We start from the raw sequence: 53,610 nt of genomic DNA, 5'->3' as shown, positions 1-53,610 counted from the left end.
TTTGCTGCACGGGAGTGCCGTTCAGAATGATTACCCCGTCGCGGACCTGAATGCGGTCGCCGGGCAGGCCGATCAGCCGTTTGATGAAATCGCGCCCTGTGACGGGGTGGCGGAAGACGATGACATCGCCGCGATCGGGCTCGCCGCCCCAGATGCGCGTATTGTCATCCCCCTGCATCCAGCCGCAGATATCCTCGGCATCGATGTTCAGACCGACGCTGGGAATGATCACGCTGGGGCAGGACGCGTAGGAGTAGCCGTAGGCCATCTTGTTCACGAACAGGAAGTCGCCGATCAGCAAGGTGGGTTTCATCGAGCCGGACGGGATCCAGAAGGGCTGAAAGAACAGGGTGCGGAAAATGCCCGCGATCAGCAGGGCATAGACGATGGTTTTGATCGTCTCCCAGACGGCGTTACCTGATTTGGCTTCCTCGGCCATACTGCTCTCCGGTCCTTGGTTTGTTGGGGTGCTTCATGCGGGTCGGGTGGGGGCAAGTCAAGGCTGCGCGGGGCGATCTTGAACGGGGCGCGCCTCGATCACAACAAACGCCTGCGCCCAGGGGTGGTCGTCCGTCAGGGTGACGTGGATGATGGCCTCGTGCCCCGGAGGGGTCATTTCCTTCAGCCGTTCGGCAGCCCAGCCGGTGACATGCATAACGGGCTGGCCGGTGCGCAGATTGGTCACGGCCATGTCCTTCCACGCAATGCCCATGCGCAGACCGGTGCCCAGCGCCTTGGAACACGCCTCTTTTGCGGCCCAGCGCTTGGCATAAGTGCCCGCGGTGTCGGCGCGGCGTTCGGCCTTGCGCTGTTCGGTTTCGGTGAAGACACGGTTGCGGAACCGGTCGCCGAACCGGTCGAGCGTGCCCTGGATGCGGTCTATGTTTGCGAGGTCTGTGCCGATGCCGAGGATCATCTGGCAAACGCCGATCTGATCAATCCGAACCCGCCCAACGCAAACAGACCAGCCGCAGCGCCATCAATCCAGCGACGACAGCGGCGGTATCCCTGCATCATTCCATCGAACGAGAAAACAACCGAATATGCCGCATTGTTGGCAAAGCCGACGACCATACAAGTCAGTGTGGCAAGCGCCAGATTCAGTAAGCCATCGTCGGGTCCCAGCCCCACCGAAAGGGCGGCCATCCAGGCGATGACGGATTTCGGGTTTGACAGGTTCAGAATCAAACCTCGCAAATACCAATTGCCGCCATTCGCAGTAGTTTTTGGCTGTTCAATCGGCTGCATCGCCGATTTGAAGGATTGCCAGGCCAGCCACAGCAGATACAACCCGCCCAGAATCTTCAACGTAATGAGCAGGTAGAGCGAGGTTTGCAACACGGCCCCCATGCCGCTAGCCGCGACCGATCCCCAAAAGACCAAACCGGACGAAAGCCCGAAACCGTAGATCAGACTGGTTCTACGGCCGTGTTTCATTGCAATCGCTGCATTGGAAATATTCGCCGGGCCGGGCGAGACAGCAACAATGAAAAACGCTGCCGCAGTGGCCAAAAGTGCAGTTATGTCCATCACGCCAACCTCACCGTCAAAATCTTGCAGCTCGCCACGCCAAAGAACCCGGCAAAGGCCAGATCGAAACAGCGACGGGCGCGGCGATAGGCGCGGACCGTGCGTTCGGAGGAGAACAGGAAGGCGTAGCCGATGAAGATCAGCAGTGAGCCTGCGTAAAGCATGCCGAAATAGCCCAGCAGCATGGAAAGGCTGGCGTCGTTGGGCGCGACGATGGCGTAGATCGAGCCCCAGCTGAGGATCGCCTTGGGGTTGGTCAGGTTGATGGCGGCACCTTTGGCGAATATGGCTTGCAGCGAGCCGCGGATCGGGTTGCCCAGCGCGACCTCATCCGCGGACAAGGCGCGGCGCAGGGCCTTGAGGGCCAGCCAGCCCAGATAGGCCACGCCGATGTAACGGATCACCTCGAATACCAAGACATTGGCCAGCATGATCGCCGACAGCCCCAGCGCGGCGGCGATGCCCCATGCAGCGGACCCGGCGCAGATGCCCAAGGCAAAGACCAGCCCGGCGCGGCGGCCTTCGTTCATCGCGGTGCTCGCGATGCCCATCGTCGCCGGACCAGGAGAGCCGCCGGCCATCAGCCAGGCAAACCAGATGGCGACAAAGGCGGGCGTGATCATGCGCGCGCCTCGTCCATCAGGCGGCGCATCTCGGCAATCGCTGGGGTGAGGCCCCGGAAAATCGCCTCGCCGATCAGGAAATGGCCGATATTGAGTTCGCGCACCTCGGGGAAAGCGGCAACTGGTTTGACCGATTCATAGGTCAGGCCATGGCCCGCGTGAACTTCAAGCCCCAGCGAATGGGCGTATGTGGACATCTCGCGCAGCGCTTCCAGCTCGCGCGCGGCGTCTTCCATTCGGCCTTCGGCGTGGAAATCGCAATAGGCGCCGGTATGCAGTTCGATCACCTCGGCACCGATACGGTGGGCGGCGTCGATCTGGCGCTTGTCGGCGGCGATGAAGATCGACACGCGGCAACCGACATCGCGCAGGGGGGCGATGAAATGGGCCAGCTTGTTTTCCTCGCGCGCGACTTCGAGCCCGCCTTCGGTGGTGCGTTCCTCGCGCTTTTCCGGGACAATACACACTGCGTGCGGTTTGTGGCGCAGGGCAATTTTCTGCATCTCGTCGGTCGCGGCCATTTCGAAATTCAAGGGCACTGACAGAACCTCCATCAGCCCGTCGATATCGGCGTCCGAGATATGGCGGCGGTCTTCGCGCAAATGCGCGGTGATGCCGTCCGCGCCCGCCTCTTCCGCGATCCTTGCGGCGCGCAGAGGGTCGGGATAGTCCCCACCACGTGCGTTGCGCACGGTGGCCACGTGGTCGATATTCACGCCCAGACGCAGATAGTTGTCAGACATCACGCGATTCCTTTTTCTGGTTTTGGCCCGAGCCTAGAGGCTTTGTTTCGGGAACTGCAGTCTTTGCGCCGGCCAGCCGTTTGATTTCTTCAAATTTCGCCTTGATCTTCGCCCGGCGGCGCTGCTGGTATTTGCGGATCAGCGGGAGGCTGAGATACCCGCAGATTATCCCGGCCAGAAGGCCCGGCAGGACGCCGCCGATCATGTAGGGATAAAATACCTCGCTATAGAAGATACTCAGTCCGTCCCAGTCTGCGACCCGGTCGGTGAACATCGCGAAGAAATTGTCCTTCAGATCGCCCATGGCATCGGCGAACTTGCCCATCAGACCCCGGGTTTCGCTTTTTTCGAACTCGGTTCCCAGCAGGAAATGCCCGGTTTGTAGGCAGATCACACCGATGGGGACATAAGTCAGAGGATTGCCGAAAAACGTACCGCTGAGGGAGGCCAGGATATTGCCGTTGATCAGCCGCGCGCCGACCGCCGCGACCAGAAAGTGCAGACCATAGAAAGGGGTGAATGCGGCAAAGACCCCTGCCCCGATACCGCGCGCAATGCGTTCAGGCGTGTCAGGCAGGCGACGGACGCGGTGTTTGACATAGTGAAAGGCACGGGTCCAGCCCCCACGGGGATAGACAAATTCCGAAGCGATCCGGGCAGGCGAGCGTCGGTCTCGGCGCTTGAAAACCACTCGTGATCACCCTCTCTCAACCAGCCGCCACTGCGGTTTTAGTCCGATCCCTGAAACGCTCCACCGCGGCAACGTCGCTTTCCGCTTCGAGCATCAGCATCAGCGAATGCAACTGCTCCAGATCACGCAGTTCGACATTGATCAGCAGGCGGTAAAAATCCGGTTTTCGGTCGACAAATTCCAGGTTCGAGATATTAGCCTTTTTCTCGCCGATCAATGTGCAGATTCGCCCCAGCACACCGGCATCATTGCCGATGGTCAGATCAAGTGTCGCGCCATAAACCGCCTGATGGGTGCCGTGATGCCAGTGCAGATCAACCCAACGCTCGGGCTCATCCTCGAATTCGGACAGCCGGTCGCAGTCGATGGCATGGACCACCACGCCCTTGCCACGATAGGTGATGCCAACGATGCGTTCACCCGGCAGCGGCTGGCAGCAGGGCGCGCGGTCGAATTTCTGCCCCGCCTCAAGCCCGATGACCGCGCGGCGCAGCGGGATGGCATCGCCGTCGTCTTGGGTCAGTTCGGGATAGACGGCGCTGACCACCTCGTGCGCGGTCAGTTCGGCGCTGCCGAGACGGGCCAGCAATTCATGGCGGTCCTTGAGGCGCAGGTGCTTGGCGGCGGTGTCCAGCGCCTTGTCGGTGGCCTTGCGGCCCACATGTTCGAACCCGGCGCGGGCCAGTTCCTTGCCCAGTTTGATGAACCGCTCGCGGTCAACCTCGCGCAGGGCACGACGGATCGAAGTGCGCGCCTTGCCGGTGACGGCAATCTCCAGCCATGTGACCTGCGGCGTCTGGCCATCGGCGGTGATGATGTCCACCGACTGTCCGTTCTTGAGCCGGGTCCACAGCGGCACCCGGATACCATCGACCTTTGCCCCCACGCAGGCATGCCCGATGCGGGTATGAATTGCATAGGCAAAGTCGATCGGTGTCGCCCCGCGCGGCAGTTTCACCACGTCACCCTTGGGGGTGAAGCAGAACACCTGGTCGGAATACATCTCGAGCTTGACCGCTTCGAGGAAGTCTTCGTGATCTTCCTCGTTGTCGAATTGTTCGGTCAGATTGGCGATCCATTTGGCCGGGTCGACTGCAAACGGGTTTTCCGAGCGCACCCCATCGCGATAGGACCAGTGCGCGGCGACACCGGTTTCGGCAACGTCATGCATCTGGCGGGTGCGAATCTGAACTTCGACCCGTTTGCCGTCACGCCCCGAAACCGTGGTGTGGATCGAGCGATAGCCGTTCGATTTGGGCTGGCTGATATAATCCTTGAACCGACCGGGCACCGCGCGCCAGCGCTGGTGAATGGCCCCAAGGGTGCGATAGCAATCTTCCTCGCTGGGCGTGATGATGCGGAATCCGTAGATGTCCGAGAGGCGCGAGAAGCCCTGATCCTTTTCCTGCATCTTGCGCCAGATCGAATAGGGTTTCTTGGCGCGGCCAAAGACCTCGGCCTCGATGCCCGCCTTTTCCAGCTCATGCCGCATGTCGCCGGTGATGCGGTGGATCACGTCGCCGGTTTCGCGTTGCAGGGTGATGAAGCGGCGAATGATCGACTGGCGGCCTTCGGGGTTCAGGACGCGGAAGGCGAGGTCTTCGAGTTCCTCGCGCATCCACTGCATCCCCATGCGGCCTGCGAGCGGCGCATAGATATCCATCGTCTCGCGCGCTTTCTGCACCTGCTTTTCCGGGCGCATCGCCTTTATGGTGCGCATGTTGTGCAGTCGGTCAGCCAGCTTGACCAGAATGACCCGCAGGTCCTTGGACATGGCCATGAACAGCTTGCGGAAATTCTCGGCCTGCTTTGTTTCGCGGCTGGAAAGCTGCAGGTTGGTCAGCTTGGTGACGCCGTCGACCAGTTTGGCGACCTCATCGCCGAACAGTTCCGAGACCTTGCCATAGCTGGCTTTGGTGTCTTCGATCGTGTCGTGAAGCAGCGCCGTGATGATCGTTGCATCATCCAGACGCTGTTCGGTCAGGATGGCGGCAACGGCAACGGGATGGGAAAAATAGGGCTCGCCGGAATGGCGGAACTGCCCTTCGTGCATCTGCATCCCGAACTCATAGGCGCGGGCGATGCGATCAGCATTTGTCTTTGGGTTGTAGTTGCGGACCAGCGCAATCAGGTCGTCAGCAGAAATCATCCGGTCCGCACCCTCATTCTTTGGGCTTACCCCTGACCCTGTGCCTCCATCAGAGCGCGCAGGAGCTTTTCTTCCGACATGTCGTCATCGGCAGGCTTGTCCGATTCCGCACCCATCAGCAGCGCCATCTGATCTTCTTCCGGCTCATCAACCTCGATCTGGGTCTGGTTGGCTTCGATCAGGCGCTCGCGCAGGTCATCCGCGCTTTGGGTTTCGTCGGCAATCTCGCGCAGCGACACGACGGGGTTCTTGTCGTTGTCGCGATCCACGGTGATCGACGCACCGGCGGAAATCTCGCGCGCACGATGGGCGGCAAGCATCACCAGTTCGAACCGGTTCGGTACCTTGTCTACGCAGTCTTCAACCGTCACGCGGGCCATTGAGCGCTCTCCGTTACTGAATCCATGTCAGGAAGGGGATTATCTAAGCGCGAATCCCGGCATTGACAAGCGGGAAATACCGAAAATGCGCGGATCACAGCGGCGTAACCTGCGCAACATCTTCAGGCGGCAGAGCTGCGACCATCTCGGTCACTGTCCGGTCCAGTACGGGATGCTGCCAGTCGGGCACCACGTCCGCCATCGGAACCAGCACGAAAGCCCGGTCCTGAAGGCGTGGGTGCGGCAGGATCAGACGGTCGGGAGCCTGACAGGCCTGGTCCTGCGTCGGCAGGGTGCGCCAGCTGTCATGCTCCGCCCGGTCCGGATGCACCTGGTCGCCGTAACAGACCAGATCCAGATCCAGCGTCCGCATTCCCCAGCGCTGCGCGCGTTCGCGCCCGAACTCATGCTCGACCTCGTGCAGGATCTGAAGCAGGTCTTCCGGTGCCAGATCCGTTTCGATCAAAGCCGCGGCATTGACGTAATCTGGACCCGCACCGGCGGGAAAACAGGGGGTCGCAAAAAAGCGGCTGACAGAGCGAATCACCACGCCCCGATGCGCCAGCGCATCCAGAGATTGACGTAGGGTCATTTCTGGCGCGGCTCCTCTCAGACTGAGATTGGCGCCCAGCGCTACAACCGCGATTAACGAAGAATTAACCATTACACCCCCTATATTCGGCGAATTGCATACTTGCGATACACATTAAAAGCACTAAATTATGGGGTATCGGGGTGCCCATAATTTTTCTCACTCGCTCACTCACGTAACAAGCGGCGCTCTGGATTATACCGGAAGGACCTATTTATGTTTTACAAGGACGAACGGCTGGCGCTGTTCATCGACGGCTCGAATCTTTATGCGGCCGCAAAAGCACTCGGCTTTGATATCGACTACAAGTTGCTGCGTCAGGAATTCATGCGCAGAGGCAAACTGCTTAGAGCTTTTTATTACACGGCGCTACTTGAAAACGACGAATACTCACCCATCCGCCCGCTGGTCGACTGGCTGCACTATAACGGTTTCACCATGGTGACGAAGCCGGCCAAGGAATACACCGACAGCATGGGGCGTCGGAAAGTCAAAGGGAACATGGATATCGAGCTTACCGTCGATGCCATGGAACTGGCACCGCGCGTGGATCATATCGTGCTGTTCTCGGGCGATGGGGATTTCCGCCCGCTGATTGCCAGCCTGCAACGCCAGGGCGTGCGCGTTTCGGTCGTTTCGACCATCCGTAGCCAGCCGCCGATGATCTCGGACGAGCTGCGCCGCCAGGCCGACAACTTCATCGAACTCGAGGACCTGCGCGACGTGATCGGCCGCCCTCCGCGCGAGATGCCCGCTGAGACGCGCAGTGTCGCGGTCGCTGGCGGGCACTGACCCGGCCAACGTTTTCTTGATGGGGAAAAATATGCGCGGTCAGGATCTGGATCCTGGCCGCGCTTTCTTTAACTAGGAACAGGTGCTGAAACACCATCTTGGTAACACCGATTCATGTCAGATCGATGACGCGGTTCTGTCTGGACCAAGGCCAGGAAAAGAAATACCTGTGCCGTAAGGAGACCGCCCAATGACCAAGCCGCCCCTGACACTCTACCTTGCTGCCCCGCGGGGCTTCTGCGCCGGTGTGGACCGTGCGATCAAGATCGTGGAAATGGCGCTGCAGAAATGGGGCGCGCCTGTCTATGTGCGCCACGAGATCGTGCACAACAAATTCGTGGTCGACGGGCTGCGCGACAAGGGCGCGGTCTTTGTCGAGGAGCTGGACGAATGCCCCGACGACCGGCCGGTGATCTTCTCCGCCCATGGTGTGCCAAAATCGGTTCCCGCCACGGCCGCCCAGCGCGAGATGATCTATGTCGACGCCACCTGCCCGCTTGTGTCCAAGGTCCATGTCGAGGCACAGCGCCACGCGGATGCCGGGCTGCAGATGATCATGATCGGCCACAAGGGCCATCCCGAGACTGTCGGCACCATGGGGCAACTGCCCGATGGCGAGGTGCTGCTGGTGGAAACCGTCGACGATGTGGCGCAGGTACAGGTGCGCGACCCGGGCAAGCTGGCATTTGTCACGCAGACCACCCTGTCGGTGGATGACACGCGGGATATCGTTGCAGCCCTTGAGGCGCGGTTCCCCGCCATTGTCGGTCCGCACAAGGAAGACATCTGTTACGCCACCACCAACCGGCAGGAAGCGGTCAAGTCGGTGGCGCCGAAATCCGATGCCCTGCTGGTGGTGGGCGCGCCGAACTCGTCCAACTCGCGCCGTCTGGTCGAGGTCGCGTCGCGCGCGGGGTGCAATTATGCACAGTTGGTTCAGCGCGCGACCGAGATCGACTGGCGTGCGCTTGAGGGGATTTCCAGCATCGCTATCACCGCCGGAGCCTCGGCCCCCGAAGTGCTGGTCAACGAGGTGATTGATGCCTTCCGCGATCATTACAACGTGACCGTCGAACTGGTTGAGACCGCCGTGGAAAACGTGGAGTTCAAAGTGCCGCGCGTACTAAGGGAACCTGCGTGATGCCGGACCGGAAAACGATCGACGCCTATACCAGCCGGGTATCGGACTATCTGCAGATGCCGCTGCCTGCCGAACAGCTTGAGGCACGACAGGCTTTTGCCGACGCGGTCGGCGCAGGCGGATACGTGCTGGATCTGGGCTCGGGCCCCGGGTCGGACAGTGCGTTTCTGATGCGGCAGGGCCTGAAGGTCAGGGCGCTGGATGCCACGCCAGCCTTTGTGGACCATGCCCGCGAAAACGGGGTGGATGCGCATCTGGGTACGTTCGAGGACGTCACCGAAGAGGCCGAATATGACGGCATCTATGCCAGCTTTTCCCTGCTGCACGCCCCACGCGCCGATTTCCCCCGGCATCTGAGCGCGATCCACCGGGCGCTGAAACCCAGCGGCCAGTTGTTTCTGGGCATGAAGCTGGGTACGGGCGAACATCGCGACGATCTGGACCGGTACTACACCTATTATTCGCAACCCGAGATCGAAGCGGCGCTGGCCGATGCCGGTTTCACGCTGGGTCGTTGCGTGACCGGGATGGGAAAAGGGCTGGCCGGGTCCTATGACGGGTTCGTTCTGGTTTTCGCCCATGCCTGATCTGTTTGCCTACACCGATGGTGCCTGTTCGGGAAATCCCGGTCCCGGCGGATGGGGTGTTCTTTTGCGCGCGGTGGATGGCGAACGCATTCTGAAAGAGCGTGAACTGAACGGCGGAGAGGCCGAAACCACCAACAACCGGATGGAATTGCTGGCCGCGATCAGTGCGCTGGAAACACTGGAGCGTTCGTCCGCGATTACCATCGTGACCGACAGCGCCTATGTCAAAAACGGTGTCACCGGCTGGATATTCGGCTGGAAGAAAAACGGCTGGAAAACCTCGAACAAGAAACCGGTCAAGAATGTCGATCTGTGGCAGCGGCTGGACGAAGCGCAGTCGCGCCATCACGTGACCTGGGAATGGGTCAAAGGCCATGCCGGACACCACGATAACGAGCGTGCCGATGAACTGGCCCGTGCCGGAATGGCCCCGTTCAAACCCAAGAAGGCGCAGGTCTGATCCGCAGTGTCGCCCTGACCGGTGGACGGGCCATCTGCGCGCTGATACCTCATGGCCGTCACAGTGCGAGTATCCGGATGAAAACCAGCCCAGCCATTATTTGCACCTGCCTGAGCCTGCTGGCGTCATGCGGCACGTTCTACCAGCCTGTGCAGTTTGTCGCCCGGGATGATCAGATCATCGCAACCGGCACAATCGATGACACCACGCTTGCCGCCTTTGAAAAGGTCGTCGCGCGCAACCCAGACATCCGGACGCTGGTGTTGTTGAATATCGAAGGGTCGGCAGACGACGACGCCAATGTGGTGTTCAGCCGCGCAGTGCATGAAGCGGGGTTCGACATCATCGTTCCGTCAAACGGGCTGATTGCGTCTGGCGGAACGGATCTGTTCCTGGCCGGCAAGCGGCGCATTTTGCAGCCGGGTGCCTGCGTCGGCGTTCACAGCTGGAGCGGGGCAGGCATCGTTGCGACCGAAATTCCAACCACCGACCCCGAACACGACCGCTATCTGGACTATTTCCGCGATATCGGCGCGCCCGAGGAGTTCTATTGGTTCACGCTGGCCGCAGCCCCGGCCGAGGGCATGCATTGGATGACCGCGGCCGAGACCGAACTGTTTGGCATGACGACCGGCACCGCCCCGCGGCTTGGATCAGCCGAGGTTTGTGACGACCGCTAACGGCGCAGCAGGCGCGCGCCGACTTCCTTGACAAACTTGGCCGCGACCATGGCCGTCATGCCATAAGGGTCGCGATGCGGGTTCAGTTCCACGATATCCGCACCGACCAGCTGGCCCTGAAACCGGTTTATCAGGTCGATGACCTCGCGCGTGCTGAGTCCACCGGGTTCGTGATGCGAGACACCGGGCGCAAAGGCCGGGTCCAGCGCATCCAGATCCAGCGACAGGTAGACCGGACCTTCGAAAGAAATCTGCAGGTCGGATCGCCAGTTGCGCATGTCGATGACCTCGACCCCGAACTTTTCGGCCTGCTCTCGCTGATGGGTGTTCATCGTCCGGATGCCAACTTGCATCAGACGATTGATCCGGCAGCTTTCCATCACGCGGGCAAAGGGGCATCCATGGCCAAGCGGGCCGATATCCTGTTCGTCATACAGATCGGGGTGTGAATCGATATGCAGGATGTTCAGCCCTTCGTACCGTTCGGAATGCGCCTTGATCAATGGAAAGGCGACCGAATGATCGCCGCCCAGCGACAACAACCGCGCGCCTGTGGCGATGCGCTCGGCTGCCCCTGTTTCGATCCGGTCAATGGGTTCCTGGCCGCGCATCTCGAACACGTCCAGATCGCCCGTGTCCCTGAACCGGTCGGTCGCGCCCAGATCGGTGCCGTCTTCGGCGGTCAGATTGGCGGCACCGGAATGCAACGCCTCGCGGATGCGGCCCGGGGCAAAGGCCGGACCTTGCAGGAAAGAGGAATGCAGGTCCAGCGGGACACCCATCAGGGCGACGTCACCCGGTTTCAGATCATGCGGCATTGGACTTCCTTACGTTGCGGATCGGCCGTGATCTGGCCCCCAACGCACCGAAAGGTCAAGACATCAGCGCCGCAGGTAATTCTGCCACAGCCAGATCACCAGAAGCGCGCCCAAAACAGCGCCCACGAAGCCGGAAAGCCAGCCCATCACAGTCACCAGCATCCGCAACACAAAGCCGCCAATCAGAGCGCCAACGATGCCAATCAGCATGGTGGTGGGAATATCCGCCTCGATCCGCATCAATCGCGTGGCGAGGAAACCTGCGGCGGCTCCGATCACGATCAGGGCGACAACCGGCATGTCATTTCCTCCAATGCGTCGGCACGATGATCAGTGCCCCGATAGATGACAGCATTGCGTCCAGACCGGGCGGGCCAAAGCTGATGCCGAACATGATACGGACGAAATAGAACAGAAAAGCCCCGCCAACGCAGATGATGATCGAGGGCAGATATCCGTTATGCGTAAAACCCGTCTTCTCGGCCAGGTACCCCACGATTCCGGCGATCACGACGGTCCCCATCAGGATCATGAACATTCAGCTTACTCCGCAGACATCCGGGTGCCGGTTGGGATCGGCCAGCCCCGCAGAAAGGTTTCCCTATCCTGCGCGCCTTTGCCCGCCCTTTGCAAGCGCAGCAGTTCGACCGCCCCGTCACCGCAGGCCACGCGCAGGGTTGCATCCAGAACCTCGCCCGGTGCGCCCTGCCCTTCAGCCAGACGCGACGCCAGCAGCTTGATGCGCTCGCCACTGATATCCGTCCATGCGCCGGGAAACGGTGACAGGCCGCGGATCTGGCGATCAACCTCGGCGGCGGGCCGTGCCCAGTCGATGCGCGCCTCAGCCTTGTCGATCTTGGTGGCATAGGTCACGCCATCATCGGGCTGCGGCTCGGGTGTCAGATCAGGCAGTTTGGCAATCGCTTCGACGATCAGCCCGGCGCCCATGTCAGACAGCCGGTCGTGCAATTGGACTGTCGTCTCCTCGGGCCCGATATCAGTTGCCTGACGCAGCAGGACCGGGCCTGTATCCAGTCCGGCCTCCATCTGCATGATGCAGATACCAGTCTGCGCGTCCCCCGACATGATTGCCCGGTGGATCGGGGCGGCGCCGCGCCATCGCGGCAGCAGGCTGGCATGGATGTTCAGACACCCCCGCGCGGGCGCATCCAGAACGGGTTGCGGCAGGAGCAGCCCATAGGCGACAACAACGGCAACATCTGCCTGCAGTGCCGCGAATTTGGCCTGTTCTTCGGTTGATGTCAGCGAAACGGGATGGCGGACGGTCAGGCCCAGCGCCTCGGCGCGGGCATGTACGGGGGTCGGACGGTCTTTTTTTCCACGTCCGGCCGGGCGCGGCGGCTGGCAATAGACGGCGGCGATCTCGTGCCCGGCCTCGACCAGCGCATCCAGCACCGGGACCGAGAAATCAGGGGTTCCCATGAAGATTATGCGCATCGTCGGCTCCGGAGGTGCTGGGGTGCCGGGCTGAAGCCCGGCCTACGTGAGTTTCTTGGCCTTGCGCAGCAGCATGTCGCGTTTGACCTTGCTGAGGCGGTCGAAATACATCCGTCCGTTCAGGTGGTCGATCTGATGCTGAACGCTTGTCGCCTCGATCCCGACAAAGTCGCGGCGGTCGACGACGCCCTGTTCATTGATGTATTTTACCGTCACCGCGCGAGGACGCTTCACCTTGGCCGACACACCGGGCAGGTTCGGGCTGGCCTCATCATGCTCGCGCAGCTCAATGGAACGGTGCAGGATTTCCGGGTTCGCCAGCCGGATCGCCCGGCCCCGCTCGGTCGAGCCATCGACTACCGCCAGCCGCAGCATGACGCCGATCTGAGGCGCAGCGAGGCCAACGCCCGGCATCGCCTCCATCGTGTCGATCATGTCGTTCCAGATGGCGCGAATTTCGTCGGTGATCTCGGTGACGTCATCTGCCTTGGTGCGCAGGCGCTTGTCCGGCCAGGGCAGGCAGGTGCGGACGGTCATGTCCGGGCCCGTTCACGTTTGAGCTTCTGCATCTTGCGGGTGATCATCTGGCGTTTGAGCGGTTTGAGATAGTCGATGAACAACTTGCCGTTCAGGTGGTCGATCTCATGCTGAACGCAGGTTGCCCACAAACCGTCAAATGTTTCGGTGCGTGCATTGCCGTTCTCGTCCATCCAGGCCACGTCCACCACCTTGGGCCGGGTCACTTCGGCATACTGTTCAGGGATCGACAGGCAGCCTTCCTCATAGACATTGGTTTCTTCCGAGGCGGCGATGACTTCCGGGTTGAACATGATCAGCGGGCGCGGCGCTTCGCCCTCTTCCTTGATGCAATCCAGCACGATCAGCCGCTCGAGCACGCCGATCTGCGGCGCGGCAAGGCCAATGCCGGGCGCATCATACATCGTCTCCAGCATGTCATCGGCCAGCGTGCGCAGCGCGTCCGTCAGGTCGGCCACAGGCGCGCAGACCTTTTTCAGGCGGGGGTCGGGATGGATCAGAATATCACGTTTCATGAGGCTGATTTAGGGCAACGCGCGCCCAGCCGCAACGCCCCCCTTGCGCTTGTGTCAATAGTGGCTAGCTTTCGGCGTGACAAATGGAGCAGACATGACTTTCAACGACCCGATCGACCGCCGCGAAACCAACTGTACCAAGTGGGACAAGATGGAACAATTGTACGGGGTTTCACCCCGGGACGGTTTGGCGATGTGGACGGCGGATTCCGATTATGCCACTGCGCCTTGCGTGATCGAAGCGGTGCGCGCGGCGGCCGATCAAGGGACTTTCGGGTATTCCTGGCAGCACCCGCAATACCTTGAGGCCATCGCCTGGTGGATGAAAACCCGGCACAACTGGCAAATCGACACCGACTGGGTGCTGTCCGCGCAAGGCCTGGGTAATGCCATTGCACTGTGTCTGGATGTCTGGAGCGAACCGGGCGACGGCGTGGTCATTTTCCCGCCGGTTTACCACGAGTTTGCCCATAAGGTGAACAAGACCGGGCGGCGCGTCGTGGAATGCCCATTGGTGCACGACGGCGATACATACGCGCTGGATCTGGAAGATGCGCAGTCGCGGCTGGACGGATCCGAGAAGCTGCTGCTGTGGTGTTCGCCGCAGAACCCGTCGGGCCGGGTCTGGACGCCGGATGAACTGCGGGCCGTTGCCGAATTTGCCGAACGCAACGGGCTGCTTCTGGTTTCAGACGAGGTTCACCACGATCTGGTCTATCCTGGAAACACCTTCGTGCCGATGGATGTCGCCGCCCCCGAGGCGCGGCCCCGGACAGTGACGCTGACCGCGGCGTCCAAGACGTTCAATATCGCGGGTCAACGCACCGGCAACCTGATCATCCCCGACGACAAGCTGCGCGCCACGATGCGGCATCGGCTTTACACTCTGGACTATGATCCATCCGCTCTGGGTGTTGCCATGGTTACCGCCGCCTATTCCCCTGCGGGGGCGGAATGGGTCGATGCGCAGATCGCGCATCTGATCGACAACCGGAAACTGTTCGATGCCGCCATCGCCGAAATTCCCGGACTGTGGTCGATGCCGTTGCAGGCGACCTATCTGGCCTGGGTCGATTTCTCGGGCACCGGGATGGATCACGCCGAATTTGTCCGCCGCCTGCGCGAGGATGCAAAGATCGCGACCTCATCGGGCCCCGGTTTCGGCAAGGGCGGCGAGACGTTTGAGCGGTTCAATCTGGCGACCCAGAAATCACGGATCGAAGACGCCTGCGCCCGGCTGAAACGGGCGTTTGGCGACTTGCAGTAACAGGTGCGCCGGGCCTTTTTGATCGAGAAATCTGCCCGGCACCTGGCCGCTACTCTGAAGGGCGCGGTGGTGATGCAGCCCGATATCGCGCTGGGGTTTGCAGCGGATGGCAATAAGGTACGGGGAGGCGACGGCAATACGCCCGAGGGTGCGTTCGCCGTCAATCGCGACAATCCGCAAAGCGCTTTTCACCTGTCCATTGGGATTGATTATCCGCAACCGAAGGGCATCGCCCTTGCGCGGCAGCAGGGGTTGATCCCCGTGGCGATATTTTCATCCACTGGCAACCCATCGGCGTTGTCGGGCCGACCTTACCCGGCGATTGGACAGCAGGCTGCATTGCAATTTCCAATATCGAGATAGCGCAGCTTTGGAGCCTGACGGAAAACGGTAGGACGGTGGAAATCCGCCCCTAGTCCTCATGCCCCAGAAGTGCGATCGGCGCATCGGGGGATCGGTAGAAATCCAGCGGAGCGCTGTCGGCGGCAACGGTGTTGCGCTTGAATTCATAGCGCATTTCGCCCGCTTCCTCTTCATCGGCGATGATCAAACATTGGTACAGGTGGGTCGCGCCGTCATAGATATCGACCAGCCCGCGCAGGCGCGGGGTCGTCGCGGCCTCAACCGAGAAACCGTCTTTCCACAATTTGAGGATCTTGAAGTAATTGTCGCCCATCTCCACCCGCAAACGGCTGGTTTTCTTCAATGTGGCGATTCGCGCGGCGTCCAACTCGGCGCGCATTTCCTTTGAAACATACGTACTCATACAAAAATTCCCCTTCGGTGCCCTTTATTGTGAGGGCATGGATGTAAAAATCCAGTGAACCGGGTCACATGGCGCGGCTTGCCAATGATCTGTTGCACGAAAATCCCAGCGCCGGATGTGCACGGGCGCAGACCGGTTGCGCGCTTGGTGACGTAGGAAGGTTCGGCGCGGCATCATATGTTTAGGGGAACTGCAAACGGAGGAGCCGATATGGGCCTGTTGATCGACGGCACGTGGCATGACACCTGGTATGACACCAAATCAACCGGCGGAGCTTTCAAACGCTCGGCCGCGCAGTTTCGCAACTGGCTGACCGCTGATGGCAGCCCCGGCCCGTCGGGCAGAGGCGGGTTCGCCGCAGAAAGCGGGCGCTATCACCTGTATGTCAGTTTGGCCTGCCCCTGGGCGCACCGCACGCTGATCTTTCGGGAACTGAAGGGTCTTCGTGATCATGTCTCCGTGTCGGTGGTCAACCCGGACATGCTGGATCAGGGGTGGACATTCGAACCGGACGCGCAAGGTGCCACGGGCGACACGCTTTATGGTCTGACCCATGCGAATCAAATCTACACCAAAGCCGATCCTGCCTATTCGGGCCGAGTGACCGTGCCGATCCTTTGGGACAAGGCGCAGGAGACGATCGTGTCGAACGAAAGCTCGGAAATCATCCGGATGTTTAACAGCGCCTTCAACGGGATCACCGGCAATACCGATGATTATTGGCCCGAGGCGATGAGGGATGAGATCGAAGCGGTCAACGCCCGCATCTATTCCGACGTCAACAACGGTGTCTACAAATCAGGCTTTGCCACCACACAGGAAGCTTATGACGCGGCCGTGCATCCGTTGTTCGACACGCTGGACTGGCTGGAGGAGAGGCTGACCCGGAGCCGCTATCTGATGGGCGACCGCGTTACCGAGGCCGACTGGCGTCTGTTCACCACTCTGATCAGGTTCGACCCGGTCTATCATCTGCATTTCAAGTGCAACAAACGCCGTCTAATCGATTACCCGAACCTCTGGGCCTATACGCGCGAACTTTATCAGTGGCCGGGCGTCGCGCAGACTGTGAACATGAACCACATTGTGCGTCACTATCACTACAGCCACGACAGCATAAACCCGCATCGCATCATTCCCGTGAACCCGGTGCTGGATTATTCAGAACCGCACCGGCGCGATCAGCGACCCGCTGCGTAATGCTCGATCATCGCCGCCAGATCCTCTGGCGGCGTTTCGCTTTGCACATAAGCGCAGGCATTGGGACTGTGGGCAAAGATCGAACCGTCCGAGAAGAACGTGGTGTTGGTGACAAAGATCACCCGCGCCTCGGGGCGGCGATAGCTGGCGAAATCCGCAACCGCCAGCGCGCTGCCGGTTTCCAGAACCAGGTCAAGCACGATGACATCAAAGGCCGTTCCGTAAAGCGCAAGGATCGCAGCCTCCTGCCCGGCGACGAGCGTAACGATCGCGCCTTGTCTTTCCAGATGCCTTTTCCAGACCCGACCAAGGTCGGGGTTACTCTCAACAATCAGAACATTCATTTGCAACAACCTCGGCACTTGATAAGGTGAACGGTGCCGACCCCCGTAATTCGTGATCACGCGATTTCCTTAACAAAGTGTTAATGACGGCCCTGAGGGGCTCTGATCACGCGGATTTGCTTGTCAAAAAGGCAAAAATCCGCTTGAAGCGGGCTGAATCGGGCGTTTTGGGGCAGAATTCACATGATCGGCGGCGATAACAACCTGAACCCGCGCAGCAACCGGGATCACGGCGGCGGGCTGGACGGGGCCATCCGGTGCTATGGCGGCATGCGCAGCGGCTGGATTGATCTGTCGACCGGGATCAACCCTCATCCCTACGATGTGTCCGGGCTGGTGCCATCGGACTGGACGGAACTGCCCGATCACGGCGCGTTCGAGCTTCTCACTCAGGCTGCGCGACAGTTCTGGTCGGTTCCCGATGAGGCCGCGATTCTGCCCGCGCCCGGCGCGTCGGCCCTGATCGCCCGCATTCCCGCGCTTGCAGCGACGGGGCGGGTCCGGATCACGATGCCCACCTATAATGAACACGCGGCGGCGTTTGCCGCACAGGGCTGGACGGTCACCGGGGACGGCGCGGCCGAGGCCCGGGTGATCGTGCACCCCAACAACCCGGATGGCCGGATCTGGGCCGAGCGCGACGCCAATTCCCCGCTGACTGTGATTGACGAGAGCTTTTGCGACGTCACACCCGGCGCCTCTCTGATCCGTCTGTCGAACCGTCCCGGCACAATCGTTCTGAAAAGCTTTGGCAAGTTCTGGGGGCTGGCGGGGTTGCGGCTGGGCTTTGCCGTCGGTCCGAAGGACATGATCGCCCAACTGAACGATCTGACCGGGCCATGGGCGGTATCGGGTCCGGCCCTGCGTATCGGAACCCGGGCGCTGCAGGACACCGGTTGGGCCGAGGCCACCCATGCAAGGTTGAGTGACGAAGCCGCACAGCTGGACAGGCTGGTCACGCACAAGGGCGCAAGGCTGGTCGGTGGAACGACCCTGTTCCGCCTCTACGAGGTGGACAATGCCGCCGCCTGGCAGGACCGTCTGGCCAAGGCCCATATCTGGAGCCGCATCTTTCCCTATTCCGAAACCTACCTGCGTCTTGGTCTGCCGCCCGCCAACGGCTGGGACAGGCTTGAGGCCGCGCTGTGACTGGCGCGTTCGTGCTGATCTGCGCCATGTCCCTGGACGCTGCGCTGGGTGAACCGGACTGGCTGTGGTCGCGGTTGCGTCACCCTGCGGTTGTGATCGGCAATGCAATCGGCTGGCTGAACAAGCGCCTGAACCATGGGGCCATGCGACGGCTCAAGGGTGTCGGGGTTGTCGCCCTGCTGGTTGTTGCGTCGGTCCTAATTGGCTGGGCGCTTTCGTTTCTGGGATGGATGGCCGAGGTCGTGATCTGCGCCATCCTGCTGGCGCAGAAATCGCTGGTGTCGCATGTGAAGGATGTGGCGAACGGGTTGCGAGTATCCCTGCCCGAAGGGCGCGCGAAGGTCGCGATGATCGTGTCACGTGATACACGCGACATGAGCGAGGCGCAGGTCGCACGCTCGGCCATCGAAAGTGCCGCCGAGAACCTGAGCGACGGGGTGATCGCGCCGGCCTTCTGGTTTCTGGTCGCGGGGCTTCCGGGCCTGCTGATCTACAAGGCCGTGAACACCGCCGACAGCATGATCGGCTATCGCAACGACAAATATCGGGAATTCGGCTGGGCCGCGGCCCGGTTCGACGATCTGCTGAACCTGATCCCGGCCCGGCTGACCGGTCTGATGATCGTGGCGTTGTCGGGACAATGGAACCGCTGGCCTGAAATTACAGGGGATGCACACAGACACATCTCGCCCAATGCAGGCTGGCCCGAAGCCGCTATGGCGCGGGCGCTGAACGTGGCACTGGCCGGACCGCGCAGCTACGACGGGCAGGTGCGCGATCTGGCCTGGGTCAACGGCGAAGCCCCGCGCGAGATCGGCGCGACAGAGGTTTTCCGCGCATGTGACATGCTTTGGCGGGTTTGGGGGCTTGCGCTGGGCCTCGTGTCAGTGTGGGTTGGGCTTAACTTTATTTTCTGACGGACACACTCATGCGTTTTCTTTCCGGCCTGATCGCCGCCACCCTGTTTGCCGCCCCTGCCTTTGCCCAATGCGGCGGCGGGTTCAATTCCTTTGTAAAGGGCCTGAAAGACGAAGCCATTGAACAGGGATTCGACACATCCACCGTGGACGGCTTTTTTAATGGTGTTCAGCAGGATGGAGCTGTGCTGAAAGCCGACCGGGCTCAGGGCGTGTTCCAGAAACCCTTCATCGAGTTTTCCCGCCGCCTGATCTCGCAGAACCGGATCGACCGGGGCAAGGCCATGTCAGGCAAATACGATGCTGTGTTCGACCGGATCGAACGGGAATACGGCGTCTCACGCGGGGTATTGTTGGCGTTCTGGGCGTTCGAGACCGATTACGGCGCGTTTCAGGGCGATTTCAACACCCGCAACGCGCTGGTGACGCTGGCCCATGACTGCCGCCGCCCCGAACTGTTCCGGCCGCAAATCTTCGCGGCAATCGAGCTGTACCAACAAGGCAATTTCGACCCGGCCCGCACCACCGGGGCATGGGCGGGCGAGATCGGAATGGTGCAGATGCTGCCGCGTGACATTCTGGAAAACGGTGTCGATGGGGACGGCGACGGCAAGGTCTCATTGAAGACATCCGCGCCCGATGCGCTGATGTCGGGGGCAAAGATGCTGTCGCATCTGGGCTGGCAACCGGGTCAGCCGTGGCTGCAGGAAGTCACGGTACCTGCGCAGATGGATTGGTCGCTGACCGGCCCCGGCAAACCGCGGCCCATGTCAGAATGGCAGGCGATGGGCGTTCAGGCGCGCGATGGGGCGTTGGCGGATTTGCCCGCCTCGCTGATCCTGCCGCAGGGTCACAACGGCCCGGCCTTTCTGGCCTTTCCGAATTTCGACGTTTATTTCGAATGGAACCAGAGCTTTGTCTATGTTCTGACCGCCGCCTATTTCGGCACCCGCCTGGAAGGCGCGCAGATCTACAATGCGGGCAATCCGGCGCAGGGGCTGTCCGGTGCGCAAATGAAGCAGTTGCAGGGCAAGCTGCAGGCGCGCGGGCATGACGTGGGCAAGATCGATGGCATTCTGGGCGCTGGAACACGCGCTGCGGTGCAGGCCGAACAGGTTCGGTTGGGGCTGCCTGCGGATGCGTGGCCAACGGCGGAATTGCTGGGGCGGTTGTGATCAAATCTCTGCTTTGAACCCAGACCGGAACATATCACAGAAGGATGTTCCGAAGCTTCAAGTGTTCTGGCAACGCCGATTCTGACGAATCCCGGGCGATATGCTATCGTTCTTTCATCAAACACGTTGCAAAGGAGCGGTTCACGATGATCCCTTTGGCACGCATTGCCCTATTGGCGCTGCTGCCGACCTGCCCGGCAACAGCAGAAGAACCAGAATGCTCGACTGCCCTTGCTTTTGCACTCGATGTTTCGGTCAGCGTGGACGATGCCGAATACAAAATGCAGCGTGAAGGCCTGGCTGCCGCACTGTCCGACCCATCAGTACGAAGCGTGATCCTGTCCAGACCTGATGCGGTTGCGCTGATGGCCTACGAATGGAGTGGTTACTACCAGCAAACGATCATCTCTCCCTGGAAATTTATTCACAACGAACAGGATTTATCCGGGTTCATTGAGCGCTTGTTCGTCCATCAGCGCGGAGCGGCCGAATATCCAACCGCAATAGGGGCTGCGCTTAGTTTCGGAGCGACTAAACTTAGCGAGGTGTCTTGGTGTGACAGGCTTGTTCTCGATGTTTCCGGTGATGGCATCCACAACCACCGCTACCCGCCAGAAAGCGCTTACAGACACTTTCCTTTCGAGCGCGTGACTGTCAACGGGCTAGTGATCGAAGGTGCCGAGACAGAGGTTCAAGCCTACTATGCGAACCATGTAATTTCTGGGCCCGGCGCATTTGTAGAAATCGCGAACGGCTATGCGGACTACGCGCGGGCCATGAAGAGAAAGCTGCTACGGGAACTCCAAGATCAGCTGCTTGCAACGCGATAGTAAATAAAGCGCAAGGCAGCTTAGCCCCGCTTGCAGCCAGTGGATGAAATGATCGACGGTGCACGCCTCGCTCTCACTCCGGCCGCACCGGATAGCGGTTCCCTTTCTGATCAATCAGGATCAGCCGTTCACCACTGCGGACATACAGGTCACAGCGGCTGAAGCCGTTGCGATAGGCGATGCAAACGCTGCCGTCCTCCGCGATGGAATAGGTGCCATACGCGGATTCGCCGCTGGCGTAGGTGTAGGAATAGGCCCCACCCACCGAGTATTTCGATTTTCCGTCGTCGTAGAATGTCAGCGTGCGGCCCGCCAATGCGTCCAATTCCTGCGCGCTCAGGGGGACGTCTCCGGGTTTGGTGGTCCATTCTGCAGCCGCAAGCGGGCTGGCGGTCAGCAGGGCAATGATCAGAAAACGGGTCATGCCCCACCCTACCCTGCGCGGCTCTGAATTGGGCATGACATTGCAGTGATGGATCAGGCGACCATCTGCTCGGCTTTTTTGAGGTCGACCGACACCAGTTGACTGACCCCCTGTTCCTGCATGGTGACGCCAAACAACCGGTCCATCCGCGCCATGGTCACGGCGTGGTGGGTGATGATCAGGAAGCGCGTGTCGGTCTGGCGGCACATCTCGTCCAGCAGGTCGCAGAAACGCGTGACGTTGGCGTCATCCAGCGGCGCGTCGACTTCGTCCAGCACACAGATCGGTGCGGGGTTGGCGAGGAAGACGCCGAAGATCAGCGCCGTCGCCGTCAGCGTTTGTTCACCGCCCGACAGCAAGCTGAGGGTCGAGAGTTTCTTGCCCGGCGGCTGGCACATGATCTCAAGCCCCGCGTCAAGCGGATCGTCGCTTTCGACCATGACCAGATTGGCCTCACCGCCGCCAAACAGGTGCTTGAACAGCATGGCGAAGTTCGCGTTCACCTGTTCGAATGCGGTCAGCAGCCGTTCGCGTCCTTCGCGGTTGAGGCTGGCGATCCCGCTGCGCAGGGCCTTGATCGCCTCTTCCAGATCGGCCTTTTCGCTGTTCAGGGTGTCGAACTCCTCCTGAACCTCTTTGCTGTCCTCTTCGGCACGCAGGTTCACCGCGCCCATGGCGTCGCGCTGACGCTTGTGGCGGTTCACTTCGGCCTCCAGCGCATCTGCGGCGGGCATCTGGTCGGGGTTCGCGTCCAACTGGTTCAGCAGCTGGTTCGGGGTCAGTTGCTGATCCTCGGCAATGCGTTCGGCTGCGGCAACGACGCTTTCTTTCGCCGCATCACAGCGCGCTTCAGCGGCGGCGCGGGATTCGCGGGCTTCCGAGGCATGGCGTTCCGCCTCGCGCTCGGCCAGGACCACCTCGCGCTGCTGGATCTCGGCCTCAGCCAGTTTGTCGGCGGCCTCGGTCCGGCGGGCCTCGGCCGCCTCAATCAGTTCGTTTAACTCCTCGCGGGCCTCGGCAATCTCGCCTGGGGCGGCCATAGCATCGGACAGTTCCTCTTCCGAGCTTTCCTTGCGTTCAGCCAGTTCCGAGATGCGCTTTTCCGCCGTCTCCAGACGGTGCTTCCAGCCGCTGAGGTCTTTCGTCACTTCTTGCGAGCGTCGGGTCCGCGCCTCGCCCTCTCGGCGCAATTCGTCATGGGTCGAGCGGTGGGTCAGCATGGTGATCCGCGCCGCCTCGACCGTCTGCTTGATGTCCTCGACCTGCGCTCGGGCACTGTCGAGGTCGCCCAGACCACTCAATGCGCCTTCGGCCTCGCGCAACTGGACCCGGGCGGACATGGCGTCCTCTGTATGGCGATCCACTGCAAGGGACAGGGTTTCCAGCTTGCCCTGCGCCAGGTTGCGGTCGGCCTCCGCCCGGCTCAGCAGGCGGGCGGTTTCGGCCATGCGCTGATCGGCGGCACGGCGGGCTTCGCGCGCGCGGCGATCGGCTTCGGTCACATCCGCCAGTTTCCGAGACAGCGCCTCGTGCGCGGCGCGGGCACCATCGGCCTGCGCTTCGGTACGGGTCAGTTCCTGCTTAAGCGCTTCCAGCTTGTTGAGCTGTTCAAGCCGCAGGGCCGCCGCGCTTGGCGCATCCTCGGCCCAGGCCCTGAAACCGTCCCAGCGCCACAAATCGCCGGACCGCGACACCAACCGCTGGCCGGGCTTCAGAGAAGCTTGCAGTCGCGCGCCCAGATCGGCATCCACCAACCCGATTTGCGCAATCCGGCGGCTGAGGCGATCCGGCCCCGAGACATGCAGCGCCAGCGGTTCCGCACCGTCGGGCAAGGGCTGATCATTGTCATATCCCGCAACCTGAACCCAGCCGGAAGGACCGTCGCCTTCGACCAGGGGCGCGCGCAGATCGTCGGCCAACGCAGCCCCCAGCGCCTTTTCATAGCCCGGCGCCACACGCAGCAGATCAAGCACCTGCCCGCCTTCGGCCGTATCCCGTTCGACCAGTTTGGCCAGCGCCATGGTTTCCGCGCGAATGGCCCCCAACTCCCCTTCGGCTTCGGACCTTTGCGCGCGGGCTTCCGCCTCGCGGGCCTGCGTGTCGTTGCGCAGTTCGTCAGCGGAGGCCAGAGCTTCCTCGGCGGCTTCGGCGGCTTCGCGGGCTTCTTCCTCACCGTCCTGCGCGGCCTCAAAGGCTTCGCTGGCACGGGTCAGGGCAGCTTTGGCCTCATCCACGGCGGCGCGCGCCTTGTCTTCTTCGGCCTCAGAGCGGGACAGGGTCTTGCGGCTGTCCTCGACCAGCCGCTGCGCCGACTGGTGGCGCGCGACGAGGCGGGCCATGTCCTCGGTTTCCTGCGACAGGTGATCCTCGCGGTCCTGCAGCACGGATGCGGCTTCGCGCGCGATTTCGGCCGCCTCGGAGACTTTGTCGTCATGACCTTCGGCCGCTTTGGCCAGCTCACGGGCTTCCCATTCCAGACGCTCGATCATCTCGCCTGCGTCGCGGTTCAGCCCGGCTTCGCGTTCGATATCGTTGCCAAGTTGCTTGATGCGGTTGGTCAGGGTTTCGATGGTTTGGCGTGCGCGGGATTCCTGATCGGAAAGCTGGTCGCGCTGAACCTGCTGGCGCTGCAGGACGGCGGCGGCGATGGCTTCTTCCTCGCGCAGCGGTGGCAGGGTTTCTTCGATCTCGGCGCGTTTGGCGGCAGCCGCGCGGGCTTCGGCCTCGGCGCGCGAGGCTTCGGTGATGCGGTCGCGCAGTTTTTCCTCGGCCTGCTGGCGGGCCATGTCGGCCTCTTTCCAACGACGATACAGCAACATCCCTTCAGCCTGCCGCAGTTGTTCGCCGATCTCGCGATAGCGGGCGGCCTGGCGGGCCTGACGGGCGAGTTGCGCCAGTTGGGTGCCCAATTGTTCCAGCACATCATCGACCCGGGTCAGGTTGGCTTCGGTTCCTTTCAATTTCAGCTCGGCCTCGTGCCGGCGCTGATACAGGCCCGAGATACCCGCCGCCTCTTCAAGAATGCGGCGGCGCGCGCGGGGTTTGGCGTTGATCAGTTCGGCAATGCGGTTCTGGCCGACCAGCGCCGGTGAATGTGCACCGGTCGAGGCATCGGCGAACAACATCTGCACGTCACGGGCGCGCACGTCCTTGCCGTTGGTCTTGTAGGCGCTGCCCACATCGCGGGTGATGCGGCGGACGATCTCAAGCTGGTCGCTCTCGTTGAACCCGGATGGCGCCAGACGTTCCGAGTTGTCCATGGTCAGGACCACTTCGGCGAAATTGCGGGCGGGGCGCGTGGCAGCGCCGGCAAAAATCACATCCTCCATAGCGCCGCCGCGCATGGATTTCGGGCGGTTTTCCCCCATGACCCAGCGCAGTGCCTCGAGCAGATTGGACTTCCCGCATCCATTCGGACCCACCACACCCGTCAACCCGTCCGCGATGATCAGATCGGTCGGATCAACAAAGCTTTTGAAGCCGGTCAGTTTGAGTTTGCTAAAGCGCAATGGCCGCTGGGTCCCGTGATTCCTATGAGTAGGAAGTCTGCGCAACCGAAGGGGGAGGTGTCAACGGAGATACGCAGTATATGGACCAATGATCCGAGTTATCCACAATATCTTGCCAAATCTCGCAACAATCCGCGCGTTTCAATAAGGGGTGCATTCATACACCGCATAGTCGAATCCCCCATAGCTGATACATTCATAGTTCGGACGCGAGATCGCCGTCAGCAATAGCCGCTCGCCCATTTCCCGGTCGCAGCCCAGAACGCCGACCGTCACTGCGGCATCGCCCAGCACGTCCAGGATCGGGCAGCCCGATACTTGCGCCATGGCCAGCGCCGCGCGATCGCGGATCGGTCCCAGACGCGGGGCATATTGCGTGTTCACCCGCACCGCCTCGGCCAGTTCGTTGCGCACACGCACATCGAACACGCTGCCGTTGACGGCAACGCGGGTGGCAGGGAGGTTGCGAAAATAGGGCGTGCCAGCCGAACAGGCCGCCAGCAGCAACAGGGCAAGCAAACGGATCATGCCGCAGTCTTGCGGCAATCTGGTTAACGCTTCCTTTCCGGATCAGGCGCGCAGGGCCTCGCCCAACCGGCGTACGCCTTCACTGATGGTCTCTTCGTCCGAGTTTGAGAAGCTGAGGCGGATGGTGTTTGTGCCAGAGCCGTCGGGGAAAAACGCGTGCCCCGGAACAAAGGCAACCTTCACCGTCTGCAATGCCCGCGCCAGCAGGTCGGCGCCGTTGATCTCTTTCGGCAGGGTCAGCCAGATGAACATGCCGCCTTCGGGGCGGGTCCATGTGACACCCTCAGGCATGTGCTCCTTCAGCGCCGCCAGCATCGCATCGCGACGCGCGCCATAGACGCGGCGCAGCAAGGGTATATGCGTGTCGAAACAGGCTTGTGCCACCTGGTGCACCGCCATCTGGTTGATCGTGGCCGAATGCAGATCTGCGGCCTGTTTCATCAGCACCAGCCGTGAAATCACCGGTTTGGCCGCCACCACCCAACCCATGCGCAGGCCCGGCGACAGGGTTTTCGAGAAGCTTCCGCAATAGATGGTGCGGCACGCTTCGATCGACCTTTTGCGGGCCAGTTCCAGCGCCAGAACGGGCGGGATCGGATCGCCGTCATAGCGCAGGGCCTGATAGGCGCCGTCCTCGATTATCGCGCAGTCCAGATCCTCGGCCAGATCCAGCAGGGTTTCGCGCCCACGCAGGTCGACCGTTTCGCCGGTGGGGTTGGCAAAATCCGGGGACAGGTAGGCAAACTTGACCGCGCCCTGACCTGCTGCCGCTGCATATTCGTCGGCCCCGCGGTTGCCATTGATGCTGAGCTGGTCAAAACGCGGCTCGTAGGCATTGAACGCCGCCAGCGCGCCCAGATAGGTGGGCCACCCGACCAGGGCCGTGTCCCCGGGCGACAGGAACAGCTTACCCAGATAATCCAGCGCCTGCTGCGACCCCGAGGTGATCAGGATGTTGTCGATGCCGCATTCGACCCCGATCGCACGCATATGATCCGCCAGCCACTGGCGCAGCGGCACGTAGCCTTCGCTGACCGAATACTGCAGAGCCTGCGCCCTTTGTTCGGGGGACAACGCCGCCTGAAAGGCTTGTGCAAAGGCGTCCGCCGGGAACACCGCCGGGTCCGGTATGCCGCCGGCAAAGGAAATGATGTCCGGCTGATCCAGCAGTTTCAGCAATTCGCGGATCTCGGATGCCTTCATCCGGGATGCGCGGGTGGCATAAAGCTTGTCCATGACAATCAACCTCCTCAGCCCTGTCACGGCGGCACGCTATTCACGTTTGCATTAAAGTCAACATTGCTGACCTTTTATTTCAATCATCGTGATGGCGCATTCTTGCACATGGGCCGAATACGTGGTCATGTTAGTTGACCAATTTCACGTGATGACCGATGCCCTTTCACAAAGTTCAAAGCGAAAAGCTATCTCTGGCCGTGGTCCGGCAGATCGAATTGCTGATATTGCGCGGGATCCTGCGCCCCGGAGAGCGCCTGCCGGCCGAAAGGGAACTGGCCGACCGGATGGGTGTCTCGCGCCCGTCTTTGCGTGACGCGATATCGGAATTGCAGGATCAGGGGTTGCTGACGGCCAAAGCGGGATCTGGCATTTATGTTGCCGATGTTCTGGGCTCGGCCTTCTCGCCGGGTCTGATCCGCCTGTTCGGCAGCCATGACGAGGCCGTGTTCGACTATCTGTCGTTTCGGCGGGATATGGAGGGGCTGGCGGCCGAACGCGCGGCCCGGTTGGGATCAGAAAGCGATCTGAAGGTGGTGCAGGCGATCATCGACAAGATGGAAGCCGCCCATGCCCGCAACGCCGCCGAGGAAGAGGCAATCCTGGACGCGCAGTTCCACATGGCGATCATCGAGGCCAGCCACAACGTGGTCATGCTGCACATGATGCGGTCGATGTACGATCTGCTGCGTCAGGGCGTCTTCTACAACCGACAGGTGATGTTTCAGCAACGCACCAACCGAGAGGCCATTCTGGAACAGCACCGCGCCATCAATACCGCCCTGCAGGACCGCGATCCGCAGGGGGCGCGGCAGGCGGTCGAGCAGCATCTGAGCTTTGTTGAACAGTGTCTGGCAGATCAGCAGAAAGCGCTGCGGAACGAGGCGATCGCCCAACAGCGACTGGAGCATGAAACCGGCAAGCCCTGACGGCTTAACTCGGGACTGTACGGAAACAAAAAACCCGAAGGCCAGCGGCTTTCGGGTTTTCCTTGATCACAATGTGATACGGTTAGTGAAGCTTTTCACCAACGTCGGCAATGGATGCGTCGATCAGCTTGTTGGCCTGCGTCGCAGTCATCTGCTTGGCCAGAACGGCGTTCGCGGCGGATACCGCAATCGTAATGGCCTGATCACGGACTTCCTTCACGGCCGAAGCTTCGGCCGATGCGATCTGATCCTGTGCAGCTGCCAGACGGCGTGCAATGGACTTCTCCAGATCGACCTTGGCCTGTTCCGCCGCCAGTGCCGCATCGTCTTTCGCCGCCGCCACAATCGCGTCTGCCTGAGTCTGCACCTCGCGCTGCTTGCGCTCGTACGAGGCCAGCAGGCTGCGGGCTTCTTCGTGCAGGGCGCGGGCTTCGTCGAGTTCCGACTTGATGCCTTCGGCCCGTTTGTCCAGGGCACCGCCGATCAGGCCGGGAACCTTGAAGTAGAACAGGACCGCAATGAAGACGATAAAGCCCAGAAGGACGACAAAGTCGGTATTGCCAAGCGAGAAGAACGGGCCGCTCGCGGCCAGAGCCGGGCTGGCGGCACCGAGGGTCAGGATAAGAGCAAGAGTGTTGCGCATGTCACTTATCCTTTCATCTGCGTGTCAACGGCACCGTCGATGGCTTTGGCATCCGCCTCGCCGCCCAGTGCGGTAACCAGTTCAGCTGCCGTATCCTTGGCAACCACTTGAATGCTTTCCAGCGCACCGGCACGGATATCGGCAATTGCCTTTTCCGATTCAGCCGCCTTTGCAGCGATTTCCGCGTCCGCCTTGGCAATCGCGTCATCCAGATCGGCCTGGATTTCGGCGCGTGCTTCGGCAGCGATACGCTGCGCTTCGGCACGGGCATCGGCCAGCGCCTTGTTATAGGCCTCTTCAGCCTCGACCGCTTTGGCCTTCAGATCTTCGGCCGCAGCCAGGTCATTTGTAATGGTCCCCTGGCGTTCAGCCAGGATTGCCGCGATGCGCGGCAAGGCCACGCGGGACAGGACCAGAAAGATGACGACCAGCGTAATGACCAGCCAGAAAATCTGGTTGGGGAACCAATCGAAGCAGAGCTGCGGCATCCCGATGGCTGAGCCATAGGAGTCGACGCACGAGCCAACTACTTCTTCGCTAATGGGTTCAGTCGCCATGATGTCCTCCGTCGGAACGTTGTCTTTACAACAGGTGGGCCGCTATGGCTTGGACCCACCTGCGCGTAAGGATCAGGTTCCGCAGATTAGACGGCGAACATCAGCAGCAGCGAGACCAGGAATGCGAAGATCCCCAGGGCTTCTGCGAATGCGATACCGATGAACAGGGTTGCGGTCTGCGATGCAGCCGCCGAAGGGTTGCGCAGGGCGCCGGCCAGGAAGTTGCCTGCAACGTTGCCCACCCCGATTGCGGCTGCGCCGGAACCGATTGCTGCCAGGCCTGCGCCGATGTGTGCGAGATCGCCTTCCATGATGTATCTCCTTACGAATTGGAAGTTTCGATGTTGGGGTATCGGACCTTAGTGCGAAGGATGCAGCGCATCTTTCAGATAAACACAGGTCAGAATGGTGAATACGTAGGCCTGGATGAAGGCCACCAGGACCTCGAGGCCGTACATTGCGGTGATCGCCAGAACGGACACGGGCGAGATTACGGCAACCGCGGCAAAGCCCGCGAACACCTTGATAACCGCGTGGCCTGCCATGACGTTACCGGCAAGACGAATGGAGTGGCTGACGGGGCGCACGAAGTACGAAATCAGCTCGATGATCGCCAGAATGGGGCGCAGTGCCAGTGGCGCGCTCGAGACCCAGAACAGGCCCAGGAACCCGGCACCGTTCTTGACGAAACCCAGAATGGTCACGGTCAGGAACACGGCCAGCGCCAGCGGGATGGTGACCGCGAAGTGTGACGTGGTTGTAAACGAGGTTGGGATCAGGCCCAGGAAGTTCGCGGAGACGATGAACATGAACAGGGTCATGACATAGGGGAAGAACTTGACGCCTTCCTTGCCGCAGATGTCTTCCAGCATCTTGTAGATGAAGCCGTAGGTCAGCTCGGCGATCGACTGCATCCGGCTGGGCACAATCGCGCGTTTGGATGTGGGCAAAACCAGCAGAGCCGCAACAGCCAGCACCGCGAAGAACAGCCACAGCGTCACGTTGGTGACTGTGAACATGCCCACCGCACCGTCGCCGAACAACGGCTTGACGATGAACTGGTCCATCGGGTGGAATACCAGGCTGCTGCCTTCTGCTGCGGTGGTCTCAGTCGCCACGTTCAGTCCCTCTCGTCCTTCTCGGCAGCCGTCGCCGCCGCTTGTTTCTCTTGAGCCTCTTTCGCGCTGCGGAGCATAACCTTCACGCCCGCGACAAGGCCCAGCAATGTGAACAGCACCAGAAAGATCGGGATCGTCCCGAGCAGGCTGTCCAGCCCGTATCCGATGCCAAATCCGATCCCCAGACCGGATACCATTTCGATGACCATCCTCCAGGCAAGCTCGCCCCCGGAAATGTCAGCATCTGCGCGGGCCTTTGGCTGTTTGGCCTTTTTCGCCGCATCGATCTTGGCCTCCAGCTGCGCCATACGCTGCTTTTGGTCGTCATCGGTCACGGGCGTTTTCCTCGCACAGTCTTGGGCATGGTGCTAAGGCGCACGGGGCGCAGAGTCAACGATCTTGAAGGGTCAGCATTTTGCCACTCAAGTTACTGTTATTATTAATAATATTTTCAAATTAGAATCCCGCATGATCGTCGCGAATTGCCCAATCCCCGGCAAAATGCCGGATTCCGCATATTCAACCTGTTGGTTGATCTTTGTCCTGCACCCTGAGCCGCCAGCGCCGAACAATACGCCCGTCGATCAGCAACAGGCCCAGCAGGATCGCCGCCATGCCCATCAGATGTTCGGGCAGCAGCACCTCTCCCAGCACCCAAGTTCCCAGCACCAGCGCCGAGACCGGTGCAACCAGCGTCACGGTCGACATGTTGGTGGGTCCGACCTTGGGCAACAGCCAGTAGAAGGCAATAAAGGCGGCCGAGGTCAGAACAAATCCGATCATCATCAGCGACAGCCATGTCTCGGTCCGCGTCACATGTGGCAGCCCTTCCTGCCACAGCGCAAGCGGTGTGATGGCCAGCGTCGCACCTGTCAGGGCCAGCGCAACCAGCACCACGGGTTGCATGTCGCGGAAAGCCCGCGCGAGATTGAAGGAGAACGCATAACAGATCGGGGCGCAAACGGTCAGCAGGATGGCCCAGAACTCGGACGTCGCCCCGGCGCGCAGTACAGGCAATGACAGCAGCACAATGCCAGAAAAGCCGCAGACGACCCCGAGAGATTTCAGCCATGTCGCGCGCTCACCACCCGGCCAGTAATGCGAGACGATGACAGCAAAGGCAGGTGTCGTTGCGTTGACGATCCCGGCAACGCCTGAAGCGATATGCTGTTGTGCCAGTGCGTAAAACGCGAATGGTCCGGCATAGCTGAGCGCACCAAAGCCCAACAGCCCAAGCGCCCTCCTTGTGGTCAGATGAACCGGCAGGCGGGCGCCCGCGACGTAAACCCAGCACCCCAGCGCACCGAAGGCGACCCGGCCCATCGACACCGAAAGCGGCCCCAGTTCCCGCAGCAAAATGGCGTTGAAGATGAAGGACATGCCCCAGCCGATGCCAAGGATGCTGATCACCAGCCAGTATCTGAGTGCCATTGCATTCCCCCGTCCGGTCGCCGGGGCACAGTGACGGTTTGGCGGAAATTGTCAAACCGGATGCGGCGTATTAGGAAAGACAAATGTCCGACCAACTCGACACCGTATTTGCTGCCCTCGCCGACCCGACCAGGCGCGCCATTCTGGCGATGCTGCTGGAGGATGATATGGCGGTCACAGACGTGGCTGAGCCGTTCGAGATGTCGCTGGCCGCGATCTCGAAGCATCTGGTCATCCTGACCAGGGCCGGGCTGATCTCGCAGGAAAAACGGGGCCGCGTGAAATGGTGCAAGCTGGAACCCGATGCGCTGCGGGCGGCATCCGTCTGGATGCAGGGCTTCGGGCAGTTCGAACCGGTCAACCTGGATGCGTTCGAACGATTTCTGGAGATTGAACTGCCCACGCCCGAGGACTAAACCAGCTTACCGGACGACAAACACCGACACGCTGGCATGTTTTGCCAGATAGCCGGCGTGGCTTGAAAAGATATAGTCCATGATCCGGGGGGCATGGGTGCCCACCACAATCAGGTCTGCGCCGATCTCGTCGGCTGCACGGGTCAGATCACCGTCCAGTTCAGCGCCGACATCAACGGAATGAATATTGCGGAACGCCACTTCGGCACCGCTTTTCTCGGCCAGTTCACTGGCGAAATCCTGTAGGTCCTGATTGATGGCCGCCTCGGACTGACCGGGTTCGCCCGGTTGGGTTCCGGTCACGCTGACGATGGTGATCCTGGCCCCTTGCCACTGGGCGACCTGCGCGGCGACGTCAGCCGCCTTGCGGACCTCGGGCGGCAGATGCAGATCGACGGGGAACATGATGTGGTTGTACATGATGACTTCCTCCTTGCCCAAAAGCATGGAGAAATTCGAATATATGTACCTTGATCTGCCTCAAGGGCCGGTTTTGCCCGGATTTGCGTCCGTGTCCGTCGCAGGCACTGCGCCTGCGGGTTCTTCCGGCCTCAGCAACATCAGAAGCGCGACACATGTCATAACCACGCCCACAAGGATCAGTGCAACTGGGGTGCCGTTGCCCAGCGCGATCTCCCACAGGATGACCCAGCTGGGTGTCAGATAAGTATAGGCCATCACCTTGGCCGAGGGCAGATGCAGCGAGGCAAACTGCACCAGCACAAAACTGGCGGCAGTGGCAAAAAGCGAGACATAGAGCAACCCGATCCACACAATGGCAGGCAGGTTTGCCCAATCCGTCGCCCGTATGTCGGACCAGCCGTAGATCGTCAGGATCAGGCAACCCGCAACAAGGGTGCCAAAGGTGAAGACCACGGCGGGTTCACCCCTGTTGAGACGGCGTATCATCGGGGTGTAAACCGCATGTGCGACACAGCCCCAGAAATAGATGATCTCTCCGCCGCCGATCTCGAAGGCCCTGAACGCCTGCCAGTCAGCCCGGAAAATCACCCAAAGCGCCCCGACGGCCCCAACCGCCAGGGCCAGCGCCATGCGGGGCGTGGTGATCTGGCGCAACAGAAACCAACCCGCGATGGCGGACAATACCGGTGTCAGGGTGAACACCGCAGCAGCGCTGACCGGCGGTGCGGTTTTCAGGCCGTAAAACATCAGCACGAAATAGGTGGCGAACAGCCCGCCCAGCACGAAATACCGCCAGGGTGCGCGCGCGGCGCTGCGTGGCAGGCCGGTTGTCGCCATCGCCACGGCACCGATCACCAGTGCCGCAATGGCGAACCTGGCCGCCGTGATCGCCGAAGGCGCAATCTGGTTTGCTATGAGTGAGCCCAGCGAGAAACTGCCGGCCACCAGCATGGAAAACACAAGCATCGCCAGATGCCCGCGGGCCTGAAACGTCACGGCTGCCAGCCTTTGGCCTGCTCCTTGAGGAAGGACAAAAACGCCTGAACTTTCGTTGTGCGGTGCAGGTCGACATGCGTGACCAGCCACAGCTTGCCCGACCATTCGGGCAGTGGTTCCATAACCTCGACCAATTCCGGATCGCGCGATGCTTCCCACCGGGCCATAAAGCCGATACCGGCACCGGACAGAACCGCCTCGCGCATGCAGAAGTTGTTGGTGCAGCGAAAGGTTATCGCCTGCGCCGGAGCTGTCGCGCGCAACCATTTCGAAAACGGAGCACGGCTGTTTTCATCGTCGGTGCTGACAAAAAAGTGGTCAGCGAAATCCTCGATACGTGCCGGTTTGCCATGCCGCTCTACGTAAGACTTGCTGGCATAAAGCCCCACCTCCTGCGTTATGAAGGGCTGCACCACATTGTCCGGCTGATCCGGGGCGGCGCCGGCACGAATGGCCACATGCGCTTCGCCGTATTCCAGCCGAAACAGCCGGTCGCCGGTGAGGTAACGCACGATCAGGCCCGGATGCGCAGTCTGAAACTCGGTCAAGGCGGGAACAACCAGCGGCGCCAGCGAGGCCAGCGACGTCACCACCAGTTCGCCCGATACGTCGTCGCCACGCCCTTTCATCCGCCCGACCAGCTGATTGAACTGATCTTCGGTCGCCTGTGCGACGCGCAGAAGATCCTCGCCCGCATCCGTTGCCGTATAGCCGCGCGCGTGACGCTGGAACAGTTTTACACCCAGCCGTGCCTCGATCGCGTCGATGTGACGGATGACGGTCGCGTGATGCACACCCAAAACTTCTGCCGCGCCACTGACCGTGCCCATGCGTGCCACCTGATAGGCGGTTCTGACTTCGTCCCAATTGTCCACTGCATCAAATCCACTGTGCAAATTCCAACAATGACTGTTGGCTTATCAGAGTTTTGTTCATCCACGCAACGCTCATATTGGCGGCAGACGCGAATTCCACATCAATAGGACACAATGACATGACCAAGACCATCCTGCATATCGACGCCTCGGCCCGCCGCGAAGGATCCGCCACCCGCGACCTGTCAAACCGGATCGTCAACCACCTGAAGGCCGGCCGCATCATCCGCCGCGACCTGGCCTCGCCGCTGCCGCTGCTGACCGAAGACTGGATCAATGCCAACTTCACCCCCGCCGATCAGCGTGACGCGGTCCAGCGTGACCAACTGGCCCTGTCGGATGAACTGGTGAACGAACTTCAGCAGTCCGACATCATCGTGATTGGCCTGCCGATCTACAACTTTTCGGTTCCGGCCGCTTTCAAAGCCTGGATCGATCTGGTTGCCAGAGCCGGGCTTACTTTCTCGTACTCCGAAAACGGTCCAAAAGGCCTGCTGGAGGGTAAGCGCGCCATTCTGGCCATTGCTTCGGGCGGTACTGCTGTCGGCTCCGAGATCGACTTTGCCACCGACTACGCCAAGCATGTGCTGGGCTTTGTCGGCATCCATGACGTCGATGTCGTTGCCGCCGACCAACTGGCTCTGGACGCCGAAACGTCGCTTAGCAACGCCCACAAGGCGGTTCAGGAACTGGCAGCCTGACCGGCCGTCGCCCGCCGCAAACGAGACGTCCGGCCTTCGTCCAAAAAGCGTAGGCCGGACATTTTTTGATTGGCAGAAACCGCGAGCCCGCCGCAAGAAGCCCTTAGCTTTTTCTGTTCCCTAGTTCCTTTGCCGGAAGCCCGCGCCGTCGGGCCTGCGCTCAGGGCAGCCAGGTGACCTGGCAGCCGATGCTGTCGAAGAACGCCATCAGGTCGGCGCGCGCCATTGCCACAGTCCGGTCGTTCACCAGCGGGTGCAGGTAGATCACATCGGCCTGCCGCGCGGTGCCATCCATGAAAAACCGAACGTTGTTCTGAACACCATTGATCATCGCCAGCGGGCTGACCGCGCCGGGGCGGACGCCAAGGTTCTGCATCAGGCGATCCGCCGAGCCAAAGGACAGGTTCCCGATACCAAGCTCGGCGCCCAGCGCCTTGAGATCAATCTCGCGGTTTTGCTCCAGCGTCACCAGATAGTTCCGCTTTTTCTTGTCGCGCAGATAGAGGTTTTTGAGCCGCAGTGCATTTTCACCCGGCATCATGAACTGGTCCTCGACCGCCTGAGACTCCTCGACCGTGCGCAGTGGCACGTGGGTATGCAGGCGATAGGACAGCCCCCAATCATCCAACTGCGCCAGCAACGCGTCAGAGCTGAACGGTAGCGTGTCCTGATAGGCGGATGATGCGTCCATGGAAACCTCCTGTTTGGCGCGCTCTTGGCGCAACATGGCGATGAATTCAAGCCACGACAGTGCCAGAATTCGGTGTTAGCGTGCCGGCATGAAGGTGACGCGCAATACCCCGGACCAATTGATCCTGTCCAACACGCCCTGGTTTATTGGTGTTATGCTGGTCTTCTTCATCCTCGCCTTTGTCGGCGTCGGCCTGTTCATGGTCAGCGAAGGCGGCGAGGGGATTATATTCGGTATCTTCTTCGCCCTGTTCGGTGGCGGGATGGGGTTCGGTGCCTTTTGCGCGTTTGTCCGCCGCGTACAGGTCATACTGGACCGCCGCACCAACAGTATCCTGATCCGCCGTCAGTCCGTCTTTGGCTATGACACTGTCGAGCACAAGCTGGCGGACCTGTCCCACGCAGAGATCGAAACCACGCGATCATCCGGCAAAAACGGGTCTTCCAACCTTCACCGGCCGGTGCTGATTTTGAACCAAGGAATGAGCGCTGGACGCCACCCGATTGTCGAAGCCTATGTCAGCGGGCGCGGATCACACCGCATGGTTGACGCCGTTAACAACTGGTTGCCGACCCGCAAGGTTGACTCCGGCAGTCAATCGGCCTAAAGCCCCCTCAAACATCCGGAAGCCTCTCGATCTTCCGGTCCCTTGAGTCGTTCAGGGATCGCCCCCCACCAGCGTGTTACGCCCGTGGGGGCAATTGTGCATTTAACCGGTGCTTCCTACCTTGGAGGTGCCACCAGATAAACGGCATAGGAGGCCGAAGGCATGTTTGAAAATCTATCCGAACGCCTTTCCGGCGTCTTTGACCGGCTGACCAAACAGGGTGCTCTGTCCGAAGAAGACGTCAAAACCGCCCTGCGTGAGGTTCGCGTTGCGCTGCTTGAGGCCGACGTCTCGCTGCCGGTGGCCCGCGAATTCGTCAAGAAGGTGCAGGAACAGGCGACCGGGCAGGCAGTGACCAAGTCGATCACCCCCGGTCAGCAGGTCGTCAAGATCGTGCATGACGCACTGGTCGATACCCTGCGTGGCGAAGAAGACCCCGGCAAGCTGAAGATCGACAACCCACCTGCCCCGATCCTGATGGTCGGTCTGCAGGGCTCGGGTAAAACGACCACCACCGGTAAGCTCGCCAAACGCCTGAAAGAGAAAGAGGGCAAGAAGGTCCTGATGGCCTCGCTGGACGTCTATCGCCCGGCGGCGATGGACCAGCTGGCCGTTCTGGGCACGCAGGTTGGCGTCGATACGCTGCCGATCGTGCCAGGCCAGAAACCTGTCGATATCGCCAAACGCGCCAAGCAGCAGGCAACGCTGGGCGGCTATGATGTCTACATGCTCGACACCGCGGGCCGTCTGCATATCGACGAAGTCCTGATGGACGAGGTCGAGCAGGTCCGCAATGCGGTCGACCCACGCGAGACCCTTCTGGTGGTCGACGGCCTGACCGGTCAGGTCGCCGTCGAGGTGGCAGAAGAATTCGACGCCAAGGTCGGCATCTCGGGCGTGGTCCTGACCCGGATGGACGGTGACGGGCGCGGCGGCGCGGCGCTGTCGATGCGCGCCGTGACCGGCAAGCCGATCCGCTTTGTCGGTCTGGGCGAGAAGATGGATGCGCTCGAAACCTTCGAGCCGGACCGGATCGCCGGTCGTATTCTGGGCATGGGCGACATAGTTGCTCTGGTCGAAAAGGCCCAGGAAACGATGGAGATGGAACAGACCGAGCGCATGATGAAGCGCATGGTCAAAGGTCAGTTCAATATGAACGACCTGAAGATGCAGCTGGAGCAGATGATCCAGATGGGCGGCATGCAGGGCATGATGGGCATGATGCCGGGCATGGGCAAGATGGCCAAGCAGATGGATCAGGCCGGTCTGGACGACAAGATTCTGCGCCAGCAGATCGCCATGATCCAGTCGATGACAAAGCGCGAGCGCGCCAATCCTCAGCTGTTGCAGGCCAGCCGCAAGAAACGGATTGCAGCCGGTTCGGGAATGGAGGTCAGCGACCTCAACAAGCTGCTCAAGATGCATCGGCAGATGTCGGACATGATGAAGAAGATGGGCAAGATGGGCAAAGGCAAGATGCTGAAACAGGCCATGAAAGGCATGTTCGGCAAAGGTGGCCCCTCGCCCGAAGAAATGGCCGCTGGCATGGACCCCAAGGCGCTGGAACAGGCCGCCAAGGCAATGGGCGGCAAGATGCCCGGAATGCCTGGAATGGGTGGCGGCATGGCTCTGCCCCCGGGTCTCAGCGGGTTCGGAAAGAAAAAGTGACGCCAGCACGCTGCACCCAGCCCCCGTCCGGAAAGGCGGCGATGGCAGCAGCGCGGTATCGCGCGGCTCTGCCGGTCCTTGAGACCCGGCGGTTGGTTCTGCGTGCTCCTACCCTGAATGATCTGCCGCTATGGAAAGCGATCTGCAAGGAAAGCTTTGGCGATACCGACCAGGAAGCCTGGACCGAGTTCTCGTACTATTCATCCGGTTGGCTTCTGCATGGCCATGGCCTGTTCACGGCCGCATTGAGAGATCAGGAAGTGGCCATTGGCTTTGTCGTTCTGGGTCTCGAATGGGGCGATCAGGAACCCGAGCTTGGTTATCTGTTTTCAGCCGATCATCGCATGCAGGGCTATGCGACCGAAGCTTGTGCCGCGGTTCGCGATTTCGGCTTTGATCTTCTCGGATCGGGTTGCTTCGTTAGCTATGTGTCGGCATCCAACACCCGATCAAATGCACTTGCCAAACGGCTGGGCGCTGTGCGGGACGTGAATGCAGAGCACGCGTTTGGCGCGGATCAGCATGTCTGGCGTTATGGCGAGGTGCAGGCATGACACTTGCGTTGGCCATACCCACCCTTGAGACTGAGCGCCTGATTATGCGCGCGCCGTCGGAAGCGGATCTTGACGCCGATACAGCGTTCTTCGCCAGCGATGCCGCGAGATATGTCGGCGGTCCGCTGCGCCGGGATGAGACATGGCGTCTGGTTGCCTCGCTTCTGGGCCATTGGGCGTTGCGCGGCTACGGGTACTGGAGTGTCGATGAAAAGGACACCGGCACCTATGTCGGGCGGATCGGTCTTTGGTGTCCGGAAGGCTGGCCCGAGCCCGAGGTCGGCTGGACACTGATGAACCACGCCACCGGCAAGGGCTATGCGACCGAAGCCGCGCTGACCGCACGGGCATATGCCTATGACGTGCTGGGGTGGGAAACGGCGATTTCGCTGATCGATCTGGATAATCACGCCAGCAAGGCGGTGGCCCAACGTCTGGGGGCGCAGTTCGAATATCACTATGACCACCCCAAATTCGGCAAAACCGAAATCTGGCGGCACCCTGCCCCGGCTGATCTGGTGAATGGCGGGATGGAGGCCTACGCATGATAGACCTCTGCATTCCTACCCTGAAAACCGAACGCCTGATCCTGCGCGGACCCGAGGCGCGGGATTTCGACAATGTCGCGGATTTCTTTGCCGACAAGGACCGCAGCTGGGGCTTTGGCGGCCCGCTGGACCGCAATCAGGCGTGGCGCTGGTTTGCCAGCATGATCGGCCATTGGGTTCTGCACGGCTACGGCTTCTGGACCGTTGAAACGCATCACGGCCAGCCAGTGGGCTTTGTCGGACTGTGGTCGCCGGAGGGCTGGCCCGAACCGGAACTGGGCTGGGTCATGTTCGCCGGAAGCGAAGGCAAGGGATTTGCCCGTGAGGCCGCTGAAGAGGTGCGCCTTTATGCCTATGAGGTTCTGGGGTTCGAAACGCTGAGCTCGAACATCTTTCCTGGCAACGAACGCTCGATCGCGCTGGCCGAGCGGCTGGGCGCGCAGTACGAGCGCAGTTTCGAAAACGTCTCGCACGGCACCGAACTGGTGTACCGCCATCCTGGCCCCGACCAGATTTCGGAGGGGCTCGCATGACGACATTCACCATCCCTTCGATTGAAACCGAGCGCCTGATCCTGCGCGCGCCCGAATTGGGTGATCTGCCCGCAATGACCGCATTCTTTGCGACCGAACGCAGCCATATGGTTGGCGGACCCAAGGATGAATTCGCCTGCTGGAGTTCACTGGCAAGCCGGCTGGGACACTGGGCACTGAGAGGCTATGGCCTGTGGCATCTGACCGAAAAGGCCAGTGGCGCCTTCGTGGGATGGGCCGGTATGATTGATGTCCCCGGCTGGGCCGAACCCGAACTGGGTTGGACCCTGATGGCCGAGGCCGAAGGCAAAGGTCTGGGTTATGAGGCTGCGAACGCGGCCCGGGCCTATGCGGCGCGGCACCAGGGCCTGAACGGCGTCATTTCGTACATTGCCCACGCGAACGACCGCTCGCGCGCCCTGGCCGGGCGGCTTGGGGCCACCTACGAGCGCGACGGTGAATTGCTGGGCAAAAAGGCCCAGATCTGGCGCCACCCGCAGATTAACCCAATGACCTCCGAAAGGACCGGCCGATGACCAACCCCGTGACACAGGCTGCTGCGTTGCTGAAGGATCACCGCGAGAGCATCGACCGGCTGGACGCGATCCTTGTCTATACGCTGGGCGAGCGGTTCAAGCACACGCAGGCCGTTGGCAAGCTCAAGGCCGCACACGACCTTCCCCCGTCCGATCCCTCGCGCGAAGCTGCGCAGATCGCACGGTTAGAAGACCTGGCGAAAGAGGCCGATCTGGACCCCGATTTCGCCAAGGCTTTCCTGAACTTCATCATTCAGGAAGTCATCCGACACCATAAGAAACACCAGAACTAAACCGGGATTGCCCGGCTTTCACAAGACACGCCTTTGGCGTGATGCCATTCAAAGGAGATACCACCATGGCAATGAAAATTCGTCTCGCCCGCGGCGGCTCGAAAAAGCGTCCTTTCTACCGCATCGTGGCTGCTGACAGCCGCATGCCCCGCGACGGCCGTTTCATCGAGAAACTGGGCACCTACAACCCGCTGCTGCCGAAAGACAGCGAAGAGCGCGTGAAAATGGACATGGAGCGCATTCAGTACTGGCTGGACCAGGGTGCTCAGCCCACCGACCGTATCGCACGCATGCTGGAAGCAGCCGGCGCACGCGACAAGGCCGAGCGCAACAACCCCAATAAGGGTACCCCGGGCAAGAAAGCCCAGGAGCGCGCGGAAGAGAAAGCTGCAAAGGCTGCTGAAGCCGCTGCCGCACCGGCTGAAGAAGCTGCTGCTGAAGAATAAGCAAGGCGGGCGCGTGCAGGATCAGACCTTCAGTGATGATTTCCGCACGCAGTTCGATCTGCTGATGCGGCTCCGGCGCGATGTGCGCCGGTTCCGCGCCGATGCCGTGAACGAGGCAGTGCTGACGCGCTGCCTCGACACGTTTCGACTGGCCCCATCCGTGGGGCTGAGCGAACCCTGGCGCGTGATCCGCGTCAAAAGCGAAAAAGCCCGCACTGCGGCGCTTGAGAATTTCCAGACCGCGAATGCCGAGGCCCTTGCCGGATACTCCGGCGAGAAGGCGCAGCTTTACAGCAGCCTCAAGTTGTCGGGCATGCGCGAGGCCGCTGTGCAACTGGCTGTCTTCTGCGACGATGCCACGGACAAGGGTCTGGGGCTGGGCGCAGGCACGATGCCCGAGATGCGCCGCTATTCCGTCGTCACCGCGATCACCTTGTTCTGGCTGTCCCTGCGGGCCGAGGGGCTGGGGTTGGGGTGGGTGTCCATTCTGGACCCCGACCGGTTGACGCAGGACCTGAAAGTGCCGGGCAGCTGGCGCCTGATCGGGTATTTTTGCATCGGCTGGCCCGAGGCGTTGTCAGACACGCCGGAACTGGAGCGTGCCGGTTGGGAAAATCGTCAGGACAGTCTGACCGTCGAGGTGCGATAGACTTATGTTTGGGCTGATGCGGCTTCCCATCCTGCTGATGATCGCTTTTATTGTTGGCGTGTTTTTCGAACGCAGCAATCAGCGCGACGCCTGTGCCACGCGCGGAGACTGGCAGGACGGAGTTTGTGTGACGGTGGAAGGGTCCAATGACTGATCTGATCTGTGTAGGCAGTATCGCCGGGTCTTACGGTGTGCGGGGCGAAGTGCGGCTGAAAAGCTACTGCGCGACCCCCGAAGACATCGAATCATATTCCCCGCTGACCGACGAAAGCGGCGCGGAGCGGTATCCGCTTGTGCTGACCCGGACGATCAAGAACGGCTTTGCCGCGCGGCTGGGTGGAATTGAAACCAAGGAGCAGGCGGATGCGATCAAGGGCCTGCGCCTGTTTGCGCGGCGCGACCAGTTGCCCTCGCTGCCGGATGACGAGTTTTATCATACGGACCTGATCGGGCTTGAGGTCTATGACACCGGCGGCACGCTTCTGGGCCGGGTGAAATCGGTGCAGAACCATGGCGCGGCAGACCTGCTGGAACTGCAGGGGCCGGGGATGAACACCACGGTTCTGCTGCCCTTCACGCTTGAGGTCGTGCCGACGGTCGATCTGGATCAGGGTCGTATCATCGCCGACCCGCCGGAGGGTCTACTGTAATGCGGCGGATAATGCTGCATCTGGGTCTGCACAAAACAGGCACCACTGCGGCGCAGTCCTTCCTGTATGAAAACCGCGAGTTGATCTGGCCCCATTTCGCGCTGGTGCTGCCTTACAAGACCCGCAAGACGGGGCTGTCCGGTGCGGCCACGCGTCACTCGGTCTATGGGACAGTGGGAACGCTGGCCGAGTTTGGCGGCCAGATGCGCGAGTTTCTGGATACACTGGAATTCGGAACCAAACGCGGGCTGATCCTGAGCGAAGAGAATTTCAGCGGCCTGCGCCCCAGTCGCAACCTGAGCCAGGGCTACGCTGCGGCCCCGGATCTGGCCGCGTGTATCGTCGACTCGATCCGACAGCGGCTGGTCGGAGAGGATCTGGACATTACGCTCTATCTGTCGCTGCGCCAGCGCGGCGCATGGCTGCGCAGCCTGTGGGCGCATGATTTGCAACGCACGCGGATGGTGCAGGATTTCGAAACCTTCCGTTCCAACCTTGATCAACTGCCCTCGCTTGAAGACACAGTGAACAACATTCGGGACAAGCTGCCATCGGTCACCGTGCAGTCGGAATGGCTGGAAGACATGCTACAGCGCCGTTTTGGCCCCGGTGCGCCATTTGCAGAGTTTCTCAGGTTGTCACGAGACAAAACCGCCCGGATTGTACCGCCGAACAAGGTCAATCCCAGCCTGCCGGAAGACACATTGACCGAGCTTCTGGCGTTGAACCGGTCACGACTGGACGAGGCCGCGCTGACCCGTCAGAAAGCAGCGATCATCGAATCTGTGCAGGATGAGATCTACGGGACCCCATGACTGACAAGCCCAACAAATCCCATGGCCGCAAGGCGATCCGGCCCACGCTGAAACCACGCGAATTGATAACGCCGACACCCGATCTGCATGGCGTGTGGAAAGCCAGGATCATCACGCTGTTCCCGTCGGCCTTCCCCGGCGTGTTGGGCGAAAGCCTGACCGGCAAAGCCCTGCAAGAGGGGTTGTGGCAGTTGGAAACGATCGATCTGCGCCGGTTTGGGGTCGGCAAGCACCGCAATGTCGATGACACGCCGGCCGGCGGCGGGGCCGGAATGGTCCTGCGCCCGGATGTTCTGGGCGAGGCGATTGAACACGCGATGGCGGGCGTTCAAGGCAACTGGCCGCTGATCTACCTCAGTCCGCGCGGCCGGCCGATGAACCAGGCCATGATGCAGTCGCTGGCGCGATGTGACGGCATGACCTTGCTGTGTGGCCGCTTCGAAGGTGTCGATGAACGGGTGCTGGAGCATTACGGCGTTCAGGAGGTTTCGCTTGGTGATTTCGTCATGACCGGGGGCGAGATTGCAGCACAGGCCCTTATTGACGCGACGGTCCGGCTGATCCCGGGCGTGCTGGGCAATCAGGCTTCGACCGAGGATGAGAGTTTTTCGTCGGGGCTGCTGGAACATCCGCAATATACCCGCCCCGCCGAATGGAAGGGGCGGCCGATTCCCGACGTTCTGATGTCCGGGCACCATGGCCGAATCGCTGAATGGCGCCACAGCATGGCCGAAAAGCTGACTCGGGACAGGCGTCCGGATATCTGGGAGAGCTACAGCAAATCCAAGAGCGGCGATTCTGAAGCGGAGTGACCCGTCTCACCCAACTGCTTGCGCGAAACAAAGGCCATTTATTCAATTTCTGACTGCATTTCTTAAGAGGATGCCACAGTTCGAAGAAATACGACAAAAAATTACATAGAACTGACACGATCTGGCAATAGTTGCGCCCCTTTCCTGAGACAAAAACAATCAATCCTGCCTGCCATTTGACCAGTACAGTTTTAACGAGGGGGTAACTGGGCAGGGTCAGGGGGTGAGCGCCTGACCGGTCTGATTGTCATCTGGTCATGAGGCTCCCCCCGCCCAATTATCCTCTCCATTCCGTCCGAGGCGCACCGGCCGTTGTTTGTAATCAGTTGATTTTTGTCTTTTGCATATGCGGGGTTACGCCAAAACTGGATCGGTACACGCGCGAAAAATGCCCGGGGCTTTCGAACCCGCAAGCCAAGGCAACCTCGGTGACCGAGGCCTCGGTCTGAAGCAGCAGGTTCTGGGCCCGTTCCATACGCAGCTCCATGCAGTACTTCTTGGGGGACGTGTTCAGGTATTTACCAAACAACCGCTCCAACTGGCGTGCGGAAATCCCGATTTCTCCGGCGATTTGCGAGGGCGAAACCGGTGCATCGATGCTGTCGCGCATGATCCGTATTGCCCTGGCCAGATGGGCGTTTCGCATCCCGTTGCGCGACTGGAGCGAGACGCGCTGTCTTGCGGTGGCATTACGCACCGCGTTGTAGACCATCTGATCGGCAACGGCGACTGACAGTTCCCGGCCATGTTCCTTTTCGATCAGGTGCAGCATCAGGTCCGCAGTGGCGGTGCCACCCGATGCCGTGATGTGCTTTTCGTCAGCCGTAAACACGCTGCGCACCAGATTCACCTCGGGAAAGGCTTCCATGAACGCGTCGTGGTATTCCCAGTGAATGGCGGCCTGCATTCCGTCCAGGAATCCGGCCTCGGCCAGCACCCAGGCGCCTGAACACAGCGCGCCGATCCGCGTTCCGCGGGCACGCTCGCGACGCAAAGCAGCCAGCAACGGGCGCGTGACGTGTTTGCGCATGTGAATACCGGATAAGACGAACAACTGATCAGTTTTGGGCAGTTTATCCAGCCCGGAATGGACCAGCGTCACGGACCCATTTGAACAAACGGCCTGTTCGCCATGTTCCGATGCAAAGGACCATTCGTACAGGTCTTTCCCGCTTTCCAGATTGGCGATTCTCAATGGCTCGACGGCACATGAAAACGCCAGATGCGAAAATTCCTCAACCAATATGAAGGTGATGTGCTGCGTCTGCTGCATGTCGGTTTCCGTTTGCTGGGCGTCGGCCTGCGACCCCGTGGCGAAGTTTCGGTGATGCTGCACTATTTTTTACTGTATACAAGTTGTATTTTTATCGAATACAAATCGGCCAGCTACTCGGCGCCCACGCGATTCGCAAGGGTATGCATCGGGGCTTGGCAAAGGATTTGGGATGAAAGAAGACGGCAAATCACGCAAGGCAGACCTGAGGGAGCACCTGAAGGTGTCCATTCTGACCCTGCGCCTGCGTCCCGGTGCCGATCTTGACGAGGCGCATCTGTCGGATGCCTTTGGCCTGTCCCGGACCCCGCTGCGCGAGGTGTTCAGGCAATTGGCGGGCGAAGGGTATTTGGATCTGCGCACCAACCGCAGCGCGCGCGTGTCCGAGATGTCCTATACCACCCTGCGCGACTTCTTTCTGGCCGCGCCGATGGTCTATGGGGCAATTCTGCGTCTGGCGGCCCTGAACGCAACGCCCCGGCAGATCGATGACCTAAAGGTGGCGCAGCAAAAGTTCAAAGAGGCATTGCGGACCGGGTCGCCCGAGGATCGTGCCTTGGCCAACAACCGCTTTCACGAAGTGACCGGCGAGATGTCGGCGAATGTCTATCTGCTGCCGTCGTTCAACCGGCTGCTGATCGATCACGCCCGCATCGGTATGACCTTTTATCGCCCCCAAAGCGTTGAAATGACCGAAAACCTGTCCGAGGCGAGCCGCCAGCATGACGCTATCATCGCCGCCATCGAAGCGCGCGATGAAGTGGCTGCTTCGCAGCTGGCGACCGATCACTGGAACCTGTCGCGCGATCAGATCGAACTGTTTGTGATGCCTGAGGCGCTGAATGTCCCGATGGGTGCCCCGCCCCTGTCGAAACCTGCATGAGGACGGAATGAACCCGATTTTCAGATTTGAGGGGATCTACACCCCTGTCGTAACCCCCTACCACGCAGATGGCCGGGTCAACTGGGACGCCCTGTCCGACGTGATCGAATACCTGATCGCACATGGTGTGCACGGGTTGATCTCGGGCGGCTCGACCGGCGAGAACTATGCGCAGACCGTTGACGAGCGTCTTGAGCTGGCAAAATTCACGCATGAGCAGTTAAAAAGCCGGTTGCCGCTTGTGGTCGGCACCGGTGCGATGCTGACACCGGATTCAATCGCGTTGGCCGCGGGCGCGCGCGAGATTGGCGCAGACGCCATCCTGTTGGCCAGCCCGCCCTATTCGGTACCGACCGACCGCGAAAACGCGCTGAACGCACTGGCCATCGACAAGGCGGCAGACCTGCCGGTGATGCTGTACAACTATCCGCACCGCACCGGCACGATGATGGGCGAAGAGTTCCTCGACCGCGTCGGCCGCAGCCGGAATTTCTGCGGCATCAAGGAAAGCTCGGGCGATATCAACCGGGTCCACCTGCTGGCGCGGGACTATCCGCATATCCAGCTGGGATGCGGCATGGACGATCAGGCGCTCGAGTTTTTTGCCTGGGGCGCACCGTTCTGGGTCTGTGGTGGGTCGAATTTCCTGCCTGCCGAGCATGTGGCGCTCTACAACGCCTGTGTGATCGAAGGCAACTTTGCCAAGGGCCGCCGGATCATGTCCGCGATGATGCCGCTGATGCGAGTGCTGGAACAGGGCGGCAAGTTTATCCAAACCATCAAGCATGGCGTGACCATGAACGGGATCGACGCGGGCGCGATGCGGCCTCCGCTGAAGGGTCTCAACAAGGACGACAAGCGCGCGCTGGAACAGGTGACGCGTGTTCTCAGACAAAAAATCGCAGACATTGTGGCGGAGGGTTAAGGCATGGGATTGCACACTAGGGACGAATACAAATCCATTGCTGCCAATCTGGAGCTGCCGACCGGCGCGTTCATTGATGGCGCATTCCGCCCGGCGATGTCCGGCAAGACGTTTGAGACCGTAAACCCGGCCACCGGCGATAAGCTGACCGATATCGCGGCCTGCGGAACCGAGGATGTGGATTTCGCCGTCGAAAAGGCGCGCGCGGCGTTTGACGATGGGCGCTGGTCGAAACTGCACCCGTCCCAGCGCAAGGACGTGCTGATCCGGCTTTGCAAGCTGATGACGCGCAACGCCCGCGAACTGGCGGTGATGGAGAGCATCGACAGCGGCAAGACCATCTATGACTGCGAAACCGTGGACGTGCCTGAAACCATCCACTGCCTGAAATGGCATGCCGAGGCGATCGACAAGATATACGATCAGGTCAGCCCCGCCAGCGACGATCACATTGCCATGGTCGTGCGTGAACCGATCGGTGTTGTGGGCTTGGTGCTGCCGTGGAACTTCCCGCTGCTGATGTTGGCGTGGAAGATCGGGCCTGCTTTGGCGGCGGGCTGTTCGGTCGTGGTGAAACCGGCGGTAGAAACCACGCTGACCGCGCTGCGCCTGGCCGAACTGGCGATGGAGGCCGGACTGCCACGCGGTGTTCTGAACATCGTTCCGGGTGGCGGCGCCGACGTGGGCGAGCCCATCGGGCGGCATATGGATATCGACATGGTGTCCTTCACCGGCTCCACCGTGACTGGCAAGCGGTTCCTGACCTACTCCGCCGAAAGCAACGCCAAGGAAGTGGTGTTGGAGATGGGCGGCAAAAACCCCGCAATCGTGATGGAGGATGCCGAAAACCTCGACCGCGTGGCGGCGCACGTGGTCAATGGCGCGTTCTGGAATATGGGCGAGAACTGCTCGGCCTCATCACGTCTGATCGTGCACAAGGATGTGAAGGCCGAGCTGCTGGAGCGCATCGCCCATCACGCCAAACAATGGAACATCGGCGACCCGCTGGACCCGGAAACCCGCATGGGTGCGCTGGTCAGCGAAGGCCATTACAACAAGGTTTGCAGCTATCTGGATCAGGCCGATAGCGTCGTGATTGGCGGAAAGGCGGAAAAGGGTTTTGTCGAAGCCACGGTCGTCGAAGTCCCCGGCAACGACGCCACCTTGGCACGGGAAGAAATCTTTGGCCCGGTTCTGTCGGTAATCGAAGTGTCGGGCTTTGATGAGGCCATCAAGATCGCCAACGACACCGATTATGGTTTGTGCGCCTCGATCTTCACGGCCAATGCCAAACGCGCCATTCGTGGCGCGCGGGCAATCCGGGCGGGAACAGTCACGGTGAACAGCTTTGGCGAAGGCGACATCACCACACCATTCGGGGGATACAAGCAGTCGGGCTTTGGTGGCCGCGACAACTCGGTCCATGCACACGACCAGTACACCCAGTTGAAAACAATCTGGATCGATCTGGCCGACGATGCGGACGAGGCAGTGGATTGAGCCGGTACGAAGCAAAACGGCTGCCGCGCCAAACCGGCGCGGCGGGGTGGAATGCCATTCTGCCCGCTCAGACACCGCTTCCTGAGATGCAACAGGACCTGAGCGCCGACATCACCATCGTTGGCGGCGGGTTTGCGGGCCTCAGCACGGCGCGACGCCTGCACCAGCTTGATCCTTCCCTGAAGATTGCCGTGCTTGAGGCCGGGCGGTTCGCGGAAGGGTCAGCCGGGCGGAATTCGGGCTTCATGATCGATTTGCCGCATGATCTGGCCTCGGACAATTACGCGGGCGACGGGCTTGAGGCCGACAGGGCCACCATCGCGCTGAACCGAAAGGCCATCGCTTTTGCGCGGCAGGTGGCCGAGGACTGTGTCCTGTCCGATGAAGTGTTCGATCCCTGCGGCAAATTCAACGCCGCTGCCACCCCGTCAGGCGATCTGCACAACCGCGAATATGCCGCGCATCTGGAACGGCTGGGCGAACCCTGCACCCTTTACGATCAGCAACAGATGCAGGAACTCACGGGCAGTCCACATTACACCTCGGGCCTGTTTGCGCCGGGGACTGTCATGGTCCAGCCCGCAGCCTATATCCGGGCATTGTCAGCACATCTGGCCGGACAAGTTGATGTGTTCGAAAACTCACCGGTTTCAGGCTTCGAAAAACAGGGAAACGGCTGGGTTGTCACGACCCCAAAAGCCCGGGTGACGACCGGACGGATTGTGCTGGCCAACAATGGGCATGTCGAAAGCTTTGGGTTCTACCAAAGTCGGCTGATGCATATTTGCCTTTACGCGTCACTGTCAGCGCCTCTGACCGACGCTCAGATCAAAACGCTGGGTGGGCAATCTCGCTGGTCGGTGACACCGGCAGATCCGATGGGAACATCCGTGCGGCGCATCTCGGGCAGTTATGGCGACCGGATCCTGATCCGGACCTGTTCCAGCTTTCATCCTTCGATCGAGACCACAAACATGCGCCTGCGCAATGCGGGCTGGGTGCATGACCGCAAGTTCCGCGAGAGATTTCCGCATTTGCCGGACGTAAAAATGGAACACCGCTGGGCCGGAATGCTGTGCCTCAGCCGCAATGGCGCGGCCGCTTTTGGCGAACTGGACGACGGGGTTTATTCCGCCTGTTGCCAAAACGGGCTGGGCATTGCCCGCGGGACATTGCAGGGAATGGGCATTGCCGAGCTGATCCTGCAGGGCGGGTCGGACATTGCCAGTCATTTTCTGGCCCAACCGGAGCTTCCGCGCCTGCCGCCCGAACCCTTCGCCTCGCTGGGCGCCAACACCTACCTGATGTGGAAGGAATGGCGGTCAGGCAAGGAATGATCTGCCCTATCCCGGCAGGCTGAGCTTTGCCATGCGTCCGCCGTCGATGGTATAGACCTGTCCGGTGACAAAAGCCGCGTCATCTGATGCCAGAAATGCGACAAGGGCCGCAACCTCTTCCGGTGCTCCGGTTCTGGACACGGGGTGGATGCGCCCGATATTCCGGCGAAATGCTTCGGGATCCGGCATCGAGGCGATGAAATCCTCGTTCAGGTCCGTGTCGATCCAACCCGGCGCGACTGCGTTGCACCGGATGCCCTCGGGCCCGTGATCGACCGCGACCGCGCGGGTCAGCCCGTGCAGTCCGGCCTTGGACGCCCCATAGGCCGCATGTCCGGGGTTGCTGCCCAGACCTTCGATCGAGCCGGTGTTGACGATGTTGCCGTGCGTTTTTCGAAGGTGCGACAAGGCGGCCTTGATCATGAGAAACGGTGCCGTCAGGTTGACCGTCAGGGTCCGCTGCCAGTCGTCCAGGCTCATGTCCTCGACCGAGGCTTCCTGCATCATCCCTGCATTGTTGACCAAAACATCAAGGCGCCCGGCCTTCGCAATCAGTTCATTGATCACCTGCGCCGGGCTGTCAGGTCTGGTGAAATCCGCAGCGATGCCTTCAAATTCTGTGTCCGCCCCACGCTGGGCCGTGAAGACGCGCGCGCCTTCTTGCTGCAGCCTGACCGCGATGGCACGGCCGATACCGCTGCGGCCGCCTGTGACGAGGGCAACCTTGCCTTGGAATCGGTTCATGTGACTGGCTTACCTCCGTTGACCTCAACCAATGTGCCGCAGACATAACGCGCCGCGTCCGAGACAAGAAACAGGACGACATCTGCGATGTCATCAGGCTCGGCAATCCGTCCCAGGGGGACAGTTGCACCCAATTCGGCCACGGCAGTATCCGGATCGAACCCGCGTTTTGCAAAACCGGACCTCAGCATGGGCGTGTTCACTTCATTCGGGCACACCGCGTTGATGCGAATGCCCTGATGCGCGTGGTCCATTCCCATGCACTGCGTAAGCGAGGCGATGGCCGCCTTGGTCATACAATAAACCGCATGGTTTGGCCCCGGCCGCAAGCCCCAGCACGATGCCGTATTGACGATTGCCCCGCCCCCCGATTGGGCCAGGATCGGAATCGCGGCCCGACAGATTCTGAACGGTGCTTCGACATTGACACCCAGGGACAGTGACCAGTCATCATCCGTGGTTTCGGTGACGGTGCCCCGCGTTATCACGCCCGCATTGTTGATCACGATGTCCAGCCCGCCCAGAAGGTCCGCGGCCGCTTGGGGAAGCGCGTCGCTGTACGAAGCGTCCCTGAGATCACCGGGCAGGTGGGCTTCGGCCTCGATCCCGTCAACTGATCTGTCCGCCACGGCAACATGCGCGCCGGCCTGCCGCAATTGGCGGACAATTGCTGCGCCGATCCCTCCGGCAGCGCCAGTAACCAGCGCCTTTCTTCCATTCATTTCCATTTCAATTTCCCGATCAAAAAAAGACCCGCCGATTCCCGGCGGGCCAGTGGGGGAGAGATCATCAATACGTCTGGTTCAGTTCGTCCGCTGCCGGTATTTCCCGTTCGCGGCGCGCGATGTAGTCCAGCAGTTCCTCGTTCTTGGCCAGATCCAGCGTGGGCTCCTGATATTCGGCCAGCAGCTTGCGGGCGTGGTTCAGAGCGCGTTCGGTGATCTCAACCTCGCCCTCAGCCGTCCATTGCTCGATCGAATTGTTGTCGAACATTTCGGGCATGAAAAACGCGGTCTGAAAATTGTCCTGTGTGTGTGGATGACCCAGATAGTGACCGCCCGGCCCCACATCCGGCACTGCCGCCAGAGCCTGATCAAAATCGTGCCATTTCGGACCTTCGGCCATGCGATAGGCCATGGCGCATTGTTCGGCATCCACGATGAACTTGGCGACCGAACAGTGCATCCCGGCCTCGTTCCAGCCAGCCGAATGCCAGATGTAATTGGCGCCGGCATGAATTACAGCCTGCAGCGTCGTGGCAGATTCGTAACCGGCCTGCGCATCGAAGGTCTTGGCCCCGCCAAGCGTGTTTGAGGTACGCCACGGCACGTCGTAGTACCGCGCCATCTGACCAATCATGAAATTCATCAGACTGATTTCGGGCGTGCCCGCCATCGGTGCGCCGGATTTCATCGACACGGTCGACAGGTAGTGGCCGTAAATCGCGGGCGCGCCTTTGCGGATCACCTGTGTGTAGGCCAGCGCGCTCAGCGCCTCGGCGTTCAACTGCGCGACAGTCGCGGGTACGCTGGCGGGCGTGTTGGCACCGCCCAACACAAAGGGCGAACACAGTACCGGCTGCTTCCGGCGGCAGAAGGCACGCATCGCGCCCAGCATGGTTTCGTCCCAGACCAGCGGCGAGTTGCCGTTGCAGTTGCCGGTGGTGACAGGGTGATCCTCAAGGAACTCTTCCCCGAACAAGATTGCGCACATGTCCATCACGTCCTCGGCGTTCTTGGGGCTGGTGGTCATGCCCATGAACGTCTTGTCCGAATGTTTCATCGACGAATAGGTGATGCGCAGGTGGCGCTGACTGATCGGGTGATCGTAGGGTTCCACGATATGATGGGCCGACGAATGCAACGCGGGCATCATGTGGCTCAGCTTGTGGAACATTGCCAGATCGTCCAGCGTCGGATTGCGGCGCACGTCGTCGAGATCACGCAGGAACGGCGCGCCGGTCATCGGCACGAAGATCGAATGCCTGCCACCCAGCCGCACGTTCTTTTGAGGGTTTCGGGCATGGTAGGTGAAATCCGAAGGGATTGTGGCAATCAGTTCACGAACCAATCCGCGATCCAGATAGACCAGCTCTCCCTCGACCCTGGCACCGGCCTTTTTCCAGTCTTCCAGCGCAATGGGGTCGCGGAACTGCACGCCTACATTTTCCAGAATGCCCATCGAGGCGTTGTCGATGCGCTCAACCTGGGCGCCGTCCATCACCTCGCATAGCGGGATGCCCCGGGTCAGTCCGGGCAACATCTCAAAGTTTGGCGCGGTTCGCTTGGCGCGGCGGGCCGAGCGTCCGCCCGAGCGGGTCGCGGTACGAATGTTCATGGGGCAATCCTCCAATCTTGTAAGACAGAATGGGGGATTCGCAGGTCGCGCACCTCACTGATTCCGAAATCTGTTTGCAGGAACCGACACCGTTTCAAAACCAAAAGCGCCGCCCCTGTCGGGGCGGTGCCTGATCTTGTCTGTCGCAATCCGATTATTCGGCGGCTTGGGTAGAGACACCGTGCTTTTCACGTTGTCCGTCGCGGAACAACGCCTTGCCCAGCGCGATGCACATCAGGCCCATCACCATGGTAAAGGGCAGCGCACCGATAATCATCGCGTTGCGCAGAGCATCCATCGGGTTGTTTTCACCCGCAGCGAGGACCAGCGCACCGATCACGGCCGTCAGGATCACACCCCAGATGATGCGGTGCTTGATACCGGTTTCCTGGCTGCCACCCGACATGATGGTGTTCATTACCAGAATGCCCGAGTCCGCAGATGTCACCAGGAAGGTCATGATCAGGATCACGCACATGACGTTCAGCATGGACAGCAGCCCGCCGTCGATCATGTAGGACAGCGTCACGAACAGTTTGTTCGTATTCGACGCCCCAATGATCGCGCCTTCCGCCGCGCCTGCCAGTTCCAGATCGATCGCGGTGCCGCCCAGAACGGTCATCCATGCAAAGCAGACCAGTGCCGGTGCGAAGACGCAACCCAGGATGAACTCGCGCAC

The 53,610-nt window shown here is 60.9% G+C and carries 68 protein-coding genes (2 of these 68 running past the window's edge); 32 read left to right on the top strand and 36 right to left on the bottom strand.

From position 1 onward, the window contains the following. The 9 genes from lepB to folK all read right to left on the bottom strand — a co-directional run. Positions 1-439 carry the 5' portion of a signal peptidase I gene (gene lepB / locus ACR0CG_RS16235; RefSeq protein WP_170681526.1) on the bottom strand. Its footprint begins 401 nt before the window's first position, so only the first 439 of its 840 coding nucleotides appear in the window; the start codon lies at positions 437-439; its stop codon lies beyond the left edge, outside the window. Between the two features lie 57 nt (positions 440-496). Continuing rightward, a complete protein-coding gene (gene acpS / locus ACR0CG_RS16230; protein WP_480526259.1) occupies positions 497-916 on the bottom strand; it encodes a holo-ACP synthase in 420 nt (139 codons plus the stop codon). Continuing rightward, positions 913-1,530, bottom strand: a complete 618-nt coding sequence (locus ACR0CG_RS16225) for a LysE family translocator (protein ID WP_480526257.1) — start codon at positions 1,528-1,530, stop codon at positions 913-915. The genes acpS and ACR0CG_RS16225 overlap by 4 nt, the downstream gene beginning before the upstream one ends. Then, positions 1,530-2,153 (bottom strand): LysE family translocator, encoded by a 624-nt coding sequence (locus ACR0CG_RS16220; RefSeq protein WP_480526255.1) that lies wholly within the window; start codon positions 2,151-2,153, stop codon positions 1,530-1,532. Before ACR0CG_RS16220 ends, ACR0CG_RS16225 begins: the two co-directional genes overlap by 1 nt. Continuing rightward, positions 2,150-2,896 (bottom strand): pyridoxine 5'-phosphate synthase, encoded by a 747-nt coding sequence (locus tag ACR0CG_RS16215; protein ID WP_480526253.1) that lies wholly within the window; start codon positions 2,894-2,896, stop codon positions 2,150-2,152. The genes ACR0CG_RS16220 and ACR0CG_RS16215 overlap by 4 nt, the downstream gene beginning before the upstream one ends. Further along, on the bottom strand, positions 2,889-3,587 hold the full coding sequence (locus tag ACR0CG_RS16210) for a DUF2062 domain-containing protein (RefSeq protein ID WP_170611931.1): 699 nt from the start codon (positions 3,585-3,587) through the stop codon (positions 2,889-2,891). Before ACR0CG_RS16210 ends, ACR0CG_RS16215 begins: the two co-directional genes overlap by 8 nt. 16 nt (positions 3,588-3,603) lie before the next feature. Beyond that, positions 3,604-5,736 (bottom strand): RelA/SpoT family protein, encoded by a 2,133-nt coding sequence (locus tag ACR0CG_RS16205; protein WP_480526250.1) that lies wholly within the window; start codon positions 5,734-5,736, stop codon positions 3,604-3,606. A gap of 26 nt (positions 5,737-5,762) precedes the next feature. Continuing rightward, entirely contained in the window at positions 5,763-6,116 is a 354-nt protein-coding gene (gene rpoZ / locus ACR0CG_RS16200) for a DNA-directed RNA polymerase subunit omega (protein WP_170611935.1), read from the bottom strand. A 94-nt stretch (positions 6,117-6,210) separates the two neighbouring features. Then, positions 6,211-6,780, bottom strand: a complete 570-nt coding sequence (gene folK / locus ACR0CG_RS16195; RefSeq protein WP_480526248.1) for a 2-amino-4-hydroxy-6-hydroxymethyldihydropteridine diphosphokinase — start codon at positions 6,778-6,780, stop codon at positions 6,211-6,213. Positions 6,781-6,924: 144 nt separating this feature from the next. On the opposite strand from folK, the gene ACR0CG_RS16190 reads away from it, so the two are divergent. The 5 genes from ACR0CG_RS16190 (at position 6,925) to ACR0CG_RS16170 (ending at position 10,368) form a co-directional block, all read left to right on the top strand. After that, entirely contained in the window at positions 6,925-7,500 is a 576-nt protein-coding gene (locus tag ACR0CG_RS16190) for a LabA-like NYN domain-containing protein (RefSeq protein WP_170611939.1), read from the top strand. A gap of 190 nt (positions 7,501-7,690) precedes the next feature. Further along, on the top strand, positions 7,691-8,641 hold the full coding sequence (gene ispH / locus ACR0CG_RS16185) for a 4-hydroxy-3-methylbut-2-enyl diphosphate reductase (protein WP_170619192.1): 951 nt from the start codon (positions 7,691-7,693) through the stop codon (positions 8,639-8,641). Then, positions 8,641-9,228 carry a class I SAM-dependent methyltransferase gene (locus ACR0CG_RS16180; protein WP_480526246.1) on the top strand — a complete coding sequence of 196 codons (588 nt, stop codon included), beginning with the start codon at positions 8,641-8,643 and terminating at the stop codon, positions 9,226-9,228. The genes ispH and ACR0CG_RS16180 overlap by 1 nt, the downstream gene beginning before the upstream one ends. Beyond that, on the top strand, positions 9,221-9,688 hold the full coding sequence (rnhA, locus tag ACR0CG_RS16175) for a ribonuclease HI (protein WP_480526245.1): 468 nt from the start codon (positions 9,221-9,223) through the stop codon (positions 9,686-9,688). Before ACR0CG_RS16180 ends, rnhA begins: the two co-directional genes overlap by 8 nt. Before the next feature lie 77 nt (positions 9,689-9,765). After that, positions 9,766-10,368, top strand: coding sequence for a COG3904 family protein (locus ACR0CG_RS16170; protein ID WP_480526243.1), 603 nt, complete (start codon positions 9,766-9,768; stop codon positions 10,366-10,368). Here ACR0CG_RS16170 and speB read toward each other — a convergent pair. The 6 genes from speB to def (ACR0CG_RS16140) all read right to left on the bottom strand — a co-directional run bounded on the left by speB (position 10,365) and on the right by def (ACR0CG_RS16140) (position 13,696). Further along, positions 10,365-11,186 carry an agmatinase gene (speB, locus tag ACR0CG_RS16165; protein ID WP_480526242.1) on the bottom strand — a complete coding sequence of 274 codons (822 nt, stop codon included), beginning with the start codon at positions 11,184-11,186 and terminating at the stop codon, positions 10,365-10,367. The genes ACR0CG_RS16170 and speB overlap by 4 nt on opposite strands. Positions 11,187-11,249: 63 nt before the next feature. After that, positions 11,250-11,486 carry a GlsB/YeaQ/YmgE family stress response membrane protein gene (locus ACR0CG_RS16160; RefSeq protein ID WP_170611951.1) on the bottom strand — a complete coding sequence of 79 codons (237 nt, stop codon included), beginning with the start codon at positions 11,484-11,486 and terminating at the stop codon, positions 11,250-11,252. Between the two features lies 1 nt (position 11,487). Further along, on the bottom strand, positions 11,488-11,724 hold the full coding sequence (locus tag ACR0CG_RS16155) for a hypothetical protein (RefSeq protein WP_170611953.1): 237 nt from the start codon (positions 11,722-11,724) through the stop codon (positions 11,488-11,490). A gap of 5 nt (positions 11,725-11,729) precedes the next feature. Continuing rightward, a complete protein-coding gene (gene fmt / locus ACR0CG_RS16150; RefSeq protein WP_480526240.1) occupies positions 11,730-12,644 on the bottom strand; it encodes a methionyl-tRNA formyltransferase in 915 nt (304 codons plus the stop codon). 42 nt (positions 12,645-12,686) lie between these two features. Further along, complete coding sequence (gene def / locus ACR0CG_RS16145) at positions 12,687-13,181, bottom strand: peptide deformylase (protein WP_480526238.1); 495 nt, start codon at positions 13,179-13,181, stop codon at positions 12,687-12,689. Beyond that, positions 13,178-13,696 (bottom strand): peptide deformylase, encoded by a 519-nt coding sequence (def, locus tag ACR0CG_RS16140; RefSeq protein WP_480526236.1) that lies wholly within the window; start codon positions 13,694-13,696, stop codon positions 13,178-13,180. Before def (ACR0CG_RS16140) ends, def (ACR0CG_RS16145) begins: the two co-directional genes overlap by 4 nt. 94 nt (positions 13,697-13,790) lie before the next feature. Here def (ACR0CG_RS16140) and ACR0CG_RS16135 point away from each other — a divergent pair, with 94 nt between their 5' ends. Further along, complete coding sequence (locus ACR0CG_RS16135; RefSeq protein ID WP_480526234.1) at positions 13,791-14,963, top strand: MalY/PatB family protein; 1,173 nt, start codon at positions 13,791-13,793, stop codon at positions 14,961-14,963. Between the two features lie 269 nt (positions 14,964-15,232). Continuing rightward, complete coding sequence (locus tag ACR0CG_RS16130) at positions 15,233-15,379, top strand: hypothetical protein (RefSeq protein WP_480526304.1); 147 nt, start codon at positions 15,233-15,235, stop codon at positions 15,377-15,379. Here ACR0CG_RS16130 and ACR0CG_RS16125 read toward each other — a convergent pair. Further along, complete coding sequence (locus tag ACR0CG_RS16125) at positions 15,376-15,729, bottom strand: hypothetical protein (protein WP_170681560.1); 354 nt, start codon at positions 15,727-15,729, stop codon at positions 15,376-15,378. The two genes, ACR0CG_RS16130 and ACR0CG_RS16125, sit on opposite strands and share 4 nt — an antisense overlap. A gap of 210 nt (positions 15,730-15,939) precedes the next feature. Between ACR0CG_RS16125 and ACR0CG_RS16120 the strand changes: the two genes are divergently transcribed. After that, a complete protein-coding gene (locus ACR0CG_RS16120; protein WP_480526232.1) occupies positions 15,940-16,929 on the top strand; it encodes a glutathione S-transferase family protein in 990 nt (329 codons plus the stop codon). Here ACR0CG_RS16120 and ACR0CG_RS16115 read toward each other — a convergent pair. Further along, positions 16,911-17,273, bottom strand: coding sequence for a response regulator transcription factor (locus ACR0CG_RS16115; RefSeq protein WP_170611970.1), 363 nt, complete (start codon positions 17,271-17,273; stop codon positions 16,911-16,913). The genes ACR0CG_RS16120 and ACR0CG_RS16115 overlap by 19 nt on opposite strands. Positions 17,274-17,456: 183 nt before the next feature. Here ACR0CG_RS16115 and ACR0CG_RS16110 point away from each other — a divergent pair, with 183 nt between their 5' ends. From ACR0CG_RS16110 to ACR0CG_RS16095, 4 genes are all read left to right on the top strand, one after another. Next, positions 17,457-18,422, top strand: coding sequence for a threonine-phosphate decarboxylase (locus tag ACR0CG_RS16110; protein ID WP_480526230.1), 966 nt, complete (start codon positions 17,457-17,459; stop codon positions 18,420-18,422). Continuing rightward, positions 18,419-19,339, top strand: coding sequence for an adenosylcobinamide-phosphate synthase CbiB (cbiB, locus tag ACR0CG_RS16105; protein ID WP_480526229.1), 921 nt, complete (start codon positions 18,419-18,421; stop codon positions 19,337-19,339). Before ACR0CG_RS16110 ends, cbiB begins: the two co-directional genes overlap by 4 nt. 11 nt (positions 19,340-19,350) lie before the next feature. Next, the gene (locus ACR0CG_RS16100) at positions 19,351-20,514 is read left to right on the top strand and encodes a lytic murein transglycosylase (RefSeq protein WP_480526227.1); all 1,164 of its coding nucleotides are present in this window, start codon (positions 19,351-19,353) and stop codon (positions 20,512-20,514) included. Positions 20,515-20,660: 146 nt separating this feature from the next. Next, positions 20,661-21,344, top strand: a complete 684-nt coding sequence (locus tag ACR0CG_RS16095; RefSeq protein ID WP_480526225.1) for a DUF1194 domain-containing protein — start codon at positions 20,661-20,663, stop codon at positions 21,342-21,344. A 73-nt stretch (positions 21,345-21,417) separates the two neighbouring features. Here ACR0CG_RS16095 and ACR0CG_RS16090 read toward each other — a convergent pair whose 3' ends face one another. From ACR0CG_RS16090 to ACR0CG_RS16075, 4 genes are all read right to left on the bottom strand, one after another. After that, on the bottom strand, positions 21,418-21,768 hold the full coding sequence (locus ACR0CG_RS16090; RefSeq protein WP_170805946.1) for a hypothetical protein: 351 nt from the start codon (positions 21,766-21,768) through the stop codon (positions 21,418-21,420). 53 nt (positions 21,769-21,821) lie between these two features. After that, a complete protein-coding gene (locus ACR0CG_RS16085) occupies positions 21,822-25,277 on the bottom strand; it encodes a chromosome segregation SMC family protein (protein ID WP_480526223.1) in 3,456 nt (1,151 codons plus the stop codon). 141 nt (positions 25,278-25,418) lie between these two features. Next, positions 25,419-25,805, bottom strand: a complete 387-nt coding sequence (locus ACR0CG_RS16080) for a hypothetical protein (RefSeq protein ID WP_170611984.1) — start codon at positions 25,803-25,805, stop codon at positions 25,419-25,421. Positions 25,806-25,847: 42 nt separating this feature from the next. Then, positions 25,848-27,041 (bottom strand): aminotransferase-like domain-containing protein, encoded by a 1,194-nt coding sequence (locus ACR0CG_RS16075; RefSeq protein WP_480526222.1) that lies wholly within the window; start codon positions 27,039-27,041, stop codon positions 25,848-25,850. Between the two features lie 158 nt (positions 27,042-27,199). On the opposite strand from ACR0CG_RS16075, the gene ACR0CG_RS16070 reads away from it, so the two are divergent. Then, positions 27,200-27,970: a FadR/GntR family transcriptional regulator gene (locus ACR0CG_RS16070; RefSeq protein WP_321250922.1), complete on the top strand. Its 771-nt coding sequence runs from the start codon at positions 27,200-27,202 to the stop codon at positions 27,968-27,970. Positions 27,971-28,052: 82 nt separating this feature from the next. Here the strand turns inward: ACR0CG_RS16070 and ACR0CG_RS16065 are convergent, their stop codons facing one another. The 6 genes from ACR0CG_RS16065 to ACR0CG_RS16040 all read right to left on the bottom strand — a co-directional run bounded on the left by ACR0CG_RS16065 (position 28,053) and on the right by ACR0CG_RS16040 (position 31,719). Continuing rightward, complete coding sequence (locus ACR0CG_RS16065; protein ID WP_170611989.1) at positions 28,053-28,613, bottom strand: F0F1 ATP synthase subunit B; 561 nt, start codon at positions 28,611-28,613, stop codon at positions 28,053-28,055. Between the two features lie 5 nt (positions 28,614-28,618). Beyond that, positions 28,619-29,170, bottom strand: coding sequence for a F0F1 ATP synthase subunit B' (locus ACR0CG_RS16060; protein WP_480526220.1), 552 nt, complete (start codon positions 29,168-29,170; stop codon positions 28,619-28,621). Positions 29,171-29,256: 86 nt separating this feature from the next. Next, on the bottom strand, positions 29,257-29,481 hold the full coding sequence (locus tag ACR0CG_RS16055; protein WP_005981269.1) for a F0F1 ATP synthase subunit C: 225 nt from the start codon (positions 29,479-29,481) through the stop codon (positions 29,257-29,259). 48 nt (positions 29,482-29,529) lie between these two features. Beyond that, positions 29,530-30,288 carry a F0F1 ATP synthase subunit A gene (locus ACR0CG_RS16050; RefSeq protein WP_170611993.1) on the bottom strand — a complete coding sequence of 253 codons (759 nt, stop codon included), beginning with the start codon at positions 30,286-30,288 and terminating at the stop codon, positions 29,530-29,532. A gap of 2 nt (positions 30,289-30,290) precedes the next feature. After that, positions 30,291-30,623 carry an AtpZ/AtpI family protein gene (locus ACR0CG_RS16045; RefSeq protein ID WP_170611995.1) on the bottom strand — a complete coding sequence of 111 codons (333 nt, stop codon included), beginning with the start codon at positions 30,621-30,623 and terminating at the stop codon, positions 30,291-30,293. A gap of 184 nt (positions 30,624-30,807) precedes the next feature. Further along, positions 30,808-31,719 (bottom strand): DMT family transporter, encoded by a 912-nt coding sequence (locus ACR0CG_RS16040; RefSeq protein WP_480526217.1) that lies wholly within the window; start codon positions 31,717-31,719, stop codon positions 30,808-30,810. An 83-nt stretch (positions 31,720-31,802) separates the two neighbouring features. Here ACR0CG_RS16040 and ACR0CG_RS16035 point away from each other — a divergent pair, with 83 nt between their 5' ends. Beyond that, positions 31,803-32,135 carry an ArsR/SmtB family transcription factor gene (locus tag ACR0CG_RS16035; RefSeq protein WP_170619201.1) on the top strand — a complete coding sequence of 111 codons (333 nt, stop codon included), beginning with the start codon at positions 31,803-31,805 and terminating at the stop codon, positions 32,133-32,135. Between the two features lie 6 nt (positions 32,136-32,141). Here ACR0CG_RS16035 and ACR0CG_RS16030 read toward each other — a convergent pair whose 3' ends face one another. Genes ACR0CG_RS16030 through ACR0CG_RS16020 form a run of 3 tightly spaced genes read right to left on the bottom strand, consistent with a single transcriptional unit; the run spans position 32,142 to position 34,429 of the window. After that, a complete protein-coding gene (locus tag ACR0CG_RS16030) occupies positions 32,142-32,555 on the bottom strand; it encodes a universal stress protein (RefSeq protein WP_170612001.1) in 414 nt (137 codons plus the stop codon). Between the two features lie 60 nt (positions 32,556-32,615). Next, positions 32,616-33,554 carry a DMT family transporter gene (locus tag ACR0CG_RS16025; RefSeq protein WP_480526214.1) on the bottom strand — a complete coding sequence of 313 codons (939 nt, stop codon included), beginning with the start codon at positions 33,552-33,554 and terminating at the stop codon, positions 32,616-32,618. Beyond that, a complete protein-coding gene (locus tag ACR0CG_RS16020; protein WP_480526212.1) occupies positions 33,551-34,429 on the bottom strand; it encodes a LysR family transcriptional regulator in 879 nt (292 codons plus the stop codon). The genes ACR0CG_RS16025 and ACR0CG_RS16020 overlap by 4 nt, the downstream gene beginning before the upstream one ends. Before the next feature lie 119 nt (positions 34,430-34,548). Here ACR0CG_RS16020 and ACR0CG_RS16015 point away from each other — a divergent pair, with 119 nt between their 5' ends. After that, positions 34,549-35,130 (top strand): FMN-dependent NADH-azoreductase, encoded by a 582-nt coding sequence (locus tag ACR0CG_RS16015; RefSeq protein WP_480526210.1) that lies wholly within the window; start codon positions 34,549-34,551, stop codon positions 35,128-35,130. A 160-nt stretch (positions 35,131-35,290) separates the two neighbouring features. On the opposite strand, the gene ACR0CG_RS16010 is transcribed toward ACR0CG_RS16015, so the two are convergent. Beyond that, entirely contained in the window at positions 35,291-35,821 is a 531-nt protein-coding gene (locus tag ACR0CG_RS16010; RefSeq protein ID WP_480526208.1) for a prolyl-tRNA synthetase associated domain-containing protein, read from the bottom strand. 88 nt (positions 35,822-35,909) lie between these two features. Between ACR0CG_RS16010 and ACR0CG_RS16005 the strand changes: the two genes are divergently transcribed. The 13 genes from ACR0CG_RS16005 (at position 35,910) to trmD (ending at position 43,932) form a co-directional block, all read left to right on the top strand. Further along, complete coding sequence (locus ACR0CG_RS16005; protein WP_480526206.1) at positions 35,910-36,428, top strand: hypothetical protein; 519 nt, start codon at positions 35,910-35,912, stop codon at positions 36,426-36,428. A gap of 162 nt (positions 36,429-36,590) precedes the next feature. Further along, positions 36,591-38,096 carry a signal recognition particle protein gene (ffh, locus tag ACR0CG_RS16000; protein WP_480526205.1) on the top strand — a complete coding sequence of 502 codons (1,506 nt, stop codon included), beginning with the start codon at positions 36,591-36,593 and terminating at the stop codon, positions 38,094-38,096. Then, positions 38,093-38,650 carry a GNAT family N-acetyltransferase gene (locus tag ACR0CG_RS15995; RefSeq protein ID WP_480526203.1) on the top strand — a complete coding sequence of 186 codons (558 nt, stop codon included), beginning with the start codon at positions 38,093-38,095 and terminating at the stop codon, positions 38,648-38,650. The genes ffh and ACR0CG_RS15995 overlap by 4 nt, the downstream gene beginning before the upstream one ends. Then, positions 38,647-39,198 carry a GNAT family N-acetyltransferase gene (locus ACR0CG_RS15990; RefSeq protein WP_480526201.1) on the top strand — a complete coding sequence of 184 codons (552 nt, stop codon included), beginning with the start codon at positions 38,647-38,649 and terminating at the stop codon, positions 39,196-39,198. The genes ACR0CG_RS15995 and ACR0CG_RS15990 overlap by 4 nt, the downstream gene beginning before the upstream one ends. Further along, positions 39,195-39,731 (top strand): GNAT family N-acetyltransferase, encoded by a 537-nt coding sequence (locus ACR0CG_RS15985; protein WP_480526199.1) that lies wholly within the window; start codon positions 39,195-39,197, stop codon positions 39,729-39,731. The genes ACR0CG_RS15990 and ACR0CG_RS15985 overlap by 4 nt, the downstream gene beginning before the upstream one ends. After that, a complete protein-coding gene (locus ACR0CG_RS15980; protein ID WP_480526197.1) occupies positions 39,728-40,267 on the top strand; it encodes a GNAT family N-acetyltransferase in 540 nt (179 codons plus the stop codon). Before ACR0CG_RS15985 ends, ACR0CG_RS15980 begins: the two co-directional genes overlap by 4 nt. Then, the gene (locus ACR0CG_RS15975) at positions 40,264-40,560 is read left to right on the top strand and encodes a chorismate mutase (protein WP_039541590.1); all 297 of its coding nucleotides are present in this window, start codon (positions 40,264-40,266) and stop codon (positions 40,558-40,560) included. The genes ACR0CG_RS15980 and ACR0CG_RS15975 overlap by 4 nt, the downstream gene beginning before the upstream one ends. A gap of 65 nt (positions 40,561-40,625) precedes the next feature. Further along, a complete protein-coding gene (gene rpsP, locus ACR0CG_RS15970) occupies positions 40,626-41,006 on the top strand; it encodes a 30S ribosomal protein S16 (protein ID WP_480526195.1) in 381 nt (126 codons plus the stop codon). A gap of 13 nt (positions 41,007-41,019) precedes the next feature. Next, a complete protein-coding gene (gene bluB / locus ACR0CG_RS15965; RefSeq protein ID WP_480526193.1) occupies positions 41,020-41,655 on the top strand; it encodes a 5,6-dimethylbenzimidazole synthase in 636 nt (211 codons plus the stop codon). Positions 41,656-41,671: 16 nt separating this feature from the next. Continuing rightward, a complete protein-coding gene (locus ACR0CG_RS15960) occupies positions 41,672-41,809 on the top strand; it encodes a hypothetical protein (protein ID WP_170805713.1) in 138 nt (45 codons plus the stop codon). Next, positions 41,802-42,305 carry a ribosome maturation factor RimM gene (gene rimM / locus ACR0CG_RS15955; protein WP_480526191.1) on the top strand — a complete coding sequence of 168 codons (504 nt, stop codon included), beginning with the start codon at positions 41,802-41,804 and terminating at the stop codon, positions 42,303-42,305. Before ACR0CG_RS15960 ends, rimM begins: the two co-directional genes overlap by 8 nt. Continuing rightward, positions 42,305-43,120, top strand: coding sequence for a hypothetical protein (locus ACR0CG_RS15950; RefSeq protein ID WP_480526189.1), 816 nt, complete (start codon positions 42,305-42,307; stop codon positions 43,118-43,120). The genes rimM and ACR0CG_RS15950 overlap by 1 nt, the downstream gene beginning before the upstream one ends. Further along, complete coding sequence (gene trmD / locus ACR0CG_RS15945; RefSeq protein WP_480526187.1) at positions 43,117-43,932, top strand: tRNA (guanosine(37)-N1)-methyltransferase TrmD; 816 nt, start codon at positions 43,117-43,119, stop codon at positions 43,930-43,932. The genes ACR0CG_RS15950 and trmD overlap by 4 nt, the downstream gene beginning before the upstream one ends. A 322-nt stretch (positions 43,933-44,254) precedes the next feature. Here the strand turns inward: trmD and ACR0CG_RS15940 are convergent, their stop codons facing one another. Further along, the gene (locus tag ACR0CG_RS15940) at positions 44,255-45,205 is read right to left on the bottom strand and encodes a GlxA family transcriptional regulator (protein ID WP_480526185.1); all 951 of its coding nucleotides are present in this window, start codon (positions 45,203-45,205) and stop codon (positions 44,255-44,257) included. Positions 45,206-45,377: 172 nt separating this feature from the next. Between ACR0CG_RS15940 and ACR0CG_RS15935 the strand changes: the two genes are divergently transcribed. Genes ACR0CG_RS15935 through ACR0CG_RS15920 form a run of 4 tightly spaced genes read left to right on the top strand, consistent with a single transcriptional unit; the run spans position 45,378 to position 49,850 of the window. After that, on the top strand, positions 45,378-46,088 hold the full coding sequence (locus ACR0CG_RS15935; RefSeq protein WP_170612034.1) for a GntR family transcriptional regulator: 711 nt from the start codon (positions 45,378-45,380) through the stop codon (positions 46,086-46,088). A gap of 7 nt (positions 46,089-46,095) precedes the next feature. Next, positions 46,096-47,013 (top strand): dihydrodipicolinate synthase family protein, encoded by a 918-nt coding sequence (locus ACR0CG_RS15930; protein WP_480526183.1) that lies wholly within the window; start codon positions 46,096-46,098, stop codon positions 47,011-47,013. A gap of 3 nt (positions 47,014-47,016) precedes the next feature. Continuing rightward, positions 47,017-48,513: an aldehyde dehydrogenase gene (locus tag ACR0CG_RS15925; protein ID WP_480526181.1), complete on the top strand. Its 1,497-nt coding sequence runs from the start codon at positions 47,017-47,019 to the stop codon at positions 48,511-48,513. Continuing rightward, positions 48,510-49,850, top strand: a complete 1,341-nt coding sequence (locus tag ACR0CG_RS15920) for an NAD(P)/FAD-dependent oxidoreductase (protein ID WP_480526179.1) — start codon at positions 48,510-48,512, stop codon at positions 49,848-49,850. Before ACR0CG_RS15925 ends, ACR0CG_RS15920 begins: the two co-directional genes overlap by 4 nt. Before the next feature lie 6 nt (positions 49,851-49,856). On the opposite strand, the gene ACR0CG_RS15915 is transcribed toward ACR0CG_RS15920, so the two are convergent. The 4 genes from ACR0CG_RS15915 to ACR0CG_RS15900 form a co-directional block, all read right to left on the bottom strand. Continuing rightward, positions 49,857-50,594, bottom strand: coding sequence for an SDR family NAD(P)-dependent oxidoreductase (locus ACR0CG_RS15915; protein ID WP_480526177.1), 738 nt, complete (start codon positions 50,592-50,594; stop codon positions 49,857-49,859). Then, entirely contained in the window at positions 50,591-51,322 is a 732-nt protein-coding gene (locus tag ACR0CG_RS15910; protein ID WP_480526175.1) for an SDR family NAD(P)-dependent oxidoreductase, read from the bottom strand. The genes ACR0CG_RS15915 and ACR0CG_RS15910 overlap by 4 nt, the downstream gene beginning before the upstream one ends. A 61-nt stretch (positions 51,323-51,383) precedes the next feature. After that, complete coding sequence (locus ACR0CG_RS15905; protein WP_480526173.1) at positions 51,384-52,931, bottom strand: trimethylamine methyltransferase family protein; 1,548 nt, start codon at positions 52,929-52,931, stop codon at positions 51,384-51,386. 154 nt (positions 52,932-53,085) lie between these two features. Then, positions 53,086-53,610 carry the final stretch of a BCCT family transporter gene (locus tag ACR0CG_RS15900; protein WP_170681632.1) on the bottom strand. 1,299 nt of this gene lie beyond the right edge of the window, so 525 of the gene's 1,824 nt are visible here — the last part of the coding sequence; the start codon falls outside the window, past its right edge — the gene reads right to left on this strand; the stop codon is at positions 53,086-53,088.

It is taken from the genome of Ruegeria sp. AB8 (genome assembly GCF_056542605.1).
The sequence above is the reverse complement of the archived record's forward strand: the minus strand, read 5'-3'. Positions and strand labels throughout refer to the sequence as shown.

Bases quoted from the DNA above. Each gene is read 5' to 3' on its own strand.
- acpS (WP_480526259.1), bottom strand. From the start codon at position 916: ATGATCCTCGGCATCGGCACAGACCTCGCAAACATAGACCGCATCCAG.
- ACR0CG_RS16225 (WP_480526257.1), bottom strand. From the start codon at position 1,530: ATGGACATAACTGCACTTTTGGCCACTGCGGCAGCGTTTTTCATTGTT.
- ACR0CG_RS16220 (WP_480526255.1), bottom strand. From the start codon at position 2,153: ATGATCACGCCCGCCTTTGTCGCCATCTGGTTTGCCTGGCTGATGGCC.
- ACR0CG_RS16215 (WP_480526253.1), bottom strand. From the start codon at position 2,896: ATGTCTGACAACTATCTGCGTCTGGGCGTGAATATCGACCACGTGGCC.
- ACR0CG_RS16205 (WP_480526250.1), bottom strand. From the start codon at position 5,736: ATGATTTCTGCTGACGACCTGATTGCGCTGGTCCGCAACTACAACCCA.
- rpoZ (WP_170611935.1), bottom strand. From the start codon at position 6,116: ATGGCCCGCGTGACGGTTGAAGACTGCGTAGACAAGGTACCGAACCGG.
- folK (WP_480526248.1), bottom strand. From the start codon at position 6,780: ATGGTTAATTCTTCGTTAATCGCGGTTGTAGCGCTGGGCGCCAATCTC.
- ACR0CG_RS16190 (WP_170611939.1), top strand. From the start codon at position 6,925: ATGTTTTACAAGGACGAACGGCTGGCGCTGTTCATCGACGGCTCGAAT.
- ispH (WP_170619192.1), top strand. From the start codon at position 7,691: ATGACCAAGCCGCCCCTGACACTCTACCTTGCTGCCCCGCGGGGCTTC.
- ACR0CG_RS16180 (WP_480526246.1), top strand. From the start codon at position 8,641: ATGCCGGACCGGAAAACGATCGACGCCTATACCAGCCGGGTATCGGAC.
- rnhA (WP_480526245.1), top strand. From the start codon at position 9,221: ATGCCTGATCTGTTTGCCTACACCGATGGTGCCTGTTCGGGAAATCCC.
- ACR0CG_RS16170 (WP_480526243.1), top strand. From the start codon at position 9,766: ATGAAAACCAGCCCAGCCATTATTTGCACCTGCCTGAGCCTGCTGGCG.
- speB (WP_480526242.1), bottom strand. From the start codon at position 11,186: ATGCCGCATGATCTGAAACCGGGTGACGTCGCCCTGATGGGTGTCCCG.
- ACR0CG_RS16160 (WP_170611951.1), bottom strand. From the start codon at position 11,486: ATGCCGGTTGTCGCCCTGATCGTGATCGGAGCCGCCGCAGGTTTCCTC.
- ACR0CG_RS16155 (WP_170611953.1), bottom strand. From the start codon at position 11,724: ATGTTCATGATCCTGATGGGGACCGTCGTGATCGCCGGAATCGTGGGG.
- fmt (WP_480526240.1), bottom strand. From the start codon at position 12,644: ATGCGCATAATCTTCATGGGAACCCCTGATTTCTCGGTCCCGGTGCTG.
- def (WP_480526238.1), bottom strand. From the start codon at position 13,181: ATGACCGTCCGCACCTGCCTGCCCTGGCCGGACAAGCGCCTGCGCACC.
- def (WP_480526236.1), bottom strand. From the start codon at position 13,696: ATGAAACGTGATATTCTGATCCATCCCGACCCCCGCCTGAAAAAGGTC.
- ACR0CG_RS16135 (WP_480526234.1), top strand. From the start codon at position 13,791: ATGACTTTCAACGACCCGATCGACCGCCGCGAAACCAACTGTACCAAG.
- ACR0CG_RS16125 (WP_170681560.1), bottom strand. From the start codon at position 15,729: ATGAGTACGTATGTTTCAAAGGAAATGCGCGCCGAGTTGGACGCCGCG.
- ACR0CG_RS16120 (WP_480526232.1), top strand. From the start codon at position 15,940: ATGGGCCTGTTGATCGACGGCACGTGGCATGACACCTGGTATGACACC.
- ACR0CG_RS16115 (WP_170611970.1), bottom strand. From the start codon at position 17,273: ATGAATGTTCTGATTGTTGAGAGTAACCCCGACCTTGGTCGGGTCTGG.
- ACR0CG_RS16110 (WP_480526230.1), top strand. From the start codon at position 17,457: ATGATCGGCGGCGATAACAACCTGAACCCGCGCAGCAACCGGGATCAC.
- ACR0CG_RS16100 (WP_480526227.1), top strand. From the start codon at position 19,351: ATGCGTTTTCTTTCCGGCCTGATCGCCGCCACCCTGTTTGCCGCCCCT.
- ACR0CG_RS16095 (WP_480526225.1), top strand. From the start codon at position 20,661: ATGATCCCTTTGGCACGCATTGCCCTATTGGCGCTGCTGCCGACCTGC.
- ACR0CG_RS16090 (WP_170805946.1), bottom strand. From the start codon at position 21,768: ATGACCCGTTTTCTGATCATTGCCCTGCTGACCGCCAGCCCGCTTGCG.
- ACR0CG_RS16080 (WP_170611984.1), bottom strand. From the start codon at position 25,805: ATGATCCGTTTGCTTGCCCTGTTGCTGCTGGCGGCCTGTTCGGCTGGC.
- ACR0CG_RS16075 (WP_480526222.1), bottom strand. From the start codon at position 27,041: ATGGACAAGCTTTATGCCACCCGCGCATCCCGGATGAAGGCATCCGAG.
- ACR0CG_RS16070 (WP_321250922.1), top strand. From the start codon at position 27,200: ATGCCCTTTCACAAAGTTCAAAGCGAAAAGCTATCTCTGGCCGTGGTC.
- ACR0CG_RS16065 (WP_170611989.1), bottom strand. From the start codon at position 28,613: ATGCGCAACACTCTTGCTCTTATCCTGACCCTCGGTGCCGCCAGCCCG.
- ACR0CG_RS16060 (WP_480526220.1), bottom strand. From the start codon at position 29,170: ATGGCGACTGAACCCATTAGCGAAGAAGTAGTTGGCTCGTGCGTCGAC.
- ACR0CG_RS16055 (WP_005981269.1), bottom strand. From the start codon at position 29,481: ATGGAAGGCGATCTCGCACACATCGGCGCAGGCCTGGCAGCAATCGGT.
- ACR0CG_RS16040 (WP_480526217.1), bottom strand. From the start codon at position 31,719: ATGGCACTCAGATACTGGCTGGTGATCAGCATCCTTGGCATCGGCTGG.
- ACR0CG_RS16035 (WP_170619201.1), top strand. From the start codon at position 31,803: ATGTCCGACCAACTCGACACCGTATTTGCTGCCCTCGCCGACCCGACC.
- ACR0CG_RS16030 (WP_170612001.1), bottom strand. From the start codon at position 32,555: ATGTACAACCACATCATGTTCCCCGTCGATCTGCATCTGCCGCCCGAG.
- ACR0CG_RS16015 (WP_480526210.1), top strand. From the start codon at position 34,549: ATGACCAAGACCATCCTGCATATCGACGCCTCGGCCCGCCGCGAAGGA.
- ACR0CG_RS16010 (WP_480526208.1), bottom strand. From the start codon at position 35,821: ATGGACGCATCATCCGCCTATCAGGACACGCTACCGTTCAGCTCTGAC.
- ACR0CG_RS16005 (WP_480526206.1), top strand. From the start codon at position 35,910: ATGAAGGTGACGCGCAATACCCCGGACCAATTGATCCTGTCCAACACG.
- ffh (WP_480526205.1), top strand. From the start codon at position 36,591: ATGTTTGAAAATCTATCCGAACGCCTTTCCGGCGTCTTTGACCGGCTG.
- ACR0CG_RS15990 (WP_480526201.1), top strand. From the start codon at position 38,647: ATGACACTTGCGTTGGCCATACCCACCCTTGAGACTGAGCGCCTGATT.
- ACR0CG_RS15985 (WP_480526199.1), top strand. From the start codon at position 39,195: ATGATAGACCTCTGCATTCCTACCCTGAAAACCGAACGCCTGATCCTG.
- ACR0CG_RS15980 (WP_480526197.1), top strand. From the start codon at position 39,728: ATGACGACATTCACCATCCCTTCGATTGAAACCGAGCGCCTGATCCTG.
- ACR0CG_RS15975 (WP_039541590.1), top strand. From the start codon at position 40,264: ATGACCAACCCCGTGACACAGGCTGCTGCGTTGCTGAAGGATCACCGC.
- rpsP (WP_480526195.1), top strand. From the start codon at position 40,626: ATGGCAATGAAAATTCGTCTCGCCCGCGGCGGCTCGAAAAAGCGTCCT.
- ACR0CG_RS15960 (WP_170805713.1), top strand. From the start codon at position 41,672: ATGCGGCTTCCCATCCTGCTGATGATCGCTTTTATTGTTGGCGTGTTT.
- rimM (WP_480526191.1), top strand. From the start codon at position 41,802: ATGACTGATCTGATCTGTGTAGGCAGTATCGCCGGGTCTTACGGTGTG.
- ACR0CG_RS15950 (WP_480526189.1), top strand. From the start codon at position 42,305: ATGCGGCGGATAATGCTGCATCTGGGTCTGCACAAAACAGGCACCACT.
- trmD (WP_480526187.1), top strand. From the start codon at position 43,117: ATGACTGACAAGCCCAACAAATCCCATGGCCGCAAGGCGATCCGGCCC.
- ACR0CG_RS15940 (WP_480526185.1), bottom strand. From the start codon at position 45,205: ATGCAGCAGACGCAGCACATCACCTTCATATTGGTTGAGGAATTTTCG.
- ACR0CG_RS15935 (WP_170612034.1), top strand. From the start codon at position 45,378: ATGAAAGAAGACGGCAAATCACGCAAGGCAGACCTGAGGGAGCACCTG.
- ACR0CG_RS15930 (WP_480526183.1), top strand. From the start codon at position 46,096: ATGAACCCGATTTTCAGATTTGAGGGGATCTACACCCCTGTCGTAACC.
- ACR0CG_RS15925 (WP_480526181.1), top strand. From the start codon at position 47,017: ATGGGATTGCACACTAGGGACGAATACAAATCCATTGCTGCCAATCTG.
- ACR0CG_RS15915 (WP_480526177.1), bottom strand. From the start codon at position 50,594: ATGAACCGATTCCAAGGCAAGGTTGCCCTCGTCACAGGCGGCCGCAGC.
- ACR0CG_RS15910 (WP_480526175.1), bottom strand. From the start codon at position 51,322: ATGGAAATGAATGGAAGAAAGGCGCTGGTTACTGGCGCTGCCGGAGGG.
- ACR0CG_RS15905 (WP_480526173.1), bottom strand. From the start codon at position 52,931: ATGAACATTCGTACCGCGACCCGCTCGGGCGGACGCTCGGCCCGCCGC.